Source organism: Nitrosomonas halophila, assembly GCF_900107165.1.
Taxonomy (GTDB): Bacteria; Pseudomonadota; Gammaproteobacteria; order Burkholderiales; family Nitrosomonadaceae; genus Nitrosomonas; species Nitrosomonas halophila.
The window spans coordinates 1-56,787 of the sequence record NZ_FNOY01000002.1 but is presented as its reverse complement, the minus strand read 5'-3'; the positions used below and the strand labels follow the sequence as shown (position 1 = coordinate 56,787).

The following is a 56,787-nucleotide window of genomic DNA, read 5'->3' as shown; positions in this document are numbered from 1 at the left end:
CTGATCAGGGAGACCGGCCAGGAATATGACTACCCACAAATGGCAATTCACTTCCCGTTTCCGCCGTAATGCCTTCGGCTGGCGCTCCGATCTACCGATCAAGCGCATCAAGGAAGCGTTAACCGAGATCAAACAGGTCGCCCGCAAGGAGCCTGTGCTGGCGGCTGAGGGGGCCATCACCCTGCTGGAAAAACTCTCGCCAGCCCTGGAGCAGGTGGACAGCTCATCGGGTGCCCTGGGTTCGGCCGTCAACAAGGCCATCCAAACACTGGTGCCCATCATCGCCAAGGCCGATGTCGACGCATCCTTGCGCCAGCGCTGGCTCGAGCGCTTGTGGCAGGCGCTGCAGGACGACGAAGTGCCCTACATCGAACTGTTGGGTGACTACTGGGGCGAGTTGTGCGTGACGCCAGAGCTGGCATCGCACTGGGCCGATGAGTTCATGCCTGTCCTTGAAAGCGTGTGGAGCGCAAAGGCGTCTGATCACGGGTATTTCAAGGGCACCAGTGCCTGCCTGGCATCGATGTACGCCGCAGGCCGCCACCAGGAACTGCTGGCGCTGATCGACAAAGCGCCATTCAAGTGGTGGCATTACCAGCGCTGGGGCGTGAAAGCATTGTCGGCGATGGGCAGGAGGGCGGAGGCGATCCGCTACGCCGAGGAATCACGTAACCTCAATGACCCGGAGTGGCAGATTGCACAGGCCTGCGAGGCCATCCTGTTGTCCTCCGGCTTGGCCGACGAGGCCTACCGGCGCTATGCCTTGGAGGCGAATCGGGGCACAACGAACCTGGCGACCTTTCGTGCCATCGCCAAGAAGTATCCCGACAAGCAGCCGGAAGAGATCCTGCGTGACCTGGTGTCCAGTACACCCGGTGCCGAGGGCAAGTGGTTCGCCGCCGCCAAGGACGCGGGTCTGTTCGCCATGGCGGTTGAGCTGGCGGCATGCAGCCCAACCGATCCACGCACATTGACCCGCGCTGCCCGCGACTACGCTGAGAAGCAACCTGACTTCGCGCTCGCCGCCGGCCTGGCCGCGTTGCGCTGGATCTCCCTCGGCCATGGCTACGAAATTACCGGGGCCGATGTGCTCGATGCGTATTCGGCAGTCAGGCAGGCGGCAGCGGGCACAGGCATCCCCGTCCAGCATATCAACGAACAGATCCGGGACATGATCGCCAGCACTCAGCCCGGCAATTCGTTTCTGAAATCGATCCTCGCCCATCATCTGTCGGACTGACAGGGTCCGCTTTTCGCAGCAACCCCGGCAACGCGCGGGAGCCGGCCCGCTCAGGCAACAAAAAACCCCAACCGTTCTCGGTTGGGGTTTCGTTATTGGTGGAGGCGGCGGGAATTGAACCCGCGTCCGCAAGTCCTCTACAGACAGTTCTACATACTTAGCCGAATTGTTTAGTTTGACTTACCACACGCCAACCGGCAGGCTGGTGGCAAGCGAGTTACCTATCGTTTAGCGCTCTGCAAAGTAACCCTGCAAAACGCGATCCTCGTTAGTGACTCCACTGTCTGCTGCCAGACCCGGCGTTGAGGCCCACCGGTGTGGAGTTTAGCCGGATTAAGCGGCTAAAGCGTAGTTTTCGTCGTTTGCGACTATTTTTTTTCAGTGGTTTTACGAGGTTACTGATCCTCGGTATGCCCTGCTCTGCTTTGCAACCCACGTCGAAGCCGGATCGCCCCCCATGGAATTCTTAATTGCAGGTAAGAGTGGTGATTGATGCTAAAAGTTCAACTGCGGACATTCTAGCAGATTAAATGTAACGCAGCAGGTCTTCGGGCTGTTCGATCAGTTCGGCAGCACCCCAGGATTGCGGTGCGCTGTGGCTGCCAAGGTAACCATACAGGGCGACGATGGGTTTGATGCCGGCCGCGAGACTGGCTTGCACATCGCGCGCATCGTCACCCAGGTAGATGCAGCGGCTGGGCTGGGCGGCGATTTGCCGACAGGCGGTCAGCAACGGTTCGGGATGTGGCTTGCTGTGGGGGGTGTCGTCGCCGCTGATGACGCAGGCAGCGCGCTGATGCAGGCCAAGCAGCCGCATCAGCGGCTGGGTGAATCTGGCCGGCTTGTTGGTGACAATCCCCCATGGAATGCCTTTCTGTTCGAGTTGTGCGAGCAGCGCGGGAATGCCTGGAAACAGGCAGGTATCCTGGCATAGCTGTTCGGTGTAGAAGATCAGGAATTCCTCGCGCATCGCTGAATAATCCGGATCCTCCGGGGTGAGGTTGAAGCCGAGACGCAGGAGCGCGCGCGCACCGCCCGAGGCTTCGGTGCGGATTTGCTCGATGGGCAAGGGGGGCTGGTTGCGTGCGGTCCGCTGCCGGTTGAGCGCATGGCCCAGGTCAGGGGCGGTATCCGCAACCGTGCCATCGAAGTCAAACAGGATCGCTTCGATCATATCAGCGCTGCCAGCCGATGTGCATCAAGCCTGGAACGCCATGATGTAGTTGACACTGGTGTCGGCTTCCAGGGCATAGACTTTGGTTAACGGGTTGTAGGTCATGCCGATGATTTTGGTTTCCATCAGTCCTGCATTGCGCGCCATGAGTGCCAGTTCGGAGGGTTTGATGAATTTGGCGTATTCATGGGTGCCGCGCGGCAGTAGATTGAGCACGTATTCGGCGCCGATGATGGCAAATAAATAGGATTTTGGGTTGCGGTTCAGGGTCGAGAAGAAGACCCACCCTCCGGGTTTTGCCAGCCGCGAGCAGGAGTGAATGACACTGGCCGGGTCGGGCACATGTTCCAGCATTTCCATGCAGGTGACGATGTCGTAGTGATGGGGTTGTTCGGTTGCGAGCGCTTCGACCGTGATTTTCCGGTAGTCGACCTGATGACCGCTTTCCAGCAGGTGCAGTTTGGCGACTTTGAGTGCCTTGTCGCTCAGATCGATGCCGGTTACCTGGGCGCCATGTGCGGCCATCGATTCCGACAGGATGCCGCCGCCACACCCGACATCGACCACGGCTTTTCCTTTTAGTCCGGCCATTTCGTCGATAAAATTCAGCCGCAGCGGGTTGATTTCATGCAAGGGCTTGAATTCACTTTGGGGATCCCACCAGCGGTGTGCCAGTTGACTGAATTTTTCCAGTTCCAGCGGATCTGCATTGATGCCATCATTTTCCATACAATTTTTGCCTTGAGAGTTAACTGGTAAGACGTTTTTGCCAGTAAGCTGCGTGACTAAGCAACTCGGATTCCTTGAGAGTAACAAGTTCTTTATTGTCCAGCAATAGCTGCCCGTTGATCCACACATGGGTGACCTGTTCACGTCCGGCAGTATATACGAGATGTGAAACAGGGTCGTAACAAGGGGACAACTCGAGCTCAGAGAACTCGACTGCAACAATGTCTGCTGCCTTGCCTGCAACCAGGCTGCCGGTTATCTGTTCCAGCCCCAGTGCCTTGGCGCCATTCAGGGTCGCCAGGCGCAATGCCTGCCAGGCGGGCAGCGCGTCGGCCTGACCGCTGAAGCCTTTGGCAAGCAGGGCGCACAGGCGCATTTCCTCGAACATGTCGAGCCGATTGTTGCTGGCTGCACCATCCGTGCCCAGGCCAACGTTGACCCCCTGCTGGAGTAAAGTGGTGATGGGCGCTATGCCGCTCGCAAGTTTGAGATTGGAGGTCGGGCAATGTGCGACATGTCCGCCATATTGGTTGAATAGACTGATTTCATCCTCGTTCAGGTGGACCATATGTGCGGCGATAAGATTCGGGCCCAGCAGCCCGAGCCGTTGCAGTCGCATCAATGGGCGTATGCCATGGGTTGTGAGGCTTTCTTCAATTTCAGCCTGTGTTTCGTGCACATGAATATGGACGGGCAGTTCAAGCTGCTCCGCCAGCGTCATGACTTTGCTCAGGGTTTTGTCGCTGACCGAATAGGGTGCATGCGGGGCCAGGCAAAAGGTCAGCAACGGATGGCGGGGATACTGGTCGCGCAGCGCCAGCCCCTTGGCCAGATAATCATCGGCATCGCTGGCATAGGCGCTCAGAAAGTCGATCACGACCAGCCCGATTCCGGCTCGCAGGCCACAGGCCGTGACCACTTCGGCTGCCGCCGCCGGAAAGAAATACATGTCGTTGAAGCAAGTGATGCCCCCCTTGAGCATTTCCGCGCAGGCGAGCTGTGTGCCCTCCCGCACAAAGCGTGCATCGACGAATCGGGCTTCAGCCGGCCAGATATGTTGTTTGAGCCATGTCATCAGCGGCAGGTCATCGGCCAGGCCGCGCATCAGGGTCATGGCGGCGTGGGTGTGCAAATTGATCAATCCGGGAATGAGGGCGTGCTGTTTCAGTGCGACATGATGGGCGGGTTGGTAGCGCGACCGTGCTTCAGGGATGGGCAGTATCGCTTGGATCACGCCTTGGTGAACGGCAATGGCATGTTCTGTCAGGATGCTGCTGGATGGCTCGACCGGGATGATCCAACGAGCTTCGATCAAGGTATCGATGACTGTGGGGTGCATGGTGTATGGGGATGCCAAAATATGTCCCTGTCCGATTATCAACAGATTCACACAGTCTGAAACAATTTATGGTTAGTTTCATGGTGTGCAAGCGCACCTTGCGTGACTGCTGACGCTTGCCGGACAGCCTCCTGGGAGGCTGTCCGAGAATAGCGATCGTAGCGAGGGCGAAGCTGGCTGAGCGGGATTTTTCGATCATTTGAGGCGAATAGTTGTTCTATTCAACGAAAAGGATCGAAAAATTCAGCCTGGCAGGTTCGTCCGCAGTAGATCAGCCTGTTCTCGGATAGTCTCCTAGGCAGACACCAAAAAGCCCTGTGCGAAGACAGGGCTTTTTGGTCGATTTCAAAGGAAAATCAGTGGGCTTCTCTGGTGCCTGCGACTTCGATTTCCACGCGGCGATCGGGTGCCAGACAGGCGATCAGGTCTCTGGTGGCACGGACGCCTTTACAGCTATCGCCGGTCACTGGATTGGCTTTGCCTTTGCCGTCGGTAAAGACGCGGTCCGGGCTGACGCCGAGCGAGACGAGATAGCTCTTGACGGCTTCGGCGCGTCTGACGGAAAGTTTTTTGTTGTACTCATCCGATCCAATCCGGTCGGTGTAGCCGACAGCTATGATCAGGTCGTAATTGACATTTTCCAATTTGCCGACGAAGTCTTCCAACGCTTGCTTGCCATCAGGTTTCAGTGCTGCCTTGTCAAAATCAAACAGGGCATCGGCCGAGAAGGATACTTTTTCAGGCTCCGGCAGTGGTGCGGGGGCTGGCGGCGGTGGTGGTGCCTCGACAACTTGCTCGGGCTGTTTGACCAGATCCGGATCACATTCATAGATGGCCATGGCAGGTGTCCAGTAACCGGTACGCCAGCATAAGCCGGTAGAATTTCTGACAACAACGCCGCGATCGTCTACGCTATAGGCTTCCGTTTTTTCGGCCACGCTGAACCCCTGTCTGGCAGAAATGCCATCCAGGCCATGCATATCGGCCATTACTGCGCCGGCACTCAGCAGCCCTGGCAAAACAACCGCCCCGATTAGGTATTTCTTGGTTGATATTATCTTATTCATGCTATTGTCCTTATGTATAAAAACCCTGGTCTCAATCATCACACCCACTTCTTTCATGGATCATGCCTGCTGACACGATCTTTCCCTTGATCCTGGCCTGAAAATGATTGTTCATGCACTGCTTGATTCGATTATGAGTCGTTCCTTTTATTTTTGTCAAACGCGTGTGTTGTCTTTACACAACAGTGTATCAATCATATTTGGAGGCCTGCCATTAAATTATCGGCAACTTTTCTGGAAAATATATGCAGACAGGTTGTTCTCCGATGACATCTTGTTCATTTTCTGTTCCGAAGGCCAGAAATATTTATATATGATATGCAAGTTCAATATGGAGAATGGCCGTGATTGAAACTAGTGCCATGCCAGCAATGGCAGTCCATAATCTGAGCCGCCGTTTCGGCCGCCACAACGCGGTGCACGAATACAGTCTGCAACTGCATCGCGGAGATATTCTGGGCCTGCTGGGGCCGAATGGTGCGGGCAAAAGCACGACGATGCGGATGTTGACGGGCAATCTTGCGCCCAGCAGTGGCAGCGTGCGTATTTGTGGCGTGGATTTGGTGGCGTATCCGCTGGAAGCCAAGCGGTATATCGGTTATTTGCCCGAAATGCCGCCGCTCTACCGCGAGCTGACCGTGGACGAATACCTGCGATTTGCCGCCAGACTGCATGGTATGGATAGTGCGGCATTGCCGGCCGCCCTGGACGAAGTCAAGCAGCGCTGTGAATTGAACGCAGTCGGCAAGCGCCTGATCGGCGTGTTGTCCAAGGGTTTTCAGCAGCGTGTCGCACTTGCCCAGGCCATCATTCATCAGCCGGAAGTGATTGTTATGGACGAACCGACGGCGGGACTCGATCCCAATCAGATTCAGCATGTCCGTGCGCTGATCCGTGAGCTTGGCCGGTCGCATGCGATCATATTTTCTACCCACGCTTTATCGGAGGTTGAAGCGGTTTGTAGCCATGTGCAAATTATGCATCACGGCAGGTTGGTTCTGGATGCCGGGCTGGGTGCGCTGAAGCAGCAGAGCGAAAACCTGGAAACCCTGTTCGGGCAGCTTACTATGGGAGATAGACCTATGCGGGAAGCGACAAGATGATCACCACCATTGTTTGCAAGGAACTGAAAATATTATTTGCTTCATCCCTGGCGTGGATTTTTCTGGCCTTGATGCAACTGGTGCTGGCCTGGGTATTTCTGGAGCGCCTGCATACCTTCCTGGCGATACAAACGCAGCTCACCCAGCTTGTCAATCCACCCGGCATCACCGAAGTGATCGTGGCGCCGGTATTTTCCGTGGCATCAATCGCTTTTTTGATGATCACGCCGATTTTGAGCATGCGCATGCTGGCGGAAGAGCGGCGCAATCATACATTGGTGATGCTGATTTCCGCACCGGTATCCATCGCGGCGATCGTGCTGGGCAAGTTTGCTGCGCTGATGGTTTTCTTTCTGCTGGCATTGCTGCTGATCTTGGTGCTGTCCAGCTCACTGCTGGTTGGCGGTACCCTGGACTTCGGATTGTTATGCAGTAATGTACTCGGGCTCACGCTGCTGGCTGCCTGTTTTGCATCCCTGGGGTTATATCTTTCCAGCTTGTTTTCGCACCCGGCGCTGGCCGCACTGAGCAGTATGGGTGTTTTGCTGTTTTTGTGGCTCCTGGATATTGTGGCGCTGGATGTGGTGGCGCATTCGGTTCGTTATCTATCGATATTCCAGCATTTCGAGAATTTCAATCTGGGCTTGATCGATACCTTTAGCCTGGCTTTTTGCCTGCTTTTTGTGGTGGCCTTTCTGGCATTGACCATGCGTCAGCTTGATAGGGAGCGCTTGCATGGTTAAACAGGGGCGACCGCAGAGAGGGATGGTGCGTATTTTGCTGGGGATCTTGATGGTGTTGTTGGGGGTGTGGGCGCTGGAATACCGTATGCAGTGGGATATCACCCAGAATGGCCGCAACAGCCTGAGTCAGGCCAGTGTCGATCTACTCCAGAAGCTGGATGGACCGGTGCAGGTGACGGCTTATGCAACGGCGCAAGACCCGCAGCTGGGGGATGTGCGCGGCATGATCCGTAATTTTATTGCTGTCTATCAACGCATCAAGCCTGATCTCACGCTGGATTTCATTGATCCGGCCGAGCAGCCACAGCTTGCGCACGAGGCAGGTGTCAAGCTCAATGGTGAGCTGGTAGTGCGCTACCATCAGCGCAGCGCGCGCCTGACGGCCATCAATGAACAGGCGTTCACCAATACCTTGCTCCGGCTGGCGCGGACCCATGAAAAACGCCTGCTGGCTTTATCCGGCCATGGTGAGCGCAAGCTGGACGGCATTGCCCAGCGCGATCTGGGAGACTTCGGCAGCAGGCTGGAGGCAATCGGTTTCAACAGCGAGGCATTCAATTTTGCTGATGAAGCGGATATTCCGCGCGATACGAGCGTGTTGCTGATCGCGTCACCGCAAATTGATCTGCTGGAGGGGGAAATCGATCAACTGCTGGATTACCTGGCGCGAGGCGGAAATTTGCTATGGCTGGCCGACGTGGGTGCATTGCATGGATTGTTGCCATTGGCGGAGAGACTGGGCATTGTTTTCACGCCCGGCGTGATTGTCGATCCCCAGGCGAAGCGGTTGCGTGCGCCGCCTGGATTCGCTTTGGGCACACTCTATGGTCGGCATGCCGTGACCGAGAATTTTGATTATCTCACCGTGTTCCCGTTTGCGCGCCAGCTGATTCTGGAACACAATAGGGAGTGGTTCGGCAGTGTATTGGTGGAAGCTGCCCCACAAGGTTGGGTGGAAACTGGCGAGATCAGCGATGAAGTCTCATTCGATGCGGACAGCGATGTGGCGGGCCCGGTCAGCGTGGCCGTGGCGTTGAGTCGGATTGTGGATGATCGCGAACAGCGCGTGATCGTGGTGGGAAACGGGCATTTTCTGGCGAATAGCCATCTCGGTAATGGCGGCAATCTCGATTTCGGAATCAATATGCTCAATTGGCTGGCCGGAGATGAAGCTCTGATCGCGATTCAACCATCCGCTACGGTCGACAGCCGGCTGGTGCTGAGTGAATGGGCATTGACCGTGATGGTGGGGGTCTTCCTGGTTGCGTTGCCGCTGGCATTCCTGGCAAGCGGGATTTTGGTCGGCTGGTATCGCAAGCGCCGATGATGCTGGAAGACGGTAAAACTGGCATGAATCCGACGTCGGCCAATAAGGTGGATGGCAGGCGGAGCACCCTGACTCAGCGGAATCGGGGTGTTTGATTATGCCGGAATTGCCAGAAGTCGAGATCACCCGACGCGGGGTTGCGGCCCATTTGACTGGCCAGCGCATCGCGCAAGTGGCCGTGCGGCATACGGGGCTGCGCTGGCCGATAGCCGCCAATCTGGCATCGGTTCTGCCGCAGCAAATCATACATGCCGTGAGCCGGCGGGCAAAATATTTGCTGATGGCCTGCGATCATGGCGTGTTGATCATTCATTTGGGCATGTCCGGCAGTTTGCGTGTTTTGTCCGAACCGGTGGCACCAGGCAAACACGATCATTTCGATCTGCTGCTGGCCAACGGTCGCCTACTGCGTTTTCGCGATCCGCGTCGATTCGGCGCAATTTTGTGGTGGCCAGGCGACGATGTTTGCCAGCATCCTTTGCTGGCCGGGTTGGGCCCCGAGCCCCTGAGCGAGCAGTTTGACGGCAAGGTTTTGCATGCCAGGACGCGTGGCCGGCGCATCAGCATCAAGGAAGCGCTCCTGAATCAACATATAGTGGTTGGCATAGGCAATATTTACGCCAGCGAGGCCTTGTTTCATGCAGGGATTTCCCCGCTGACATCGGCTGGCCGTTTGGGGGTGAAGCGCTGTGAGCGATTGGCCGAAGCGGTCAAGGTGACTTTGCTGCGTGCGATCGAGGCGGGCGGCAGCAGTCTGCGGGATTTCGTCGATTGCGGGGGCAGTCCGGGATATTTTCAACAGCAGTATTGGGTTTATGACCGCACGCACCAGGCCTGCCGACAGTGCGGCAGGCCCATTATGAAGATACGGCAAGGACAGCGCTCGACTTTTTATTGCGCGAATTGCCAGCGCTAGTACTCCGTTCCGCCAAACCGCTTACATGAAATCGCGCCTTCGCCTGTCATGCGTTGTTGCAAATCCTCGCCATAGCTACGGCTATGACTGCGGTTTGCGCCTAGCCTGGCAGGCGAATCCATCGATTTCATTTGTAAGCTAATTGACGGAACGGAGTACTAGGAGGTTGCGCCTGAAACGCCTGATCGCTATTTGATAGGGTCAATCGACGACTCTTCTGAAGTTATAGAAGAATAGGGCGCCTGCAAGTATCAAGACCAGCGGCCAGTTGGTCAGCAACTCTTCCCACCATTCGGTCCCGACTTTGATCGGCATCTCCAGGCTGAAGTCCTGATTATCAAGATTCTGGCCCTGGATATACAGGCTGTATTGCCCAGGCTGGTCCAGCTGCAGCGCTTGGGAGATGGTGCCGGATCGATACAGGCTGGCTGGCAGTGACAGTATGTCTCGTTCACTGCCTGCTGCTTCCAATTTAGCCAAGCGCAGTGCCAGGGGTTTGTCGCGTATGGCTTCTGGGTAGAGCAGGTCGATCGTCACGTCAAGCATGCCGGGTCCGGGCACTTTGCCGCATAGAACGGGCACTGACAGGGCGCTCATGGCATCCTGTGGAATCTCGTAATCCTTGGGAATCAGGTAGGCGGAAAAGCCGATCAGCAGTGAATCGGTTTCGATCGTGCAGGTGCCGCCACGAAAGCCTTTGGGATAGGTGTCGGACATATCGCCCTGGGAGCTGACATGAAATTGCATCCCTATCAGTACGATCACGCTGATAATACCCAGGGTCACCAGCAAGCGTCGCGTATTTAAAGATAATTCTTGCCAGGTTTCCATCATGGTTTGTAATCCTTTTTGAAAAATATAGATATAACTAACCGGCATATCTATATATCAATAATGGCATGAAGTCAAACCTTGACCATGGATCAGCGCGCAAGCATGCTGCTCGGATAGCCATTAAGGCGAGATTGCCAGAAGACATGCGTGATGATTGGCTGCTATGTTTGCAAGCAACTCAATCTGTGGCAGCGCTACGGACTGAGCCAGCCGGTTCATTCAGTTTGCAGGCTATTTGCAATCCACTGTTCGAATAATGCGATTTCCGCTTCGGCCTGGCTGTCTCCTATCATTGGCTCTGACAATCGGTCCATTCTGGCTGCCTTCGAACATGCCTTCCAGGCTGTCCAGTTTTAATCCAAGCGGTGGGCGTAGCCGTCCAGCCGAATGACAGATGACACAGCGGGCTTGTAGGATCGGCGCGATGTCTGCTTCATAAGTGACCATCTCTGCCGCCAGAGCGGGTGTGGCATGGAGTGCCGTGAGTAGCCAGTAAATTTTCATTCAGAGGCGCCTGTCAGGTCTTATGGATTAGGAATCGGTTGAGTCATTGACGGCATATGGGCCTGGCCATTTCCCGCTCTCGCAGACATGGCAGCGGTTACGAATATAGCCAGCCATCCAGCCGCTGCTGGAGCGTGTCGTATGGGCAATAGCCCATGGTTATCAGCCGGTGCTGTGCCGCTTTCTCGGCCACGAGCGCTGGAAACCCGGTGATGCCCCATGCTGCTGCGCGGCGGAAATGATCGAGGGTTTGCTGTTTTGTCTGATCGGATTCGAAAGTCTCGATGAAACGGGTTGCCGGCAGATGCAATTCGGCTGCCAGTTTTTTTAAGTTATCCGGCTGCGTGACATCTACCTGTTCAAGGTAAAACGCCCGTTGCACTGCCGAAAAAAATGGAAAGACTTGCGAAGGTTCGATCAGCGCTACGCTGATCAGCGCCCGGCTGGCAGGCTCGGTGTCATAGATGAAATTTTTCGGCAAGGCATTTTCGAACTTGAATGGCTGGCCGGTCGTAGCTTGTACGGATTGCCAATGATGCAGGATCTCTGCTCTTTTGGCTGGCGCCAGTGGCAGCTTGGTGCCGGGCCGGAGCCCTCCCAGCAGCAGTCGAATGGTCAGAAGCTGCGAGTATTCCGTTCTGATTCGTTCTATTACCGGCGCGAACCCCCAGCACCATGAGCACATGGGGTCTGCCACATACCATAGCGTGGGGGTGGTCATGTTGACAACTCAGGCGGGGCCTGTCACGCTGCCGAACGCGAAGCACGCTTGCGTTCATGTTCGAGCAGCAAGCGTTTACGGATCCGGATGCTTTTGGGCGTGATTTCAACCAGTTCATCATCGGTGATGAATTCTATCGCGGATTCCAGTGTGAGCTGGATGGGGGGTGTCAGCACAACTGCTTCATCGTGACCCGATGCGCGAATATTGGTCAATTGCTTGCCCTTGATCGGATTGACGACCAGATCGTTGTCGCGGCTGTGTATGCCGATGACCATGCCCTCGTACAGCGGATCGCCGGGGCTCACGAACATCCGTCCGCGTTCCTGCAGCTTCCACAGCGCATACGCGACTGCTTCGCCATTTTCAGCCGAGATCAACACGCCATTCTTGCGCGATGCGATGTCCGGGCGCATCGGTGCATATTCATCAAATATATGACTCATGATGCCAGTGCCGCGTGTCATGGTCAGGAATTCCGATTGAAAACCAATCAACCCCCGTGCAGGAATGCGATATTCCAGGCGTACCCGTCCGCGCCCATCTGGAATCATGTCCAATAGATCGCCGCGCCGCGTACCGATGGCCTCCATGACAGGGCCCTGGTTGGTTTCGTCCACGTCGATGCTCAGGATTTCAAACGGTTCGCATTTGACCCCATCGATTTCCCGGATCACTACGCGGGGGCGCGAGACAGCAAGCTCGTAGCCTTCGCGCCGCATGTTTTCAAGCAGAATTGTCAAATGCAGTTCACCCCGACCCGAGACCAGGAATGAATCGGTTTCACTGGTTTCTTCCAGCCGCAGGGCGACATTGGTCAGCAGCTCCTTTTCCAGGCGCTCACGCAATTGGCGGCTGGTGACGAATTTGCCTTCCCGGCCTGCGAAAGGCGAGGTATTGACCTGGAAGTTCATTGAGAGCGTGGGTTCATCGACAACCGGCATCGGCAGCGCTTCGGGCCGTTCGATATCTGTCAGCGTGGTGCCAATGCTGAGTTCTTCGATACCGCTGATCAGGACGATGTCACCGGCAGCCGCTTCACTTAGTTGGATGCGGTCCAGGCCCTGGAATCCCGAGACCTGATTGACGCGCGCTTTCTTCATTGGTTGATCGCCGGTCATGACCATGACATCCTGCCCTGGCCGGATGCGGCCGCGGTTAATGCGGCCAATTCCGATGCGCCCGACAAAGCTCGAATAATCGAGTGCGTTGATTTGCAATTGTAGCGGTCCGTCGGGGTTGCCAGTGGGCGCTGGTACATGTTTGAGAATCATGTCAAACAGTGGACGCATATCTTTGCTGGGCTGATTCAAGTCCAATGTGGCGAAACCGTTCAACGCGGAGGCGTAAACTACAGGAAAATCGAGCTGTGCTTCCGTCGCGCTCAGTTTATCGAATAGATCAAAGGTATGATTCACGACCCAGTCGGGCCGGGCGCCCGGTCGATCGACCTTGTTGACGACTACGATCGGGCACAAACCCAGCGCCAGGGCTTTGCGGGTGACGAACCGGGTTTGTGGCATCGGACCTTCCACGGCATCTACTAGCAGCAGGACGCCATCGACCATTGACAGCACGCGTTCGACTTCGCCGCCGAAATCGGCGTGTCCGGGGGTGTCCACGATATTGATATGGACACCTTCATAGTCGATTGCACAATTTTTGGAGAAAATGGTAATGCCGCGTTCGCGTTCAATGTCGTTGGAATCCATGACGCGTTCGGCTATTGTCTGATGGGCGGCAAATGTGCCGGCTTGATGCAGGAGTTTGTCGACCATGGTGGTTTTGCCATGGTCTACGTGGGCAATAATGGCGATATTGCGGAGCTGGCGTGTCATAATAAACGTGTCCTTGAGAATCAATCTGGGCGGGCTAGCCAAATTCATTATTATAACAGCGGATGCGCCTGGCCGGGTTGGTCCGGCGCATGCATGGCTGCAAGTAAATTATTTATTACATTCAGGAAATAATCGATGTTTACAGGAATCGTTGAGGCTGTTGGTCGAATCAAATCCGTGGATGCTGGCGGGGATACCCTGCGTGTCCACATCGATCCTGGCGGCATGGATTTATCGGACGTTGCCATCGGCGACAGTATCGCTGTCAATGGTGCGTGTTTGACGGTGGCCGCGCTGGAAAATAATTCTTTCGCGGCCGACATTTCTGGCGAAACTCTAAACTGCACTTGCGGTCTGAGTCTTTTTGACAATCCAGTTAACCTCGAAAAAGCGTTGCAGTTCTCCGATCGATTGGACGGCCATCTGGTAAGCGGTCATGTCGATGGCGTGGCGGAAGTGGTGCAATTCCGGCAGACAGGCGATCGTTGTCTGCTTGCAATCCAGGCGCCCGAAGCACTATTGAAATATATTGCCCCCAAGGGATCGGTCACGGTCGATGGGGTCAGTCTGACGGTGAATCAAGTCACCGGCCTCAGTTTTGAAGTCAATCTTATTCCCCATACATTGCAAAACACGAATTTCAAATATCTTGAACAAGGCAAAAAAGTGAATCTCGAAATCGATATCGTGGCGCGCTATGTGGCGCGCTTACTGAACCAGGCATGACGGCAGATATGGTCATTAGTCCAATAGAAGAAATTCTGGCTGATTTCAAGGCCGGCAAAATGGTCATCCTGGTCGATGAGGAAGATCGCGAAAATGAGGGTGATCTGGTGCTGGCCGCGGATTTTGTCACGCCGGAAGCGATCAATTTCATGGCCAGGCATGGCAGAGGGCTGATCTGTTTGACCTTGACCGAGACGCGTTGCCAGCAACTCAAGCTGCCGATGATGGTGGTAGCCAATCATGCGCCATTGGGCACCAATTTCACGGTTTCGATCGAAGCAGCCAGTGGCGTCACGACAGGTATTTCTGCCGCCGACCGTGCCTGCACGATTCAGGCAGCAGTCAAGCCGGATGCCAGGCCTGAGGATCTGGTTCAGCCCGGTCATATCTTCCCGCTCAAGGCGCAGAAAGGCGGCGTGCTGGTGCGCGCAGGCCATACCGAGGCGGGATGTGACTTGGCGCGCATGGCTGGATTGACCGAGGCGGCTGTGATCTGTGAAATCCTCAAGGAGGATGGCGAAATGGCGCGGCTGCCGGATTTGATCAAATTTGCTAGGCAGCATCAGCTAAAAATTGGCACGATCGCGGATCTGATTCACTATCGCAGTCTGACCGAGAGTCTGGTGGAGCGGATAGCCGAACGGCCGATACAAACTGCTCAGGGAGCATTCAGGCTGGTTGCTTACCATGATAGAATGATCGGCGTGATGCATCTTGCGCTGGTAAAGGGTGTGCCGAGCGCCGACAAGGAAGTGCTGGTGCGTGTGCATGAGCCGCTGTCCGTGATCGATATACTTGAAATCGATGACTGTACCCATTCCTGGAGCGTGCACGACGCGATGTCTGCCATTGCGTGCGCAGAGCAAGGGGTGATAGTGTTGCTCCATCGAAAAAATGATGCGCATATCCTGGCAGAGCGCATTGCGCAGACCCGGCCACGCCAGCAAGATAAACCTACCGCTGATTTGCGCCATCATGGCATAGGCGCCCAAATTCTGAAAGACTTGGGTGTTGGCAAAATGCGCTTGCTGGCTACTCCCCGTAGAATGCCCAGCATGACAGGCTTCGGTCTGGAAGTGACCGGTTATCTGGAGCCTAAACGCCGCTCATGTGACTGAAACCCCCCAACCATCAGTAATCAATTTCATTCTTTAAGGAGCATTCCGCATGGCCTACTACGACAATATTCTTGAGCTCGATACAAGTCTTAAGGGTGATGGGCTCCGCATTGGCATTGTTATGAGCCGTTTTAATATCGACGTTGGCGAAGGGTTGCTTGGCGCCTGTACCGCAGAGTTGGTCAAACAGGGTGTGCTGGAAGCGGATATGCTCCTGGTGACAGTACCCGGTGCACTGGAGATCCCGATTGCCTTGCAGAAACTGGCCATATCCGATCAGTACGATGCCTTGATCGCACTGGGCGCAGTCATTCGCGGTGATACCTACCACTTCGAGATTGTGGCCAATGAATCCGCGCGTGGTTTGGCCTCGGTCGCGCTGGAGTGTGATATTCCCATCGCTAATGGCATTCTTACCACCGAAAGCGAGGACCAGGCGCTGGCCCGCATGACACAGAAAGGGATTGATGCCGCACAAGCCGCGCTGGAAATGGCCAATCTCACCTTGAAACTTGATGAAATTGACCAATCTACTGATGTATGACCTTGACTGATTCTGTTGCACCTGCGAAGCCGGCGCCAAAATTCAAAAAGCGCCGCCATTTGTCACGAGAGCTTGCCTTGCAGGGAATTTACCAATGGCGGTTGGCTGGCGGCAATGCCAGTGATATCGATGCTCAGCTACGTGAGGCCAAAATTTTCAGCAGGGTCGATGCCGCTTATTTTGCGGATTTATTATATGGCGTGCTGGAACATGTCACGGCATTGCAGGCACAAATTCAGCCTTGCCTGGACCGTCAGTTGTCTGAGCTCAGTCCCGTAGAGTTTTCGATTCTATCGCTCAGCACCTATGAATTGGTTCACCATCCGGAAATACCCTACCGGGCGGTCATCAATGAAGCAATCGAATTGGCCAAGAGCTATGGTGGCACAGACGGGCATAAGTATGTCAATGGCGTATTGGACAAGTTGGCCAGCCGGCTGCGGCCCGAAGAATTGGCGCTGCACCGTACCCGTCCTCTCAAACAGAATTAATCCGCCTGGCTGGAACAGGGATTGTCCGTCTCCGGTAAGGGCTGGTATCAGCGATGAATTCCGAGTTTGATATCATCCGTCACTATTTTTCCCGTGCGCCCAAGCATGCGTTGTTGGGCGTGGGGGATGATGCCGCATTGGTGGCTTGTTCGCCAGGCAAGGATTGGGCCATTTCGACCGATACATTGGTGGCGGGGCGGCATTTCTTCCCGGATGTCGCACCCGACAAATTGGCTTACAAGGCGCTTGCCGTGAACCTGTCCGATATGGCTGCGATGGGCGCGGCGCCGCGCTGGGTCACATTATCCCTGACATTGACCGAAGCGCTGGCGCAAAATGACGACTGGCTCAAGGGTTTCGCCAGCGGCTTCTTTGCATTGGCGGATTTATATCAGGTCGAGCTGATAGGCGGCGATACGACGGGTGGGCCGCTCAATATTGGGGTACAGATTATCGGTGAAATTCCGGCTGGCAAGGCACTCAAGCGCAGTGGCGCAGTGTCAGGCGACGATATCTGGATCTCGGGAGAGCTCGGAAATGCCGCCATGGGGCTGGCATATTTGCAGCGGCGCTTGGTACTGACAGCAGAGGAGGCTTCGCCTTGCCTGCGTGCGTTGCATGCACCGCTCCCTCGCGTCCGGCTTGGTCAGCGATTGTTGATGCTGGCGCATAGCGCCATTGATATTTCAGATGGGCTGGTGGCCGATCTGAGCCATATACTGGCGCGCTCCGATGTTGCGGCGGTCATCGATTTGGAAAAGATTCCCTGTTCTTCGGCCATGAAGAGCAGATTGTCCCTGGGACATACTGACCGGCAGCTGGTTATTGACTGTTTGTTGGCGGGCGGGGATGATTATGAATTGTGTATGACTGCACCTGAGAGCAAACGTGAGGCTATTGTGCGGCTTGCGCATGAATTGGACATTCCTCTTTCCCGTATCGGCAAGATCATGACAGGAAGCGGATTGACTATTCTGACTACCACTGGAAATCCTGTAATCGTTGAGAGAAAAGGCCATGATCACTTCCTTGCCCGATAATTATTCGCCACAACATCGACGCCCATTGAAGCCGGATATTGCGTTTGTCCATGTCAGGCTGGCGCATTTCGTTGCCATGGGGGCTGGTATTGGCTTGATACGCTTCGCGCCCGGCACGATGGGCACGCTGGTGGCATTTCCGCTTTATTGGTTCCTGGAAACGCTGGTCGAACCCATTTCACTTTTGCTGATTATTGATGTCTTCTTTATTCTGGGTATCTGGGCCTGTGCCGTGACGGGCCGGGCGCTCGGCTCGCCCGATCATTCTGGCATGGTGTGGGATGAAATAGTGGCCTTCATGCTGGTATTGTTTTTTACCCCGGATCACTGGCTCTGGCTACTCGCGGCTTTTGTGCTATTCCGTTTTTTCGATATCGTCAAACCTACGCCGATTGGCTATTTGGACAGCAAGCTCAAAGGCGGGTTGGGTGTCATGCTCGATGATTTGGTCGCTGCCTTCTATACGCTGCTCTGCCTGGCGGGTTGGAAGTCAATGGTGTTGTTTGAGAGCTATTTCTAATGCCTGATGGCCATTCCGAGCCGAGTGATCAAGCGTTGCTGTGCCTGGCCCAGCAGCTGGGCGATGTCCTCCGGATAAATGGTTTGCTGCTGGCGACTGCGGAATCCTGCACGGGCGGTTGGATAGGGCAGGCAGTGACCGCTGTGCCGGGCAGTTCCGGTTGGTATGACCGGGGCTTCATCACCTATAGTAATCTGGCCAAGCAGCAAATGCTAACCGTGCAGTCGGTGACATTGAAGACCTTTGGCGCGGTTTCCGAACAAACCGCCAGGGAAATGGCGCAAGGGGCGCTTAAAATGAGCGCAGCGCAGGTTGCTGTGGCAGTCACGGGGATAGCCGGGCCCGATGGCGGGTCGGTAGCAAAACCGGTGGGGACCGTTTGCTTCGGCTGGATCGTTAAGGATCGGCTGCTAAATAGCGCAACCTGCTTGTGTAAAGGCGATCGTGAGACAATCCGGCGACAGGCCGTCGCTACCGGGTTGCAGGGCACCCTCGATCTACTGCAGTCCCATTCTCAATTGGCCTGAACGGCAGGGTGGCAGGGTGCACTTGCGCACCATTCGTCCAGCAATAATCAATCATCGGCTTTAAGCTGCGCAAACGCAGGCGAGGCTCAATGGGCTGCAGCCATCCAGCCGCCCAGCGTATGCCCAAGTTATTCATTAACGAGTCCTTAAGTCCTGTTAGAATACATTGTGAAGCTGGCTAGACAGTCGCTGCCTGGATAACCAGGGAGAGGAAAGTCCGGGCTCCATAGAGCGGGATGCCGGTTAATGGCCGGCCGCCGTGAGGTGAGGAACAGGGCCACAGAGACGAGCGTATTAAGTTACGGTGAAACGCGGTAACCTCCATCCGGAGCAAGACCAAATAGGCAGATGATGACGTTGCTCGCCGAGTCTGCGGGTAGGTTGCTTGAGCGCATGGGTAACCATGCGCCTAGATGAATGACTGTCCATGACAGAACCCGGCTTATCGGCCAGCTTCGCTATTCCTGGGTCAACCAGGCGCTGCCGCTGCATCGATTGTCCGCCTGTATTCCCTTTTTTCTCGAGTACAGCCCTATTTCTTTATCTTGATCTTGTATGGCTTGGCCTCAGAGCAAGCGTGGCCCCAACCCTTGTTTGCATACGCACTTGCACGTCCTATGCAGGGCCACTGTTGCCGGGTCATGGCGCATCCAATGATGACCGGTGTACAAAACAAAAAGGGCGATAGATAAGTTCTATCGCCCTTTTCTGGTCATTCAGCTATCCAAGCATTTACTTAGAAATCGTGACGTACGCCTACAGAGTAGACATTACGGTCAGCATCGCCGACAACGATGTTTCTATCGTTTACCCAGACGCGTTGGTAACCACCAAACAGGCTGGAACGACGGCTCAGGTTGTGAATGACGCCGACAGTGATGTTTTCTACGTTGCGTTTGGCAGAAGCGCCGAAGATACCTCTTGCGCCCTGGCTTTTCGCTTTGGTCATACCACCCTGTGCGACCAGCATGGTGTTGCCAATGGTGTAGTCTGCGCCCAGCATCCAGAGATAACCATCGCCATTTGCATTCATTGCGGAGTTACATTGGCCACGGCCACCATCCAGACTGATAGGTCCGACTGCTTGACCAAAGGCAGCTGCATCGGTACAGGTTGCCGCGCCGCCGAATGGGTTGGCATTGTTGACATATTCATATTGTCCACGTAAACGGAACTCATCATAGCTCAGGCTTGCACCGCCACGGTAGATTTCTTCATTTCTTCCGCCGACATCTTTCTGCCATTCACTTCTGTTGTCTCTGGAATAGCCACCAAAAACGTCTACGCCCAGTGCATCAAATTGTGCACTGTACTTGGCAGCAATCTGGAAATCCCATTCACCATTTTTGCCGCCAGCGTTGGTAGGATCTCCACCTACACCGAAGTTGTTGGCCGCAGGACTCAGTTTGTCAGCGCTGCCAGGCATCAGCAAAGCAGACAAGGAGAAACCTTCTACGACCGGGGAGTCGTAGCGTACTGCGCTGTTGACAAAACCGTTATCGCCAGCGCCATAGCCATTCAGCGAGGAGACCATCAGACCGCCACTACCGGTGGCGTGCAAGCTGGTGTAGGCGAATGGATCGATGGTTTGACCACCGGCAAAGTCTTTGAAAGGCGATTGTACGCGGCCGAATTTCAATTCACCCCATTGATCGCCACCCAGACCGACCCATTGTTCACGTGCGGTTTGTTGTCTGCCCGAGCCTGGGTTGATGGCAAATTCAACCCGTCCCAATGCACGCAAACCCATTCCCAAGTCTTCAGCGATTTGCAGACCCCAGCGGGATTGCAAAGCATCATCGGTGATCGCTGTTTGATTTCTGAATCCATCGATATCAATGGTAGCGTATTCAGCTTGCAAGCGACCGAAGATGGTGACATGCGTGCCTTGAGCGGAAGCCATCAATGGCGCTGCCAAGGCTCCGGCCACAGCCAGAGAAATCAGTCTTTTTTTCATTTGAAACTCTCCTTAAAGATTAAAACAACCACAATCAACGATAAAGATCGTAATGTTGAACATTGCACATTCAAAATCTACCGAGGGCATGCGTCTTGAATGTCTTGCTTGATTCAGACCTTCCAGATCAGAAGGGTTAGTCGGATTGTGCCCAAGAGGAATCAGTCGCGCAACAATAAACAAGCTTTTCTTGCTTTTTCTGCCTTGATTTGTTGTTTTTGAGCAACACATCAACCTTGCTAGTCGAGAAATCCATGGATGGCAGGAAAAAATCGCTTCCCGATCAGTTGATGTGGTGGGTGTCCCGGATCACTCAGGGAAGTGCGGCGTGCAATTGCTAGGGTGGAGGGTTGATGCCTGTCCGGGTCATTATTCGCTACTCGTGAATTTCTCCAGCGCACGCCGGACACGCTTGGTTGGCCTGCCCTTGCCCTCGAAATGGGGTTGTGCTTTCAGTTTCTCGGCGAGTTCTGCGCGCGCCTGACGGCTTTCATCGGTTTCGTGGTAGAGCTTCTGCGCCGTCGTGGCGGGTCCGCGTTTATTCGATAATGCCAGCACTTCCACTTGATAATGATAAGGTCCTATACGGATATCCAGTCTGTCGCCCACCGAGAGGGTTTTGGAGGGTTTGATCCGTGCACCATTGATATGCACCCGCCCCCGTTCGATCGCTTCGGCGGCCAGTGACCGTGTCTTGAAAAAGCGCGCGGCGAATAACCATTTGTCAATGCGGTATTTCTCGCTTGGAACCGGCGCACTCATTTAGCGATAGCCAGAAAAAGGGAATGTGATTGACTCGGAATCTTCACTTGGACTGGTCGAATTGTGCGGTTTTTGCCACATGGCAGAGCTTGGTTGCATGGTTGTCCCAGGTTTGTGAGCATCGTAGCAATCGGGCGGCTACGAAAATGAAGAATTGTTTTATGCATCATGATGTAATTTAGCCATATAAACTCGCCTAGTACTCCGTTCCGCCAAACCGCTTACATGAAATCGCGTCTTCGCCTGTCATGCGTTGTTGCAAATCCTCGCCATAGCTACGGCTATGACTGCGGTTTGTGCCTAGCCTGGCAGGCGAATCCATCGATTTCATTTGTAAGCCAATTGACGGAACGGAGTACTAGGAGGCTGTCCGAGAATAGCGATCACAGCTTCGTCCGCAGTAGATCAGTTTATTTTCGGATAGCCTAGCGGTCAACCGAGGATTCCTGACTGGATTGCTATAAGCCGCATCAATTCATCAGCAACCCATGCTCATCGCGCGACATGGCTGCATATTCCTCTTCGAAGAAAAATTTCTGTTCTCCGAACGCGGGACGCAAATCATCCAGCCAGGTTGCCTGTGCATCATAACGGGCGAAAAATGGCCGCTGCACCCAGTCCGGATTGCGGCCTTGAATGAAGCGCAGCACGAATACACGTTCTCCGTTGATATCCGCTACGCCCTGGATTTCAACCTTGCCTGGACCGGCGCTCATTGATGGTCCGCGTGCGGTGCGCCCCATGCCGGAAACCTGTTGGATTGCTGTACGGTAAATTTCCCAGGCCTTGACCAGTGGGACTTCGAAATAGCGTTTTGCCCCGGTATTGCGTTCCACGAACATATAGTAAGGCACAATACCCTGCTTGACTTGGTCTTTCCACATTCGCGCCCAAATTTCGGCATCGTCGTTGATATGTGCAACCAGTGGTGATTGGCTGCGTATGACGACGCCGGTTTCACGCAGCTTTCGAATTGCCTCGCGGGCGATGGGTGTGTCCAATTCGCGCCAATGGTTGCAGTGCGCCATGATGGAGACATGTTTGCCGGCTTGTACCAATTTTTCGAGCAGTTGTAACAAAGCGTGCGCGTCATCATCCAGCACAAAACGGTGGGGCCAGTACGACAAGGCTTTGGTCCCGATGCGTATGGTCTGGAGATGCTCGAATGCCGGTGTGGCCAGGGGTTCAAGATAGCTTGTTAGATGGCGGGTTTTCATGATCATGGGATCTCCGCCTGTGATCAGGAGATCGGTCACTTCCCGGTGCCGCTCCAAATATCGGTGCAGCAGGGTAGATTCGCTGGTTGCGATACGCAGTGATTTGTCGCCCACGAACTGGGCCCAGCGAAAGCAGAAAGTGCAGTAGCTATGACAGGTCTGGCCCTGGCTAGGGAAGAACAATACCGTTTCACGGTATTTATGTTGCATGCCATCGAGATGCTCGCCATCCAGGCGTGGCACATTGAGTGACTGTTGCGCGGCTGGATGTGGGTTGAGTTGTTCGCGGATTGCTTTGATCGCTGTTTGCAGGGAAGCAGGGTCGGCCTGGGCATCGAGCATCGAGGCGATCCGATCAAAGTCTTCCGGTGCCAGCATGTCTTGTTGCGGGAAGGTAAGCTGAAATATCGAATCATGCGGAATGTTATTCCAGTCGATCAATTCATCTATGACATATTGATTGACGCGGAAGGGCAGTACCTTGGCAACGACTTGCATGGCACGCCGCTGTGCGGGCGATAGCCGCGCTATTTGTGGAATGGCTTCGAGATGCTGCTCGGTATAGACTCGATAGTTTCTGACAGCGGTCAGATTCTTTAATGGATTGTTGTTATGAGTGCTTGAATAATCATATAAATGCATGAGGTATGTCCTGAAAATTGCAAGGATTTACCGGGCGATCATTCTTGACAGACTGTCATCTCTCGCAGGGGGTTCCCGGGAAGCTGGAGCGGTTTACGAGGCGTGCCCTGACCGCAAATTTTCTCTATCCAGCGGCTGCATTGTCAAGAATTGCCAGGTTGATAAGGTGTGCTGATGTGTATGATACTAATACACAAGTAGCCAGAATAATGTAAGTTTAGGAGGTCAGTGCAAAGCCGCCGGCAAGATGACAGATCAGACGAAGTGAGTCGTTTGCGGGTATCAGCCACAGGTGACGATGATGGCGCAACACTCGCCCATACCAAGGGCCTGCCACTCTGCTGAGCGCACTATTAGCTTTTTTAGATTGTGTGTTGAGGTCATTTCAGCACTGACGTCCTGCCGACCCAAAATCAGCACAAGGGCGTTTATGATAGCATTATCTGCCGCTTAGCGCAGGTACATGGTCTATCGACCCCTTGTGCATGCGGCCGGATCAGCGAATATCCGGCCTGTTGATCAATTGGCGCCTGTGGAGCGTGTCAGCCATTCACGTCCCTTCAACATGGCATTCCAGTACAGCCAAGGAAAAAACTTGACCTTGAGCTGCCAATAAAATCTCCTGGGAACCGTCGGGTTGAGTGGAAAGGAAGGCAGCAATTTACCGCCATAACCAAACTCGGCCATGACCACCTTGCCTCGCTCAACCGTCAGGGGGCAGGCGCCATAGCCGTCGTATATAGTTTTCAGTTCGTGCCCTGTTTTGGCGGCGAGCAGGTTTTCGGCGACGATGACAATTTGTTTTCTGGCCGCAGCCGCAGTTTTAGCGTTGGGCGAGGAGCTTGCGTCACCCAGCGAGAAGATGTTCGGATAACGGGCATGCTGCAATGTTTGCGGATTGACTTCGCAGAAACCACTGGCATCGGCCAGGGGGCTGTTGCGCAAGAAATCGGGGGCGGCTTGGGGTGGCGTGACATGGAGCATGTCAAAAGGTTTGTCTACCCGGCTGACTTGCCCCGAGCTGTCCTTGACCTCAAACGTTGCAATCCTATCGCGGCCATTGACCTTGATCAGGTTGGAACTGAGAACCAGCTTGGCGTGATAGCGCTTGACGTATTCCATCAAGGGCGGCACGAAATCCGCCACCCCGAATAGTGCAGGTGTGGCGGTATTGAATTCGACGTCGATGTTATCCAGAACACCTTGACGCAACCAATGGTCGCAGGATAAGTACATTGCCTTCTGTGGCGCGCCGGCGCACTTGATCGGCATCGGTGGTTGTGTAAATAGCGCTTTGCCGTTCTTGAGTTGTTCGGTCAGAGACCATGTATAAGGCGCCAGATCGAACCGGTAGTTCGAGGTGACGCCATTCTTGCCGAGCGTTTCTTCGATACCCTCGATTTTTTCCCATGCCAACCGAATGCCCGGACACACGATCAATTGACGATAGCCGATCGAGCGTCCATCTGCTAAATGAACCAGATTGTTGTCCGGTGTAAAACCGTTGACTTCGGCCTGTATCCATTCCGCACCCGGTGGAATGACATTGGCCGTATCGCGGACTGTTTCTGCAATGTCGTATGCGCCACCACCCACCAGCGTCCAGGCAGGCTGGTAGTAGTGTTTGGTGCTTGGTTCGAGGATGGCGATTCGCAGAGAAGGCTGGCGACGCAACAGGCTCGCCGTGACGCCAATGCCTGCTGACCCACCGCCCACCACCACGATGTCGAATGCATTGTCCCAGCTGCAGGCCGCCAGGGTTTGTTTTTCGCCAGCCTGTGCAGGCGGAACGCTGTATGTTTTGGGCGAACCTTCTTCCCAGTTGCAGGCATCGGTGACGCGCTCTTCTTGCTTGCCAGCGACTTGGGTTGCTTCGCTTTGCTCATATAGGGCCTTGGCGCGCTTGCCCGAGCCGCAAAAAGCCAATACCGGGCCGGGCAGCTTTTCCAGTAGCTGGTGGAATTCGGCGCACTTTTCAGCGGTCACTTTCCCAATTTCAACCGGCAGATAGGCAAATTGCAGGCCAGCTGCTTGCGCTGAATTTTTCAACTCGGAACTGGCTGGCTGGTTTTCCCCGCCTTCCCCGTCGGGACGGTTGCAGATGATCGACTTGTAACCGGCTGTGGCGATCTTGGCGATATCTTCGGTGCTGATTTGTCCCGTGACAGCGACTTTGTCATCCAGTTTGTTCCAGTTTGCTTGGGGTGTTGTGCTCATGATGCGCTCCTCCTGTTGGGATAAATTTGCATAATTGCCGGCATGACCAGGTATGCGAGGCTTTTCCGGGATATGTCAATTGGATTATCGTGATGCGGCACCTCCGCTTGTCCGGCGCGAACGCTCGAAGAGGTTGTCGATAAAGGGCGTCGTGTCGTGCGAATTGCGTGCTGCCTGCAGGCCGCTGTCCTGGCAATATAGATTGAATAGAGTCAGCATGATTTGAATCGCTTCCGGACTGGCAAGACTGTAGTAAATATATTTCCCTTGGCGTTCTGTCGACACGAGCTTCTCCTCGCGCAGTACGGTCAGCTGTTGTGAGAGTGTGGGTTGTCGAATGCCCAGTTGCTGTTCCAGTTCGCCGACATTTTTTCTTCCCTGCATTAACTTGCATAGAATCAATAAGCGATCTTCGTTGGCCAGAATTCTCAGCATTGCACAGGCTCTGACGGCGGCCGCTCTTTCCTCTATCATTGCCGACAGGTCTGGCAGTTGTGCAGATGAGTTAATCATAGTTCAAGTTTCAAGATTATAGGCATTAATGATGGAATCGGCGTGCATTGTGTCGTGTTCTGATGGGAAATCTTTGCCGGTCAGTGACGGCGCATGCGGTGTTTTTCCAGTTGATCGAAAATCACCATCCCTGAGAGCATGGCCACGACGAATATGATTGCACCTGAATGACCGGATGCAGCCAGCACCAGTCCCGGTCCGGGACATATACCCGCTATGCCCCAGCCCACGCCAAATGCGATACTGCCCAGAATTAAACGGTGGTCCAGAATATTGGAGGTGGGCAAATGCAAGGGAGATGCCAATAATGTCTGGCCGCGTTTTTTTGCCAGCCGGAAGGCGAAAAAACCGACACCTACGGCACCGGCCATCACAAAAGCCAGGGAAGGATCCCATTGCTCGGTGACATCTAAAAATGCAAGCACTTTCGCGGGATTTGCCATACCAGACAGAATCAGTCCGATGCCGAAGACGAGCCCTGAAAGTAATGCGATTAATTGGATAAGCATGAGTGATAGTCCTCTACATTATTGCAATCTGATATAAACAGGCACGGCCAGCCAGACTCGTCCGCAGTAGATCAGTCTATTCTCGGATAGCCTCCTGGCATAATGATTTTCTCGATGCGCGATTCAGTTGCCAGCCAATGGCTCAGTACAGGCCATGCCGAATGACATAAACGGTAATCATTCCCATTGTCATGAATAGCAGGGTGGCCACGATTGAGCGCGGTGACAGGCGTGACAGGCCGCACACCCCATGCCCGCTGGTACAGCCAGAACCATACCGGGTGCCAAGCCCCACGATCAGCCCGGCCAGTGCGAGCAGTCCATGGCTGGTTTCAACCTGAATGGCAGGCAGCTCGTCGAACCAGCGCCATAGCCATGGCGCCAGCAGCAGGCCGGCCACGAATGCAGCGCGCCATCCGAAATCACCCTTTTGTAGCCTGAACAGTCCGCCCACAATGCCGGAGATGCCGGCAATGCGGCCTGCAAAAATCAATAAAAATGCAGTGGCCAGTCCAATGATTGCGCCGCCAGCCAGGGCGCTTATCGGCGTGAAAGATTGCCAGTCAATCATGATGACACCTCGGTATAATATATGTATAGATAGAATATGTTGAAACATTATAGCAATATATATATTATAATCAACTGAAATATCAACTACCTTAAGGAGAAGGTTATGCAACCCAATATCCAGGCTTTCTTTGATTCGGCGACTTGGACTGTCAGCTACGTTGTGTTTGACGAGCCGGGTGGGCACTGTGCCATCATTGATCCGGTTCTCGACTATGACCCAAAAGCAGGCAGGACCAAAAATACCTCGGCGGATAAATTGATCGAGTTTGTGCAATCCGAGCGCCTAACGGTCGATTGGATACTGGAAACGCATGCCCATGCCGATCATCTTTCATCGGCAGACTATCTCAAATCGAAATTGGGTGGCAAAACAGCGATCGGGGACCATATTCCCAATGTGCAGCGTGTTTTCAAGCAACTGTTCAATATGGAAGACAGCTTCAATCCTGACGGTTCGCAATTCGATCATTTGTTTGCCGATGGTGATACTTTTGAAGTTGGGCGCTTGCAGGGGAAGGTATTGTTTGTTCCCGGCCATACCCCTGCTGATCTCGCTTATCAGTTTGCGGATGCAATCTTTATTGGCGATACCATGTTCATGCCGGATGTGGGAACAGCACGGGCCGATTTTCCCGGGGGCGATGCCCGGCAGCTTTATCGTTCGATACAAAAACTGCTAGCCTTTCCAGCTGAGACGAGGTTGTTCATGTGTCACGACTACCCACCTACTGATCGCCCGGTTGCGTGGGAGACCACGGTGGCGGCTCAGCATGCGCACAATATTCATGTCCATGATGGGGTGAGTGAAGATGAATTTGTCGGCATGCGCACAGCACGTGATGCGACCTTGGAGATGCCGGTTTTGATTCTGCCATCCGTGCAGTTGAATGTACGCGCAGGAAAAATGCCACCGGCGGAGGAGAATGGTGTAGCCTATTTCAAAATACCTATCAACGCTCTTTAGAGACGCGGCGCGACGTTATGCTATGGTTCAATCCGAGCCATAGCCAATGGCGGCAAGAGCGGGTGGCGCTCTGATTGGCTGTTATTTTCAAGAAGGAGAAACTATATGGCGCCTGGTAACTGGAAAAGGCGACAATTCCTGCAAAGTGCTGCATTGGCGTCACTCGCGGCCAGCTGGCCTAGTGTTGTTTTTGCAGAAAGAAAATTCCAGCCAATTGCTGACAAGGGTTTTAAGCCGGATGTGGAAATCGAGCTGGTTGCCAGGCGGGAGACTGTTTCCCTTAAACCCGGTCCGGCTACTCGGGTTTTTCGCTACCATGCGACCTTGCGCAAAGGCCCGCCTTCGACTCTTGTTCCCATGCCGGGCTATCTAGGGCCCACCCTGAATTTCGTGCAGGGGCAGAAAGTCCGCATCATCTTCCATAATCAATTACCTGAGCCGACTATCGCCCATTGGCATGGTTTGCACGTGCCACAGGTGATGGATGGCCACCCTATGTATGCCATTGCGCAGGGTCAGCAATATATTTATGAATACGAAATCAGAAATCCGGCCGGCACGAATTGGTATCATTCGCATACTCATGAAATGACGGCCACCCAAGTCTACCAGGGACTGGCGGGATTGCTTACGATTACCGATGAGCAGGAGCAAAAGCTGGCGCTGCCTGGCGGGGAATATGATCTACCGATTGTGATCCAGGATAGAAACTTTACTGCAGATAACCAGTTGCAATATCTGCAGCGTGGTATGCATGAGCGTATGGTGGGTTTTCTGGGCGATACGATTGTGGTCAACGGGCAAATCAAACCGGTGATTCCGGTTAAAACGCGTGCCTATCGCCTGCGCTTTTTTAATGGCTCCAATTCCAGAATTTACAAACTGGGGTGGAAGGATGGGACGCCACTTACAGTGATCGGTACCGATGGCACTTTGCTGGAAAAGCCCGAGACCTATCCTTATATTATGCTGGCGCCTGCAGAAAGAGTGGAGTGTTGGGTGGATTTCAGCGGGCGCGAGCCTGGCACGGACCTCATGCTCTATAGTCTCGAATTTAAAGGCGCCGTGCCACGCATGGGCGGTGGCAGGCGTGGAGGCGGCGGTATGAGGCGGCATGGCATGCCTCAGGGCGCGGTATTTCCAGTGGTTAAATTTCACATTGCCGAAAAAGTCAGCGAGTCACCCGGATTGCCGGAAAATTTAACGCCTTTTCATCGTCTGACTGAAAAGGATGTTTCGGATCCTGCCAGGGAGATTCCGATCGCGCTCAGCATGAGGCGCATGTCACCCCAACTCAATGGCTTGTCGTTTGAGATGCTGAAGGTGGTGGATGCCGAACGCATCCCTGTCAATACCATCCAGAAAATCAGAATTTATCATGATGGCCATGGGATGCGCGGTGGCCGAGGAGGCCCGGGCGGCGCACGTGGGGGAAGGGGGGGTATGGGAATGACCATGCCACATCCCATTCACCTGCATGGAGAGCAGTTCCAGATACTTTCCCGCATCATGCGTGATCAGAACACCAGCGACTATGACACCGTGAAAAAAGGTTTTATCAACAGTGGCAGGAAAGACACGGTCCTAGTCATGCCGGGCGAAGAAGTGACCATTCTCAAGCCCTTCAATGATTATACCGGGCTATATCTTTACCACTGCCATAACCTCGAGCATGAGGATATGGGGATGATGCGCAATTTTCTGGTCAGCTAGTCACAAAAACGTCGCATGAATCATATGCCTCTGGAGCCTTTTCAGTTTCAGCAGGGTGCGTTTGCGCGCCATAAAACCGACGAGAGTTTGTCCTGAGCTTAGGGCTCGTTAATAAATAACTTGAGCATACGCTGGGGTCGCTTTTGGCGCATACCGGCGTTGCAAACCACTTGTTGTGAATGACACAACGGCCTGTCTTGCGCCTTGGTCTGCGTCAAAAGCGACCCCAGCCCGAAGGGTTGTTGCGTATTCGGGCATCTGCTTCGTTGCGAGGCTTGCGAATGGAACGACCATTCGGTTATACCTCGCGCCTTACATCTTTCCCGAATACGTAACAACGTATACCCAAATTATTCATTAACGAGCCCTTAATATCCACTGCTGAAAGTTGTAGAGAGGCATATAAAATCACTGCGAGATGCTTGTGCTCGCCTTATTCATCAGTTCTGGTTTTTTCATTGCCGCCCGAGTGCTGCATGTCTACCAGTAGCGCACATTGCCAGTATCCAGATGAATGAAGTTAGAGGCTGGATAATAACCTACGCCGCCGGCGTTCAATGATATCGCCGCTTTTCTGAGGGTGTTGAGCGGTACCCCAGGCAGACGTATATCTATGGCTCTGCCCTGCATGTGCAAGCTTTTTTTGGCGACACCATGACTGTTGGCTGCAAGGGCAGCATTCGTTGCAGGTGATCGATAGCCGGATATCACTTGAAATTCCCTGGAAATTCTCATTCGATGATGCAGCAGTTGCATGACATCGAGTAATTGGGGATCGATTGGATGCTGTTCGCCGGAACGATGATCGCGCAACACCTTTTGTATCGCCTGGAGTGCTTCCGGAATATATGTTCCTTGTTCCCAATAAACAGTTTTGATGCGTTCTCCCGTATGCAAATTGAGCAGTGACAGGTGTTTCTCATTTGCCCGGGCTTGACTCGCGTAGGCGGAAGGGATCGCCAGCAGCGCGCATGCACCAAGTCCCGCTCGCAAGAGATGGCGGCGTGTGGTGCCATGGGCGGTCAATTTTTTGGTGATGTTGATATCAATTGGTTGATTGAACATTCGTTCTGCTCCCTCATGAAAATAATTTAATACGACTGTGAAAGTTGCGCGGGTTCGGGCCAGCGCGCATGGGCCAAGGCTCGTTTGTCGCGGCCATATATATCGGAGGAAAAGCGTACATCGCCTTGTTCGTCGCTCCAGGCCGTTATGTATACGAGGTAGATCGGTACGCGTTTTGGCAAGTGAACAGTACGCGTCTTGCCGCTGTCCACCTGCTGTGTGATATTGGCATCTTCAAGTGAGCGTCCCAGTAGAAATTCAGCCAACTGGAACGGTTTCTCCAAGCGGATGCAGCCCGAACTGTAGGTCCGGATATCCTTCTGAAAAAGTGATTTGGAAGGCGTGTCATGCAAATAGATGCTGAAAGGATTCGGAAACATGAATTTGATGTTACCAAGCGCATTCAGATTGCCCGGTGCTTGCTGCAAGGCATAAGGAAAGCGTCTCTCGACTGCATGCCAATCAATCCCATCAGGATCAAGCTCAAATTCATACCGGTAGCTTGAAAACACTCTGATTCCTTGGGAAGCAAAATAATCCGGGTTCTTTTTTTGTTTGGGCCATAGATCCTGGCGTGCGATGCTATTGGGAATATTCCAGTACGGATTGAGTACGAGATGTGAGACTCGGCTATTGAAGCTTGGCGTGGAACGATAATCACGCCCGACGACAATGCGCATATCCAGAACCGGTGTGTGATGCTCGATTGCGGTCAAGTAGAACCCGGCGATATTGACCAGCACATAGCGATCGCCGAAGTTTCTGGGAAGCCAGCGCAGCCGTTCCATATTGATGCGCAATTTTTGAATCTGTTTTTCCAGTGGCGTGTTGAGCGCGCGTCTCGTATGTCTGCCGATAATACCATCCGGATTCAGGCCATGTTGCTGCTGAAAGGTTTTGATGGCAGCCTCCAGCTCATGGTCGTACCATTCGCTCTCAGCGGTGGTGAGAGCATATTCTGCTTTCGTATACGCTGCATGGGCTTCAAGGATGCGTTGGCGAATCAATGGAATGGCCGGGTGGGTCGAATTGGGCCGGATGGCAGACGCGATTTCCGGGATTTGCGTCCAGTGGGTGCCTGCGGCAGCCAGCTGACGCAGTTTCATGAGCAGGCGCCTGAGAGCGTTATACTGGGGCATGCTCGGAGCCAGGTCAGCGAAGGCCTGCTGCAGATTGTTCTGCGTGAGTGCTTGCTGCAAGAATGTTACCGAGTCAAATTTCTGTTGTGGAATATGCCAGTCCGGATCGGCGGCGGTTGCGGATAGTTGTCCGCTGTACAAATCTTGGGCCAGCGCCAACAGTGACCGGGTGACACCCAATTCCAGCGCCAGACCGGTTTCCCCTTCAGGGCTTGCGTGCAGCTGCTGTAAATGGGCGCTGCTATAATTGCTTATATCCAGGCCCTCCTCGTCGGCGCGTGCGATAAAGGATAAGGCCGTATCCAAGATAGGTTGGTACTGGTTGGATATGATCCAGGCAGGCTGGTAATCACGCTGGGCATAAAAATGCTTCAATCTCACCTGGGCTGACTGGTTGCCCGTGTCATCGGTATCTTGTGCCAGTTGCCGGCGTATTGTCTCCGCGCTGACCATTGCCGAGGCTGTCCCAGCATAAACCGGAAGCAGCACTAATAGCCCGATGAGCAGCGCCAAAAGCTGCCGCATCATCATTGTTTGCCTGACGGGGGGGCTTGCAACACCCGATGTCAGGCACGGAAAAGGTGCCTGGTATTTATCGATAGGGAAAATCACTTATCATTCAATCTTGATATGGGTGCGGATGCGTAACCTTTTTCCGCGAGAAATTGCGTTTTATCATACCTTTGGTTATCCATAAAGCAGAAATCAAAGGGCTTTTTCCGCCGTTTACTGCTGCTGGAAGTGATTCAAGCCGGCAAATATTGCTCTACAATACCATTCATTATTGCCCAGGATTTTATTCGTTATGCCTTTTAGCCCTGTAATCCTCTGGACCGACCTGCTGGTTTATCTGTTGGTAGTAGTGGGCATCGCCTTCGGTTTCTATATCAGGCGCCATACCTATCTGCTTGTATCCTGGCGGAGGGTTGCGCATAGTGCCAGCGGCATGGCTGCGTTGACAGTGCTGCTGTGTTTCTTATTCATTGGTTTGCTGGATACGGTGCATTTTCGTCCGGCCTTGGAACAATCGCTGCATGGCGTGGAGGACAAGGTTTACAGCGCCGAAGTATTGAGTCTGCTCGACGTGTTGCTTGGACCGTTGCGCCTGCATGTGGAAAAAACTTACTCGGCGCCGTTGTCCGCACATCTGTATGCGAAAGAAACCCTTGAGACATCCGATGGTGAGCAAATCAGGGATTTTGCCCGGTTAATCTATGGTGGCGCGCATTTGAGTGATCCCGATACCGAATTGGCGCCAGATATTTTTTGGCGAGCAATGTCAGGCCTCGGCGGAGGACTGCTGGTATGGGGGGGGCTGATGATGGGTTTTGGCATGATGCAGGCGAGGCGCTGCCAAACTGCATTCTGGCCGATGCAGGCAGCCATCTGGCGTGGCAGAACCGAGATTCCCTGGCATGCCATATGGACCACACTCGCACTCATTCTGCTTACGGTCGGCGCGGTTTTTGCCTTGGCCTCGCATTATCATGTGCTTGGCACCGATAGAGTCGGCCAGGATGTGTTGTACCAATCGCTCAAGAGCATACGCACCGGCCTGGTTATCGGCACCTTGACAACCTTGATCATGTTGCCATTTGCCTTGCTGCTGGGGATTGCGGCGGGGTATTTCCGTGGCTGGATCGATGATGCCATCCAATATATTTATACCACGCTCAGTTCCATTCCGAGCGTGCTGCTGATTGCCGCAGCGGTGCTGATGATGCAGGTTTATATCGAGACGCATGCGGAATTGTTCGATACAGTGGCGGCACGCGCTGATTTGCGATTGTTGTTTCTTTGCATCATTCTGGGAATCACCAGTTGGACTGGCTTATGCAGACTGCTGCGGGGCGAAGCCCTGAAATTGCGTGAAATGGAGTATATTCAGGCCGCGCATGCGTTTGGTGTCTCTCACTGGCGGATTATCAGCCGCCACATCCTGCCCAATGTCATGCATATTGTGTTGATCGCCACCGTCATGGATTTCAGTGGGCTGGTTTTGGCAGAAGCCGTGCTTTCTTATGTGGGGGTAGGGGTTGATCCATCCATGATCAGTTTTGGCACCATGATCAATGCTTCCAGGTTGGAGTTGGCGCGTGAGCCGATGGTTTGGTGGACGCTGTTCGCCGCGTTTATTTTTATGTTTGCGCTGGTGCTGAGCGCAAACCTTTTTTCAGACGCAGTGCAGAACGCATTCAATCCGCGTATCAGCACGCGAGTCGGACACTCGGACGGATCCAACGGGCAACCTGCGCCGGATAGCCAGGCAGAGAATACCCTATCGGCGACCCAGGGCGCTGTCCGCACATGAAACCACTGCTTGCAATTGACAATCTCAGAACCATTCTGCGAACCGGTGCGCAACCTGTGCGGGCAGTGGATGGCTTGACGCTTGAAATCCAGCGGGGAGAGACATTCGCTCTGCTGGGGGAATCGGGGTGCGGGAAATCGATGACGGCATTGTCCATCATGCGCTTGTTGCCGGATGGCGGGGATATTGTCCAGGGCAGTATCCGCTTGAATGGCGATGAGTTGCTGACGCTGCCGGAAGCGGCCATGCGTGCGGTGCGGGGTGGCCGTATCGGCATGATTTTCCAGGAACCCATGCTCAGTCTCAATCCAGTGATGACGGTGGGAGAGCAAATAGAGGAAGTATTGGCGCGGCATTTCACCATCGGTCATGCTGCCGCGCAGGCCCGGATTCTGGAGCTCCTGGCACAGGTGGGTATTCCGGATCCTGCGCGGCGCAAGACGGAATACCCGTTTCAGTTTTCTGGCGGCATGAAGCAGCGTGTCATGATTGCCATGGCACTGGCCGGGCAGCCTGAACTACTGATCGCCGACGAGCCCACGACTGCGCTGGATGTGACCATTCAGGCCCAAGTGCTGGATCTCATGCGCGACTTGCAGCGCCAAATGGATATGGCGATTCTCCTGATCACGCATGATTTGGGTGTGGTTGCCGAAATGGCGCATCGCATCGCTGTCATGTATGCCGGGGAGGCCATTGAAACCGCCAGCCGCGAACATTTCTTTAAGCATCCTGCCCATCCCTATTCCCAGAAATTGTTTGCCGCCTTGCCTACCCGGCACAAGCGCAACCAGGGGCTGTCCGTCATTTCCGGAAATGTCCCGCCGTTGTCGGAAATCTTTGTCGGTTGCCGTTTCGCCGATCGTTGTGACCGGGCGTGGGCAAAATGCCGCCAGGTTGCGCCGCCATGGACGGCAGTCGCCCCCGGACATCGGGTGCGATGTCACCTTTATGCCACAGGTGAGGCACAGCAGCCAGCTATCAACGCCTTCCCGCAACACAGCGCGGCGGAGGTTGGCCAGCCGCTGCAACCGGCAGAAGCGACCCCGTTACTGAAAGTAGATGATCTGCGGGTGCATTTTCCCATTCACAAGGGTTTATTCAAGCGTGTGGCCGGTCAGGTCAAGGCTGTCGATGGCCTGACGCTGGACATCGCCTATGGCAAAACACTGGCGTTGGTGGGCGAATCCGGGTGCGGTAAAACAACCGTGGGCAAAGCCATTCTGCAACTCATTCCAGCCACAGCGGGCAGTATTTGCCTGGACGGCGTGGAGCTGAGTGGGTTGCACCGCAGACAACTGTTGAAAAAACGCGCGCAGTTTCAGATTATTTTTCAGGATCCCTATTCATCGCTTAATCCGCGTATGCGGATCGCTGAAATTATCGAGGAGGGAATGCAGGCACTCAACCATAATTTAATGGAAACTTCCAAGGCAGGGAAGAATCGAACAGGGCAAGATATCGATGCTTTGCTGCAGCAGGTCGGGTTACCGGTTGAGGCCAAGTGGCGCTATCCCCATGAATTCTCCGGCGGGCAGCGTCAGCGTATCGCGATTGCGCGCGCGCTGGCGGTCAATCCGCAGCTGTTGATCTGCGATGAGCCGACCAGTGCGCTGGATGTCTCGGTACAAGCGCAGATTTTGAATTTGCTCAAAACTCTGCAGCAGGATCGTGGGCTGGCCTATTTGTTCATTACCCATAATATATCGGTCGTGGACTATCTGGCTGATGAAATGGCGGTGATGTATCTGGGGCGAATCATTGAAAGAGGCTATGTGACAGAGGTCCTTGATGATCCCAAGCATCCCTACACGCAGGCATTGCTGTCGGCCGTTCCTGCGATCGAATCCAAGGACTCGCGTGCCGTGATCCGCCTGGAAGGCGAGTTGCCATCCCCGGCCAACGCGCCGGCAGGTTGTCATTTCCATCCACGTTGTCCGCATGTCATGCCAATTTGCCGTGAGGTTTATCCGGGTGTCAGTCAATTCGGTTCCACGCACATGACGCATTGCCATCTTTATAATTCAGCTTTTTAAATTTTCAGGATTTTTAATGACGATAGACCATGAGGTAAAGCGTCGCCGGACGTTTGCCATCATTTCCCATCCGGATGCGGGTAAAACCACACTGACCGAGAAATTGCTGTTGTTTGCGGGCGCCATCCATATCGCCGGCAGTGTCAAGGCGCGCAAGGCCAGCCGTCATGCCACCTCGGATTGGATGGAAATCGAAAAGCAACGGGGAATTTCGGTGGCCAGTTCTGTCATGCAGATGGAATACCGCGACTGTGTGATCAATTTGCTGGATACCCCAGGCCACCAGGATTTTTCCGAAGATACCTACCGCGTGCTCACGGCCGTTGACGCCGCCCTGATGGTTATTGACGCCGCCAACGGGGTGGAGGCGCAAACTTTGCGTTTGTTGCAAGTATGCCGCGCCCGCAATACACCGATCATAACCTTTGTCAACAAGATGGATCGCGAAGTGCGCGAGCCGCTCGATCTGATCGATGAAATCGAGCGTACCCTCGGCATGGATACGATACCCTTTACCTGGCCCATTGGGATGGGAAAATCGTTTCATGGCGTTTATGACTTGCAGCACAAGCATATGCGGGTCTTTCGTCCCGGTGCGGATCGTTCCGGTCAGGACGAGGTTGAAATTATCAAGGATCTGAATCATCCTTCGGTGTTGCAACGATTTGGGATGAGCCTGACACAGGCGCAGCAGGAAATCGAGCTCATTCTCGATGCCGCGCCGCAATTCGATCAGGATGCATTTCTGGCCGGTCATCAAACGCCGGTTTTTTTTGGATCTGCTATCAATAATTTTGGGGTGCAGGAAGTGCTTGATACGCTGGTCGAACTGGCGCCATCGCCCAGCGCGCGTTGTGCGCTGCAAAGAGAAGTGCTGCCAACTGAAGCCAAATTCTCCGGGGTGGTTTTCAAGATTCAGGCCAATATGAACCCTGCGCATCGGGACCGGATTGCATTCGTGCGTATCTGCTCGGGTGAGTTCAAGCGCGGAATCAATCTCAAAGTCGTGCGCAGTGGGAAAGAGGTTCGCACCAATACTGTTGTCTCTTTTCTTTCGCAGCGTCGCGAGCTGCTTGAGACCGCTTATGCAGGCGACATTATCGGTATTCCCAATCACGGCACACTGCAGCTGGCCGATACCCTGACGGCAGGAGAGGCCTTGCAATTTACCGGCCTACCCTTCTTTGCGCCTGAAATTTTCCAGACTGTAGAAATTGCCGATCCATTGCGCAGCAAACAGCTCAAGCTTGGGCTGACTCAATTGGGGGAGGAAGGTGCGATCCAGGTATTTCGCCCACATATCGGCAGCATTCTATTGCTGGGCGCGGTCGGGATCTTGCAATTCGAGGTCGTGACCCATCGCCTGAAATACGAGTATGGTGTCGAAGCGCGTATTGCTCCAGCCAAGTATCAGCTGGCTCGCTGGGTGACCGCGGATAATCCACGCGAGCTGCAGCGATTCATCGAGGCAAATGCCCATCGTATCGCTTATGATGCTGTCGACGCGCCCACTTTCCTGGCTTCATTTGCGGCTGAAATCAGTGTCGCGGAAGAAAACTGGCCAGCCATCCGTTTCCATAAAATGCGGGAGCATGCCGGGCTCATGTTTCAGGCGCATGCCGTTTGAGTGCAAGAGATTATTTGGTGGGCTGTGTTGTAAATCTCCGTTTTAGATTCATTGTTTCAACCTTATAGCCATTGCGGCGATGTCCGGTTGCCTGCCTGGCAAGGCAACCGATGTGTTGGTGTTTCTGGTTCGCGGTAAATGGTGCATATAGTACTTGTCTCATGCGGTATGGTCGTTCAAATCCGAAGTGCGCTGGGCCGCATCCAAAGCGGCGTAAAAGACAGCCTGCATATCCTGGTTGAAATGGTTGCTTGTTCGAGCGTATATTCGTAATAAAATGCATGTGGCATGATTTGGTGGAATGCTGAGATGGTCAGCCGCTATCGGCTAAAGTTCTGAAGCGGAATGCCGATACGTTCACAGTTATATGAGTTCATACCATAAGGAATTGTACCTTGAAGATAGATCAAACAATCCGGGGCCGCTCGGGTGTCGCCGCTGATGGTGATCAAGGAAAAGTGGATAAGGCGGGTGTTACCAAACCCGATGCCGTTCAGGACAAGGATCATGTGCATATCAGTCCGCTTGCCACGCAAATACAGGCGGCCGGTCCCAATGACCAGGTCGTGGATGCCGCCAAGGTTGCTGAAATCAAGCAGGCTATTAGCGAGGGGCGCTTCAAGGTAAATCCCGAGGTTGTTGCAGATCGCTTGCTGGAATCCGTTAAGGAGCTTATCCAGACCAAGCGCCCACCCACCGGCAAGTGACGTCACATGAATGAAATCTTGAATAGCGGCACGCTGTGCGAAATTTTGCAACTTGAGCTGGAGGCCATGCAAACATTTCTTGCTTTGCTCGAGCGGGAGCAGGCGATACTCGCTGACGGAGATATCAATGAATTGCCTTTATTGACCGGGGATAAGGATCGTGTGGCAGATCAGCTCTCGCAGTTAGAGGTGCGGCGGAATCAGCTGTTAACCACTGCCGGCCTGCCAGGTGGTGCACAAGGAGTTGAAATCTGGTTGTCAGCCAATCACGCAGAGTCATCAATCGAATGCGCTTGGAAGCAGCTGCTTGATCTGGCTCGCTGTGCCAAGGCGCTCAATCTAACCAATGCCGCCATTGTTTCAAACCATCTATTGCATACCCAGCGAAGCTTGAGCGCCCTGCAGAGCGCGGCCGGGCAAGTTACGCTCTATAGCGCCAAGGGATTGACCGCTTTTTAGAAGCTGTCTGTCACGTCAATAATGTTTCACGTGAAACATTATTGACTGCCTTCACGGCAACGGATGTAAGCACCCGCTGCCGTGGGAAATACGCATCGCTCAATAAGTCTCGATTTCCAGCTTGACTGGAACCGATCTGGAGACCACATCAAACACGGGTGAGAACTGGGCCAGTTCTTTTAGTACCGCCGGGGTGGCGCCCGATTTGACACGCATCTTGACCCGGATATCGTGATAACCCTTGCGCACCTCATCGGAAAGCCCGAGAAATCCCCGTAAATCGAGATCGCCTTCTAGTGCAGAGTCAACGGCCTCAATTTCTATTCCGCGTGACGCAGCATGATAGACCATAGTGGTTGTGAGGCATGCGGCCAGCGCGTGCAAGATAAATTCAACCGGATTCGCGCCCTTGTCCTGTCCAAGCAGGATAGGGGGTTCGTCGGCATCAAGCATAAAAGGCTCGCTGCGCGTGCTGTCCTCGTTGCGGCAGCCATAGAAAGATTGAATGGTGGAGCGGTTGTGCCCGCCATCTATCCAATGATTGTTGCTGCGGAACTGGAATGCAGCCAGCTCCTGATCCTTCTTGACCGCATCGATCGTTTCGAACAAAGCGGTTACATTGACGCCATTGACGGTTTTAGTGGTGGGTTGAGTGACTGTTTGCGTGCTCATCGTTGCCTCCTGTATGGGTTGAATAATTGAGTGGGTCACGTTGCTGGCAGCAGGGCTGTCTTGGTCGCGACTTGTGGTAACGATAAAGCTTGACAGTCAAATGGGTAAGTAGGATTCTTGACGAAAAGAGGGCATTTGTGCCACTAATTGAGGAGATCCCGGTGGATAAGCCTGACGGTGGGCGTGAGTCAGTCAAGGTGTTGATTGTGGCTGTTGAGCAAACGGCAGGATCGGCCTTGTATGGTATGGTCGATGTGCTCATGGCAGCCGGTAATTTGTGGCAGGCAATGGCAGGCGAGCCCGAGCATCGCATGTTTCATGTGGATATTGTGGCGCTGGATAGAGCGCCATTCCGGTGTGGCCACGGTATTCCGGTCATCCCTGATTTCTCGATTACAGATAATCCCGGGGGAGAGATATTGATCCTGCCGGAACTATGGTTGGGTCCAGATGAAAGTCTGCATGGACAATATCCGGCACTGATAGCCTGGATCAAGCGCAAATTTCAGGAAGGCATAACCATTTATTCCGCTTGCTCAGGCACCGTGATGCTGGCCGAGACGGGTTTGCTTAATGGGTATGAGGCAACTTCTCACTGGGGTTACCAGGATTTGTTCCGCAAGTATTATCCCGAGGTGCATTTTCAGGCGCAGCCCAATCTGGTCTTTTCTGATCCATCTGCCCGGATCGTTACCGCAGGCGGGGCGACATCATGGCATGATTTGGCTTTGCATATCATTGCGCGTCATGGCAGCCCAGGCGAAGCGCTGCGTATTGCCAAAGTGTATCTGCTGAAATGGCATGAGGAAAGCCAACTCCCCTTTACGCCATTGGTGCGCAGGAGCTTGCACGGTGATTCAGTGGTGCGCCATTGCGAAACTTGGTTGGCAGAACATTTTCGCGAGAATGGAGCGTTACAGAAACTGGTCGAAGTCTCTGACATTCCAGAGCGTTCGCTGAAGCGCCGCTTCAAGGCCGCAACAGGCCATACCCTCATCGAGCATCTGCATAATTTGCGCGTCGAAGAAGCGAAGAAAATGCTGGAAACTACCCATAGTCCGGTGGCGGAGATCAGTGCTGCAGTAGGCTATGAAGATATTTCATTTTTTAGAGCGTTATTCAGGCGCCTGACGGGCTTGACTCCAGGGCAATACAGGCGACTGTTCCAGCCGATTTTGCGGGATGGCGAGCAAAAAAAGTCATATGAGCAAGTAGTTTAGTCATGGTTGGGAGCCGTGAAGGAATAAGTGTTACAGTTATTTTTGAGCGACTCCTGATATGCGGTCAAGTGTCCGTCTGGCAATGATCGTTGAAAAGTCTCATGCCTTTAAGTTATCGCCAGCTTCAATATCATATCCTTGATGGCGATGCACTATTGCCACGGGGTGCACTTGTGCACCGGTTTTTGGTATGCGCCAAAAGCGACCCCAGCGTATGCCCAAGTTATTCATTAACGAGTCCTAAGCGATATTGACAGGCCAGATTAATGTCCTGGCATTAAAAATCAGATAAAATATTGATATTGCAATCGCAGCACTTGATTGTGCGGCTGGCTGGATCGCCATACTGCCAGGCCGGAGGGCTTGCCTGGCCAGTGTCGAAGCGCCATGTCGGCATCGTGGCTATTGAACCTGAGAAACAACATACTCCAAACCGCATCCAACCGGATTTTATAGGTTGAATAAAGCTGGGCAGTTTTTGGGCGAGCTTTTTTACACTAACCGAATGAATTTCATAGAATTAAGCATTCATGCAGATTTCAAGAGATTTTGATGTCATCGTTGTCGGCGGCGGTCATGCCGGCACAGAAGCCGCGCTGGCCGCTGCCCGCATGGGACAGACGACGTTACTCCTGACGCAAAACCTGGATACTTTAGGGCAGATGTCCTGCAATCCGTCAATCGGTGGAATCGGCAAGGGGCATTTGGTTAAGGAAATCGATGCGCTGGGTGGCGCCATGGCGGCGGCGATAGATGAAGCGGGCATTCAGTTCCGGATACTCAATGCCAGCAAAGGCCCGGCGGTGCGCGCAACACGCGCGCAGGCAGACCGCGTGTTGTATCGGCAAGCGATACGCAAGCGGCTAGAGGCACAAGCAAACCTGTGGATCCTGCAATCGACAGTGGACGATTTTGTATTGAGCGGCCATCAAATCACAGGTGTGATCACGCATTTGGGCATCACTTTTTCTGCACAAGCGGTTGTGCTGACAGTCGGTACATTCCTGGCAGGCTTGGCGCATATTGGAGAGCAGAATTTTCAGGCTGGCCGTGCGGGCGATCCGGCTTCGATCAGCCTGGCACAACGATTGCGGGCCATGAATCTGCCGGTTGGCAGGCTCAAGACCGGCACCCCGCCACGTATTGATGCACGGAGCATCGATTTTTCGGTACTGCTCGAACAGCCAGGAGACGAACCGGTTCCCGTATTTTCGTTCTTGGGCGATGCCAGCCAACATCCACGGCAGATACCTTGCTGGATAACGCGCACCAATGCACAGACACATGCAATCATACAAGCCGGCCTGGATCGCTCGCCGCTGTATACCGGCAAAATTGACGGCATCGGACCGCGCTACTGCCCCTCCATAGAAGACAAAGTGGTGCGTTTTGCAGAACGCGATTCGCATACTATTTTCCTGGAACCCGAAGGGCTCGAAGCGAGCGAGATTTATCCGAACGGGATCTCGACCAGTCTTCCCTATGATGTGCAAATCAAGCTGGTGCGCTCGATCAAAGGGCTCGAAAATGCACATATCACCCGTCCTGGCTATGCAATTGAGTATGATTATTTCGATCCGCGGGCACTCAAGCGGTCGCTTGAAACCCGGGCAATCGACGGGTTGTTTTTTGCGGGCCAGATCAATGGTACGACAGGTTATGAAGAAGCCGCTGCACAAGGCTTGCTGGCCGGTTTGAATGCCGCCCGCAAAGTACAAGGGCAGGAGGCATGGTGCCCGCGGCGCGATGAGGCCTATCTGGGCGTGCTGGTGGATGATCTCATTACCCGTGGTGTGACAGAACCCTACCGGATGTTTACCAGCCGCGCCGAATACCGCCTGCAGCTCAGGGAAGACAACGCCGATATGCGATTGACGGAAATGGGCTACCGGTTGGGACTGGTCAATGAAGACCGTTGGCAGGCGTTCTCCCTGAAAAGAGAGGCGATTGAGACCGAAAAAGCCCGGCTGCGCAAGGTGTGGGTGCAGCCGGAAACGCTCAGCAAGTTAAATACGTCTGAGGGCGCGGCAAAACCGGTCGATAATGCCTACACCTTGTACGAGCTGCTGCGCCGGCCAGAAGTCACTTATGCCACATTGATGGCGTTGCCGGAAATCGGTCAAGCCGTCGGCGATGCCATTGTCGCCCAGCAGGTCGAGATCGATGTCAAATACGAAGGCTACATCGAACGGCAGAAGCAGGAAGTCGCGCGTCATGCGCATCATGAATCGACGATTCTGCCGAAAAATATGGATTATCGAAACGTGCGCGGACTTTCCACCGAAGTTCAGCAAAAATTAAATCTGCATCAGCCAGAAACCATTGGCCAGGCTGCCAGGATTTCCGGTATCACACCCGCAGCCATTTCACTGCTGCTGGTGCACTTGAAACGTGGTATGGCATCGACAACCATAACAGGATAGCTGCATGGATTTAGAGAAACGTTTATTGGAAGGCCTTCAGGCATTGCCAGGCATGCCTGCGGATGTGGAGGGCCTGGGGCGCCGGCTGCTGCAATATATCGAGCTTATCGCCAAGTGGAATGCTACCCATAATTTAACCGCGGTCAGAGATCCCGGCGCGATGGTCGCGCGGCATTTGCTGGATAGTCTGGCAGTATTGCCCCATATCAGCGGGCCCAATATCGTCGATGCAGGAAGTGGCGCAGGCCTGCCGGGGATCCCGATCGCGCTGGCACGGCCCGATTGGCAGGTCGTCCTGGTAGAAAGCAATCAGAAAAAAGCGGCATTCTTGATGCAGGCAGTGATTGAACTGAACTTAACTAACGTTGTGGTCAAGTCTCAGCGGATAGAAAAACTCAGTGTTGAAAATAAAATCGATACCGTCATTTCGCGCGCCTTTTCCAACCTCAATCGTTTCGCCCAGTTGGCCAGTGGTTTGTGCAAGGATAACGCCGAGCATTGCCGATTGGTTGCGATGAAGGGGGCTTTTCCAGATTTGGAGCTCATGCAGCTATCGCCCGAGTTCCATGTTGAGCAAATCATTGCAGTGACAGTGCCCGGTCTCAAAGCCAAACGGCATTTGATCAAACTGCGCTGCAACTAGAGGGTGCGCTGCATGCATGCAACCCGCAGCTCGCGTTGTTACAAGGCTATTAACCCGCTGAGACTCTAAATATATGCTCAAGATACTTGCCATAGCGAATCAAAAGGGAGGCGTGGGGAAAACGACCACCAGCATCAATCTGGCTGCCAGCCTCGTCAATTCCGGAAAGCGAGTGTTGCTGGTCGATCTGGATCCGCAGGGAAATACGACCATGGGCAGCGGCGTAGATAAGCGCCCGCTCGATCGCACCCTCTACCATGTGCTCCTGGGAGAACAGGATATCGCAAGCGTTCGGCTATCGGTCGATCCCGGAAAATATGATCTGATTCCCGCCAATCAGGATCTTGCCGGTGCCGAAGTGGAGATGGTGGCACTCGATGCACGCGAAACGCGTCTCAAAACCGCCTTGCAATCCGTTTCCGGGGATTATGATTTTATTCTGATTGATTGCCCACCCGCGCTTAACCTGTTGACGCTGAACGGCCTGTGTGCCGCCCATGCGGTCATGATACCCATGCAATGCGAATACTATGCCCTGGAAGGGCTCAGCGATCTTGTCAACACGATCAAAAGGGTGCGTTCCAGATTCAATCCATCGATTAGAATAGAAGGATTGCTGCGGACAATGTTCGATCCACGCAATTTGCTGGCCCAGCAAGTCTCGGAACAATTACAGCAGCACTTTGGCGACAAGGTTTACCAGACGGTGATTCCCCGCAATGTCCGGTTAGCGGAAGCACCGGGATTTGGCTTGCCAATTCTGTATCATGACCGGCAATCCAAGGGCGCCCAGGCCTATCTCGCGCTTGCAAACGAGGTGTTGACTGCTGCCAGCCAATGATCGGAGGTCTCCATGAAATTTTCAGCGAAATGCATGCAGACCGGAATCATGACTCGTCAATCTTATGCTGCGCCAGTGTGCCCTGCTTGGTTGCCTCATTGTGGAGCATGCGAGTGGCGCGGCAATCCAGCAGCTGCCTTGGCGGCAAATTGCAACGCTGTGGCTGCGCATTCATGAGCGCTGCGCTGGGTAATCCCGCAACTCGCAGGGACTCTGCGGGACGCGAACTACCGCTGCGCCTCAAGCGTTACCAAAATGAACCGTAGGCATATGATTATTTCAAAACGAGTATCCCATGATGGGTGCTATCTAACCAGACACGATAACAATGGCTAAACCAAAGGGATTGGGAAGAGGGCTGGATGCTCTGCTGTCAGGCGATCATTCCGAAACAGAGTCACTGCTTAACCTGGATATCAACTTATTGCATGCAGGCAGATATCAGCCGCGCACTCGCATGGATCAGGCTTCCCTGACCAGCCTGGCTGATTCCATCAAGGCACAGGGCATCATGCAACCGATACTGGTGCGTCCGCTCGTTGCCAGTGGTTACGAAATCATTGCCGGCGAGCGTCGCTGGCGTGCCGCACAATTAGCGGGGCTGGCGCAAATCCCCGCGATCGTTCGCGAAGTGCCGGATGAATCAGCGCTTGCCCTGTCCCTGATCGAGAACATACAGCGGGAAGATCTCAATCCGCTGGAGGCGGCATTGGGTATTCAGCGGCTGGTCGAGGAGTTTGGCATGACGCACCAGACTGCGGGCCAGGCTTTGGGAAGCTCACGCAGTGCCATCACAAACTTGTTGCGATTGCTCAATCTGGCTGAGCCTGTCCAGGAGTTGATCATGCAAGGAAAAATCGACATGGGGCATGGCCGCGCCTTGCTGGCCCTGAGCGCCGAGAAGCAGATCGAGGTCGCACTTCTGATTGTACAGAAACAGTTGTCCGTGCGCGAAACAGAGAGTCTGATCAAGCGCCTGAACCAGCCTTTGGCCGCCGAAAGAAGACAGCATGAGGACAGAGACCTGTTGCGCTTGCAAGAGGATCTTTCAGCGCGCCTGGGGGCGAGTGTTGTGATCAAGCCCGGCAAGAAAGGAGCCGGCAACCTGGTCATACATTACGCTAGCCTTGAGCAACTGGATGGCATACTTTCAAGATTCTGAATGCCGTCAATTAATGCGTATTAGTTAACTAAATAGCATTAATTGTATTGCATTTAAATAATGACAAATTAATATGAGAATTAAATATTGGTTTATCATGATAATGATCGGAGTGCCGGAACAGAGCATCTTGCCAGAGCCATCATAAATTGACCCGTACGCATGACTATATCGGCAAACCTGAATTGAAAGGCATGCAGCCCGGTAGGAATCATCGTCTAATTGAGGGTGCCCAGGCGCACCCGACGCCCAGGCTTTTTTTACGCATACAATTCACATGAGCCGTGCAGCAAGCTGGCAGTGACTGCGACGGCTACTTAGGATGTGGCGTTGCGTAGGCTGCCAACGACGAACGGGTTGGCTTTGCGTCCCTTGGTGTTGGTCGTGACGAAGGATGACGTATCAAATGTGTCACTCACAATGATTCATAGGAAGGAAAAGAAATGAATGTAAATATATCGCTCGAGCCGAGTGCAGCCATGGTGCTGGGAGCACTGGTGGCCGATGCCGCATCACTCGGCCTGCATTGGATATACGATTCGCAACGTATCGCGCAAATAGAAAAAGAAAGCGGATTGGTATTCCTGCCACCCGATGCAAAACATTATGCGGGGGCGAAAGGCTATTTTGCACATGCTAACAAGCAAGCAGGGGAATCATCGGGTTATGGCGAAACCTGCCTGCTTGCGCTCAAACATTTTGCGGACTATCGTTCGTTCGATCATCGCGCTTATCAGCAGCAATTCAGCCTGCATTTTGGACCGGGCGGGCAATATGTAGGGTATATCGATTCCCCAACCCGCCAGACATTACGGGTATTGCAGGCCGGGCAAAATGATGCCTATCCGGAAAAATCCGGCGCCGACGATGACCAGTTCATGGCACTGTCCAGCATCCCCGTCCTGGCGGCGGCGCATCAGGGGAGCGCGGATCAACTGATGGCGCTGGTGGACAGAGTGGTACGCATTACCAACAACAATGATGTGGCGGTCGCGGCTGCGCGCAGCGTTGCCTCTGTCCTGTTCAGCCTGAAAAGGAGGATGCCGATGGGCGAAGCACTTGAACAGGCTGTCCCCCATGCCGGACATACACTTTCGGACTTGCTCACCGACGCAATTGGCAGGCGTCATGAGAGTAGCCTCGCAATCGCGACAGAATTCGGTTCCGCCTGCCATGTCAAGGAAGGGCTGCCAATCGTGTTCCACATTGCCAGCCGTGAACCCGATTACAGGACAGCAATACAGGAGAATATCCGCATAGGAGGAGACAGCTGCGGCCGCTCGATCGCGCTCGGGGCAATCATGGCCGCCTACTGGTCCGGCCAGAAAAGCCAATCCAATGGCATTCCGCTTGCCTGGCTCGCACGCTACCATAACCTGCAGATGGCGGCGGATGCACTGGCAGCAATAAATGGTGATTCGGCCGATCGCTAGAAATCTGTTTGGAAACACTGGACGATCGATGATCACACAGCAGCATAATGCCAGGCTCGTCCGCAGTAGATCAGTCTATTCTCGGATAGACTCCTAGCAAGGCGCGCAGCATCAAGACCAGGTAAACATTGGGCTGGATAGCCGCGCAAAGGCTCATCCACTCACGAAACTGAAAATCATGAAGCCAGATTTTTTCCCGGCCACCGTAATTCAACGTCGGCTGGATCGTTTGGCTGCGAGGCACCTTGCAAGACGGCAAGAATGGTTGGCGAAGTTTGTAGGGTGCACTTGTGCACCGTCAAACACTCTGACCACCTCTAGAAGTCGCATTGCATAGCAAAAACCGGTGCACAAGTGCACCCTACGCTGATGGGATCGTTGCCGGCTCTCCCCAAGGGTGCGCTTGCGCACCGATCAGCCGGATGGTTTCGCGCCTGTTGGCGCTGGTCATAACAGAGATTACCGCTACGAGCGAAGGGTTACTGAAAATGGCTCATGGGCATAAAGCAATATTACCGGCGCAGGATCGTTAGCCACCGCGCGACATTGAGCAGCGTCATCAGCGAAGCGGAGACATAGGTCCAGGCGGCGGCGGTGAGCAAGCGCCGTGCGTGTGGCATGTCCCCTCTGATCAGATAACGTTTTTGTTCCAGCAGCGGCAAGGCACGGGCGAAGCTTGCATTGAGCTCCATTGGCAAGGTGAGCAGATGCGCGAGCGTGGAGGTTCCCAGTGTCAAGAGCCCCCCGGCCATGAAGAGCAGACTGGCAACCGGTGCACGAGTCGCCATTAAAATGACCGGAGCGAGCATGAGTATGGAAGCACCCAGTTTTTCAGCGGGCGCGGCCCATTGAACAAGCCGGGTACGCAGGGCAAGCGGCGGATAGCCATCACGATCCTGGATCGCATGTCCCACTTCATGCGCAGCCACTGTGATTGCAGTCAATGACCGGCCGTGGTACTTATCCGGAGTGAGGCGAACGGCTTTCTCGATCGGATCATAGTGATCGCCCAGCTCGGTCACTTCAACTCTGACAGCTTGTAATGCCGCCTCATCAAGCAGGCTGCGTGCCAATTCCGCACCGGTATAAGGATAGCGGTCATCGGGATGGCTGTACTTGGCCATGGTGCGTTTAACCCAGTAGGATGGCCCCGCGATCAGGCCCAGAAGCAAGACAATTAATATCAAGTAAAACATAACAGTGCTTTAAGGAGAGTTTGACCATTTTACATGAAGCTCAAAATCAAACTGTTTGACTGCCATAGCAAAGCACTTGTTCAGAAAATATAAGCTTTATTAAGAAGCTGCATGGAAACATTGGATGATTGATCATGCAGCAGCATGATGCGTGTCAATACGTACTGCTTGCGCGGCTATCCAGACGCCTTTCGGCGAAATGCGCCGCCGCTGTGGATATGACGTTTAAAAGATAGGCACCAAACGGAAATTCCCAAGCAGCCTCTGGGAGCTTCACTCAGGCCGGTAGTTGGGCGTGCGGCCCCAAAAAAACAGCCGCACTTTGCACCTTATTCCAACCGAGGCATTCAGGATACTGCTTCCATGAACCGGTATTAATGAGCCCTGAGGTCTGTGAGCAGTATTTCCGGCGCGCAAGCGGTATGGTGTATTTCGACTATTTTGTGCCGGGATTGTGCGCCGCGTTTCAGTACGACTTGTTTCAGGGGGACGGCAAAACGCTTGGCCAGGAATTTCAACAGTTGGTCATTGGCCTTGCCGTCGACTGGCGGTGAGTCCAGTTTGATTTTGAGCTCACCGCCATGCAGGCCGACCGCTTCTGTGCGGCGTGCGCCGGGTTGCACGTGAAGCTTGAGGACCAGATGGCTGTTGCTGTCGAGGCAATACCAGTTCATTGAAATGCAAGGGCTACGGTGCGTTGCATGTTGGCTACGACCATCAATAATATTTGCAACAGAATGATGGCGAACAGTGGCGAAAGATCGATATTGGCAATCGGCGGAATATAGCGGCGAAAGATTCCCAGGATCGGCTGGGTGAAGCTTTCCAATACCGGGGCCAGCGGGCTGTGTGGATTGATCCAGGACAAAATCGCCTGGGCGATGATCATGATCACCAGAATATAAAGTGTCAGCCTGAAGAGTTCGATCAGGGCAACCAGTGCGAAACCGATGATGCTGCTTCCGTTGCCGTAATCCTGCAAGTAGCTGGCGCCCAGCAGCATGATGAACTGCGTCAGCCATGCCAGTACGAATGTGGAAAGATCCAGTCCCCGCCAGCTGGGAATCAGCCGGCGCGACGGGCGGACGATGAAGTCGGTGACCGCGACCAGGAATCTGGCAACCGGATGATAATACGGTACACGAAACCATTGCACATAGAATCTCAACAGCAGTGCCAGGGAAAATAAACCGAGTAGAGTGTCCAACAGAAATATCGATATTTGGCTAAGCATAGTTTTTCCGGAAAATTAAATGCGCGTTCCGGCTTCGGTTTGGAAAGACCTGCCGGCAGCGGTTGCGTCGGGCAAGTCTTGCGAGGCTGGAGCGCACATCATTATGTATCAATCGGCTGGAATCGCTCAGGATTCCGTCCGTCCCAAAATCTCTCCCATTTCGAGTGACCGGTCGTAGGAAGCTCGAATGGCGCGTTTGAATGCCTGCTTGACAGCTGACTGCTCCAGACTGAGCAGGGCTTGCTCGGTTGTGCCGCCTTTTGAGGTGACGCGCGAGCGAAGCGTGTTGAACGCCTCGTCACTTTGGGCGGCCAAATCGGTTGCGCCGAGAAAAGTCTGGAGGGTGAGTTGTCTGGCGATATCGGCAGTCAATCCCAATTCGACCCCCGCTTCCTGCATGGCTTCCAGAAAATAGAATACATACGCAGGGCCGCTGCCCGATATCGCAGTGACGGCATCCAGCAAGATTTCTTCATCGACCCATAGGACAGTGCCGACTGCGCCCAGGATTTTCGCGGCCTGTTCCTTTTGTAGGTTATCCACCGTGGGCTGGGCATAGAGGCCGGTCATGCCCTTGCCGATCAGCGCGGGGGTATTGGGCATGGCCCGGATTATGCGCGCATGGTTGTCCAGCCACTGGCTCAGGTGATGCGTGCGGATGCCCGCTGCAATCGAGATGACAAGTTTATTTTGAAGCAGTTGTCTGGCTTGGACGGCCAGGGCCTGCAGTTGCTGCGGTTTGATGGCAAAGACGATGATATCGCTCGCATCAATGCCGTCGGCCAGCACCTCGGTGACAGTAATGCCGAATTGCCGGATCAGGCGCTCGCGGGCGTGGGCATCGATCTCGACGACGCATATGCTCGCAGGCTGGCTGCCGTTCTGTATCAGGCCGCCAATGATGGCGGAGGCCATGTTTCCCCCGCCAATAAAAGTTATATTCATAAGTGATTTCCGCGACTTGTTTGGCTTTGTGAAGGATGCGTCTGCGCTTGCGCACCTTGAAACTGACGATGAATTGTCCCGGCCTGCATGCATGCTGCTGAAAATTGCAGGGCGACATGCACAGGCATCCGTTTACGACTATTTTCTGAATAAATTGATAATGATACTTAAAACGATGCTCACGATCAGCATAGAAGTGATCGGGATGAACACTTTGCCCCGCTGCGTTTCTATCCGAATATCACCCGGCAATTTTCCGAACCAATTCAGTAACCAGGGCGCAAGATGCAGAACTGCCCCGATGATGAGCAATGCGGCACCCGCTATCATTATCCATTTTGCCATCTGTTCCATATTGTTGAATAAGCCTTATATGATACTTTCACATTTTTGGGGATCGATGCACGCCAGGACATGATGTATCGAGCGGGCGGCTTGCAAGCCTGTATTCAGGTTTGATGGCAGCGCCCACATTATGGATCGTCTCGCCATTTCTTTCACGTATGTCCTGGCATGAAATGCGTTATGGTCTCGCTCTTGTGCAGCGATGAGCCATCACCCCGCGCTGGTGACAGTGCCGGCGTCAATGCTCGTCAGTTTGAGGGCGTGCAGGCCGTACCCTGCACGCGGATACTTTTTTGTTGCGAACCGCGTGGACTGATGCGGTAGGGTGCGCTTGCGCACCATTGCAGGATAAAATTTAACGGGAAATGATCCCGGGTTTCATATTTACTACCATCAAAAACCCATGTAGCGCGCATCCCGTTAGGCTATAATATCGAGTTATAGATGAAATTGGCAGTCTTTATCAACACAGGTTTGTATCAGTTTTTCAATCATAATTATTTTCTAAAATGAAACGTACTTATCAACCATCAGTAACCCGCAGAAAACGTACTCATGGCTTTCGTGTTCGTATGCGCACGCGGGGCGGAAGAGCGATCATTCGGGCGCGTCGCGCAAAAGGACGAGTCAAGCTTAGTGTTTAGGTTCAGTTGACTTAGAAAATAGGTTTCGTCGCCTAAGCAATTTATTGTTCACTCAACCACACGCTTACTCGCTGCCCAAGCAGCAAAGACTGCGCAAGGCTATCGAATTTCGGGCGGTGCTGAGAAGCCGGACCATATTCAATGGAACGTTTCTGAGGCTCTATGTGAAACCCACCGATAGCGATTATGGCCGGATAGGTTTGATTGTCGCCAAAAGAGTCGAGCGTGGGGCCGTCAAACGCAATCGGGTCAAGCGTATACTCAGAGAGGCCTTTCGTCGAAACCAGCAAGCAATTGCAGGCCTGGACTGTATTTTTCAGCTGCGGCATCCTTTTTCATCAACTGATTCTGGACGCATCTATCAGGAAGCATCGATGCTTCTGCTTAAAGTCAAATGATCATGAAGCGGTTCGTAATTGGTCTCATCAAGCTCTATCAGTATTGTGTCAGTCCGTTGACGCCGCCTTCCTGCCGGTTTTATCCGACATGCTCGAATTATGCTCAGGAAGCCTTGGGAAAATACGGCTTGGTCAGGGGATTGTGGATGAGTGTCAGGCGCGTACTGCGTTGCCACCCCTGGAATCAGGGGGGGTATGATCCCGTTCCCTGATTCGGAAAAATTGCCAGTTTTTTATTCGTCGCGCGTATAGCGTCAAGTTTGTCGTACTCCTAATCGCCAGATCAAAATGGATACCAAAAGAATCGTATTACTCATCATTTTCTCAACATCGCTGCTGTTTTTGTGGGACGCATGGATAAAAGAGCAGGAGCGTCTCGATACACAGGCCGTTGCTCAGCAAAACGGCGCAGTGACTGGCGGTGTCCAGCCTAGTCAGGATGCGCCACCGGTCCCTGGGGACACGTTGGTCACATCCCAGGCGGAATCGGATACCAGCCAGATACCTGTCGCCGGTAGCCCGACTGAATCCGTGACACCGCGCTTGTTGGCCACGGGTGAGCAAATTCGCGTGGTGACTGACATGGTCATCGCGGAAATCGATACGGTTGGCGGTGATTTGCGGCGACTGGAGCTGCTTCATCATCCTTCCACAGAAAGCAAGGATATTCCCTACGCGCTGCTGCAAAGCCAGGCTTCGCGCATCTATGTCGCCCAGTCAGGCTTGATCGGGGAGGGGATGCCGAATCACAAGACGGTTTACCGGCCGGAATCGGAGCGGCGCAATTATGAAATGACCGCCGGCGATGATGAAATTGTCATCCGGTTGTTTGCTCCCGATCTGGAAGGTGTGCAAGTGGTCAAAACCTACACCTTCCGCCGCAATAGCTATGTGATCGATGTGGGTTTCGAGGTCGAGAACCTGGGCGCATCCACGGTGCGTCCTTTTGCCTATTACCAAATGCTGCGGGATAGCAACCCGCCATCTGGAACGACCATGATGATCCCGACCTATCTGGGGGCGGCGATCTACACGGAAGAAGAGAAGTTCCAGAAAATACATTTCTCCGATCTGGATAAAAACAAGGCTGATTATCCTGCCAATGCCGACAATGGCTGGATCGCCATGCTGGAACATTATTTCCTTTCTGCCTGGTTGCCGCCGCAACAAACGCCACGCGAGTTCTTTGCCAAACGGCAAAGTGACGAATTGTATACGGCTGGCGTCATCACGCCGATAGGTGCGATCGAGCCAGGCCAGGTCGCTCGGACCGCTGTGCCACTGTATGCCGGTCCCCAGGAGCAGGACAAGCTGGCCGAACTGGCGCCCGGACTGGAACTGACAGTTGACTATGGCTGGCTGACCGTGATTGCCGTGCCCTTGTTCTGGCTGCTGTCGTTTTATTATTCCTGGGTAGGCAACTGGGGGGTAGCGATTATTTTGCTTACCATGACGGTCAAGTTCCTGTTCTTCCCCTTGTCCGCTGCCGGCTATCGGTCCATGGCGAAACTGCGTTTAGTGACACCGAAACTGCAGCGCATCCAGGAACAATACAAAGGCGATCGCCAGCGCATGCACCAGGCGATGATGGATTTCTACAAGGTAGAAAAAATCAATCCGATGGGGGGATGTTTGCCGATTCTGGTGCAAATCCCCGTGTTCATCGCACTGTTCTGGACGCTGCTGGCCGCAGTCGAGTTGCGTTACGCGCCCTTTGCATTGTGGATCACCGATCTGTCGACGCCTGATCCTTATTACATCTTGCCCGTGATCATGGGAATTTCCATGTTTGTGCAGACCAAGCTGAACCCCACGCCAACGGACCCCATCCAGGCTAAAGTGATGCAAATCATGCCGCTCGCGTTCAGTATTTTCTTCTTCTTCTTCCCGGCTGGTCTGGTGCTGTACTCACTGGTGAACAATATCCTGTCAATCGCACAACAATGGCAAATCACCCGGATGTATGGTTCGCCGGCTGCCGCTACAACGGCAGCTGCAGCCCCGGCTAAGGCTTCGGAACCGGTCAAGGCCCCGGATCCGGATGAGGCGCCGGAGCCTGCTGCGGCTCCGGCTAAAGCCAAGGCGAGTGACTCAGCCCCGGCAGATAGCAAAGCTGGCGAGAAAAGAACCAGAGGGAAAAAACGCCGGTAAGACTGAAAAGCTCAGCAACCATTTTCAGTAACGCTACAGGCGCAACGATCATCGCTGGCATGGCTCGCCCCAGAGGCTACAAAGCCAAGCCAGCGTGCAGGCATAACGTGCATGCACCCTGCTGAAGATCTCTGGTACGGTAGGGCGCGCGTGCGCACCGTGTAACTGAAACAAGCAGAACAAATGGCGATATCCTCCAATCAAGGAGTAATGCCACAGTCGGCTGTCCGTAGCGGGGGCAATGATATTATCGCCGCGATCGCGACACCGCCCGGTCAGGGTGGCGTCGGAATCGTCCGGATTTCCGGCCCCAATCTTTGCTCAATAGCGACCGCCATCAGCGGCCGGTTGCCCGAACCCCGGCGCGCTGAATTGAGCGATTTTCTTGACGCGCAAGGCGAAGTGCTCGATCGGGGAATAGCGCTGTTCTTTCCTGCCCCACATTCCTATACCGGCGAGGATGTCCTGGAACTGCAAGGACATGGCGGCACTGCCGTGATGAACCTGCTGTTGGATCGATGCCTGCAGCTGGGCGCACGGCTGGCGGAGCCGGGCGAGTTTACCCTGCGCGCTTTTCTCAACGACAAGCTGGATCTGGTGCAAGCCGAAAGTGTCGCCGATCTGATCGAGGCCAGTAGTGCGGAAGCTGCCCGCAGCGCCATGCGCTCCTTGAAAGGCGAGTTTTCCGCAACGATTCAAAAAATGGTGCAGTCATTGATCGACTTGCGTGTCTTGGTCGAAGCCACGCTGGATTTTCCGGAGGAGGAAATCGATTTTCTGCAGTCCGCCCGCGCCATGGAACAACTGCAGATCATTCAGGAACAGCTGGAGCAGGTGCTGCTCGCTTCCCGCCAAGGCAGCTTGCTGCAGGAAGGCGTCAAGGTTGTGCTGGTGGGGCAACCCAATGTCGGCAAATCGAGTTTGCTCAATCAGCTGGCTGGCGATGATGTCGCCATTGTGACCGAAATCCCTGGCACAACGCGCGATACAATCCGGCAGTCGATACAGCTCGCTGGCGTGCCGATACATCTGATCGATACCGCAGGGTTGCGGGAAACCAGCGACATTGTGGAGCAACACGGAATCGCCCGGACCCATGCCGCTATCGAGCAGGCAGACATGGTGTTGCTGTTGGTCGATTGCCGTCACGGATTGACCAGTGCCGATCAAACAGTTCTGGCAGGCCTGCCCGCAAGACTCCCCGTTCTGACGGTTTACAACAAGATCGATCTGTTAAATCAGGCCCCGCGCGTGGAACAGAATTCACTGGGCAAGGCTGTTTATCTATCGGCCAAGCAAGGGGAGGGCATCGAGCTGCTGCGGGCCACGCTGCTCGAAACCGTAGGCTGGCAGGCCAATCTGGCAGGCGGCGGCGTGTTCATGGCGCGCCAGCGGCATCTCCGGGCATTGATGCAGGCAAAAGCAGCACTCGAATGCGCGGCCACCTGGCTGAATGACGCTTGCCAGCTGGAAATGCTGGCCGAAGAACTGCGAATGGCGCAACAGGCATTGTCCTCGATTACAGGAGAATTTACCGCCGACGATCTACTGGGAGAAATTTTCTCAAGTTTTTGTATTGGAAAATAATGATAGCCCGGCTGGTGATTGAAAACGATTTTGATCCATCATACTGGGCGCCAATGCCATGCCAACCGGATCCTGAGTCAATGGTCAGCAAGTTGCCCAGCACCCGGGCATCATCAGGGCACAGTCTATCGCTGGCGAGAAAGCAAGGGGTTGTTCGCCGCACCCGTAACTCGCTGACTCGCATCCGTTCACCACGGCAGGATCTCAGCTTTGCCCAGCTGAAAATCTACTGCCAGGAGGCAGGCCTCACCCTCAACGATAAGTTTGCCACCAACCTGGAGCTGCTCGCCGAAGAGGGTGATTACAACTATGCCGCCTATCTGCTTGCCGACGAGAATGGCAATTCCACCCAAGTGGCCAAGTACTCCGGCACTGTCCGGGTCAACCTTATCGAAAGCAAGGAATATAGCTACTGCTGCCTTTCTCGAGATATAAACAGCGCTGTTTGTGAGTTACACCTTGCGAACACCTGCCGTTGGGAAGCGGCTTCTTCAAAAGTAACTATTCAGCGTATTCTTTCTCTCAGTCATTCTGCAACATAAAATCAGGCAGTTTCCCAGCGAAGAGCAGGGAAAGCGCCTCGGAAGCAGAAACATTATTTTTTCTGCAAGTAGACAGATAACTGCGTACCCGGCAGAAGATATCGGCGCCCTCTTTTGAACGAAAGCAACCCGATATTTTCTGATGCACTTTGATCATCCTGATATCATTTTCGCCTTGATTGTTTGTGAAAGGCACGATGGGATTAGTCATGAATCGCAAGACATCCTGTTCATAAAGTTGAAGACGTTCGAGCAGGTTTCGAGCCTTGCTTCGTTTAACCCGCCCTCGTTGACCTGGTTTTTTTGTTTCATCCGGCGCAGGACATTCATTTTCCGCTTGTTTCAATAAAGCCCGGTAGCGTTGTGTATAATGCTCGGCCTGTTCTGTGGGTAAAACATCTCCTTGTGCTTTAACATCTGTCAGAATGGCTTGCAGCAA

The 56,787-nt window shown here is 53.8% G+C and carries 56 protein-coding genes and 2 other RNA genes; 32 read left to right on the top strand and 26 right to left on the bottom strand.

What is annotated here, in order from left to right; all coding sequences use genetic code 11:
• Positions 1-25 precede the first annotated feature (25 nt).
• Positions 26-1,240 (top strand): hypothetical protein, encoded by a 1,215-nt coding sequence (locus tag BLV85_RS00820; RefSeq protein ID WP_090411124.1) that lies wholly within the window; start codon positions 26-28, stop codon positions 1,238-1,240.
• 96 nt (positions 1,241-1,336) lie between these two features.
• Here BLV85_RS00820 and ssrA read toward each other — a convergent pair.
• The 5 genes from ssrA to BLV85_RS00795 all read right to left on the bottom strand — a co-directional run bounded on the left by ssrA (position 1,337) and on the right by BLV85_RS00795 (position 5,549).
• Positions 1,337-1,696, bottom strand: a transfer-messenger RNA (tmRNA) gene (gene ssrA / locus BLV85_RS00815).
• Between the two features lie 70 nt (positions 1,697-1,766).
• The gene (locus BLV85_RS00810) at positions 1,767-2,414 is read right to left on the bottom strand and encodes an HAD family hydrolase (RefSeq protein ID WP_090411123.1); all 648 of its coding nucleotides are present in this window, start codon (positions 2,412-2,414) and stop codon (positions 1,767-1,769) included.
• Between the two features lie 24 nt (positions 2,415-2,438).
• Entirely contained in the window at positions 2,439-3,143 is a 705-nt protein-coding gene (ubiG, locus tag BLV85_RS00805; protein ID WP_090411121.1) for a bifunctional 2-polyprenyl-6-hydroxyphenol methylase/3-demethylubiquinol 3-O-methyltransferase UbiG, read from the bottom strand.
• Positions 3,144-3,162: 19 nt separating this feature from the next.
• Positions 3,163-4,482 carry a TRZ/ATZ family hydrolase gene (locus BLV85_RS00800; protein WP_090411216.1) on the bottom strand — a complete coding sequence of 440 codons (1,320 nt, stop codon included), beginning with the start codon at positions 4,480-4,482 and terminating at the stop codon, positions 3,163-3,165.
• Between the two features lie 356 nt (positions 4,483-4,838).
• Positions 4,839-5,549 carry an OmpA family protein gene (locus tag BLV85_RS00795; RefSeq protein WP_090411214.1) on the bottom strand — a complete coding sequence of 237 codons (711 nt, stop codon included), beginning with the start codon at positions 5,547-5,549 and terminating at the stop codon, positions 4,839-4,841.
• Positions 5,550-5,893: 344 nt separating this feature from the next.
• Here BLV85_RS00795 and BLV85_RS00785 point away from each other — a divergent pair, with 344 nt between their 5' ends.
• The 4 genes from BLV85_RS00785 (at position 5,894) to mutM (ending at position 9,638) form a co-directional block, all read left to right on the top strand.
• Positions 5,894-6,652 (top strand): ABC transporter ATP-binding protein, encoded by a 759-nt coding sequence (locus tag BLV85_RS00785; protein WP_342706978.1) that lies wholly within the window; start codon positions 5,894-5,896, stop codon positions 6,650-6,652.
• On the top strand, positions 6,649-7,395 hold the full coding sequence (locus BLV85_RS00780; protein ID WP_090411117.1) for an ABC transporter permease: 747 nt from the start codon (positions 6,649-6,651) through the stop codon (positions 7,393-7,395). Before BLV85_RS00785 ends, BLV85_RS00780 begins: the two co-directional genes overlap by 4 nt.
• Positions 7,388-8,722 (top strand): GldG family protein, encoded by a 1,335-nt coding sequence (locus BLV85_RS00775; protein ID WP_090411115.1) that lies wholly within the window; start codon positions 7,388-7,390, stop codon positions 8,720-8,722. Before BLV85_RS00780 ends, BLV85_RS00775 begins: the two co-directional genes overlap by 8 nt.
• 97 nt (positions 8,723-8,819) lie before the next feature.
• Entirely contained in the window at positions 8,820-9,638 is an 819-nt protein-coding gene (gene mutM / locus BLV85_RS00770; RefSeq protein ID WP_090411113.1) for a bifunctional DNA-formamidopyrimidine glycosylase/DNA-(apurinic or apyrimidinic site) lyase, read from the top strand.
• Positions 9,639-9,839: 201 nt separating this feature from the next.
• Here the strand turns inward: mutM and BLV85_RS00765 are convergent, their stop codons facing one another.
• The 4 genes from BLV85_RS00765 to typA form a co-directional block, all read right to left on the bottom strand.
• Complete coding sequence (locus tag BLV85_RS00765) at positions 9,840-10,472, bottom strand: hypothetical protein (protein ID WP_090411210.1); 633 nt, start codon at positions 10,470-10,472, stop codon at positions 9,840-9,842.
• 231 nt (positions 10,473-10,703) lie between these two features.
• Complete coding sequence (locus tag BLV85_RS00760; protein WP_090411111.1) at positions 10,704-10,976, bottom strand: hypothetical protein; 273 nt, start codon at positions 10,974-10,976, stop codon at positions 10,704-10,706.
• Positions 10,977-11,073: 97 nt separating this feature from the next.
• A complete protein-coding gene (locus BLV85_RS00755; RefSeq protein ID WP_090411109.1) occupies positions 11,074-11,697 on the bottom strand; it encodes a DsbA family protein in 624 nt (207 codons plus the stop codon).
• A gap of 23 nt (positions 11,698-11,720) precedes the next feature.
• The gene (gene typA, locus BLV85_RS00750; protein WP_090411208.1) at positions 11,721-13,535 is read right to left on the bottom strand and encodes a translational GTPase TypA; all 1,815 of its coding nucleotides are present in this window, start codon (positions 13,533-13,535) and stop codon (positions 11,721-11,723) included.
• Between the two features lie 135 nt (positions 13,536-13,670).
• On the opposite strand from typA, the gene BLV85_RS00745 reads away from it, so the two are divergent.
• From BLV85_RS00745 to rnpB, 8 genes are all read left to right on the top strand, one after another.
• Positions 13,671-14,261: a riboflavin synthase gene (locus tag BLV85_RS00745; RefSeq protein ID WP_090411107.1), complete on the top strand. Its 591-nt coding sequence runs from the start codon at positions 13,671-13,673 to the stop codon at positions 14,259-14,261.
• Between the two features lie 8 nt (positions 14,262-14,269).
• The gene (gene ribBA, locus BLV85_RS00740; protein ID WP_090411206.1) at positions 14,270-15,379 is read left to right on the top strand and encodes a bifunctional 3,4-dihydroxy-2-butanone-4-phosphate synthase/GTP cyclohydrolase II; all 1,110 of its coding nucleotides are present in this window, start codon (positions 14,270-14,272) and stop codon (positions 15,377-15,379) included.
• A gap of 49 nt (positions 15,380-15,428) precedes the next feature.
• Positions 15,429-15,923, top strand: coding sequence for a 6,7-dimethyl-8-ribityllumazine synthase (gene ribH / locus BLV85_RS00735; RefSeq protein WP_090411105.1), 495 nt, complete (start codon positions 15,429-15,431; stop codon positions 15,921-15,923).
• Positions 15,920-16,414, top strand: coding sequence for a transcription antitermination factor NusB (gene nusB / locus BLV85_RS00730; RefSeq protein WP_090411103.1), 495 nt, complete (start codon positions 15,920-15,922; stop codon positions 16,412-16,414). Before ribH ends, nusB begins: the two co-directional genes overlap by 4 nt.
• A gap of 53 nt (positions 16,415-16,467) precedes the next feature.
• Positions 16,468-17,454 carry a thiamine-phosphate kinase gene (thiL, locus tag BLV85_RS00725; protein WP_090411101.1) on the top strand — a complete coding sequence of 329 codons (987 nt, stop codon included), beginning with the start codon at positions 16,468-16,470 and terminating at the stop codon, positions 17,452-17,454.
• Positions 17,432-17,974 (top strand): phosphatidylglycerophosphatase A family protein, encoded by a 543-nt coding sequence (locus BLV85_RS00720; RefSeq protein WP_090411099.1) that lies wholly within the window; start codon positions 17,432-17,434, stop codon positions 17,972-17,974. Before thiL ends, BLV85_RS00720 begins: the two co-directional genes overlap by 23 nt.
• Positions 17,974-18,501, top strand: a complete 528-nt coding sequence (locus tag BLV85_RS00715; RefSeq protein ID WP_090411097.1) for a CinA family protein — start codon at positions 17,974-17,976, stop codon at positions 18,499-18,501. The genes BLV85_RS00720 and BLV85_RS00715 overlap by 1 nt, the downstream gene beginning before the upstream one ends.
• A gap of 170 nt (positions 18,502-18,671) precedes the next feature.
• Positions 18,672-18,962, top strand: an RNA gene (gene rnpB / locus BLV85_RS00710) — RNase P RNA component class A.
• A 275-nt stretch (positions 18,963-19,237) separates the two neighbouring features.
• Here rnpB and BLV85_RS00705 read toward each other — a convergent pair.
• The 7 genes from BLV85_RS00705 to BLV85_RS00675 form a co-directional block, all read right to left on the bottom strand.
• Complete coding sequence (locus BLV85_RS00705; protein WP_090411095.1) at positions 19,238-20,458, bottom strand: porin; 1,221 nt, start codon at positions 20,456-20,458, stop codon at positions 19,238-19,240.
• Positions 20,459-20,827: 369 nt separating this feature from the next.
• Complete coding sequence (locus BLV85_RS00700) at positions 20,828-21,220, bottom strand: RNA-binding S4 domain-containing protein (RefSeq protein ID WP_090411093.1); 393 nt, start codon at positions 21,218-21,220, stop codon at positions 20,828-20,830.
• A gap of 470 nt (positions 21,221-21,690) precedes the next feature.
• Positions 21,691-23,079, bottom strand: coding sequence for a KamA family radical SAM protein (locus tag BLV85_RS00695; protein WP_090411091.1), 1,389 nt, complete (start codon positions 23,077-23,079; stop codon positions 21,691-21,693).
• A gap of 519 nt (positions 23,080-23,598) precedes the next feature.
• Positions 23,599-25,296, bottom strand: a complete 1,698-nt coding sequence (locus BLV85_RS00690; protein ID WP_090411088.1) for a bifunctional protein tyrosine phosphatase family protein/NAD(P)/FAD-dependent oxidoreductase — start codon at positions 25,294-25,296, stop codon at positions 23,599-23,601.
• An 84-nt stretch (positions 25,297-25,380) separates the two neighbouring features.
• Entirely contained in the window at positions 25,381-25,809 is a 429-nt protein-coding gene (locus BLV85_RS00685) for an ArsR/SmtB family transcription factor (RefSeq protein ID WP_090411086.1), read from the bottom strand.
• Positions 25,810-25,889: 80 nt separating this feature from the next.
• Positions 25,890-26,318: a YeeE/YedE family protein gene (locus BLV85_RS00680; RefSeq protein WP_090411084.1), complete on the bottom strand. Its 429-nt coding sequence runs from the start codon at positions 26,316-26,318 to the stop codon at positions 25,890-25,892.
• A 142-nt stretch (positions 26,319-26,460) separates the two neighbouring features.
• Positions 26,461-26,889: a YeeE/YedE family protein gene (locus tag BLV85_RS00675; protein ID WP_090411204.1), complete on the bottom strand. Its 429-nt coding sequence runs from the start codon at positions 26,887-26,889 to the stop codon at positions 26,461-26,463.
• A gap of 105 nt (positions 26,890-26,994) precedes the next feature.
• On the opposite strand from BLV85_RS00675, the gene BLV85_RS00670 reads away from it, so the two are divergent.
• Complete coding sequence (locus BLV85_RS00670; protein ID WP_090411082.1) at positions 26,995-27,855, top strand: MBL fold metallo-hydrolase; 861 nt, start codon at positions 26,995-26,997, stop codon at positions 27,853-27,855.
• A gap of 105 nt (positions 27,856-27,960) precedes the next feature.
• Positions 27,961-29,568, top strand: a complete 1,608-nt coding sequence (locus BLV85_RS00665) for a multicopper oxidase family protein (protein ID WP_090411080.1) — start codon at positions 27,961-27,963, stop codon at positions 29,566-29,568.
• 480 nt (positions 29,569-30,048) lie between these two features.
• On the opposite strand, the gene mepK is transcribed toward BLV85_RS00665, so the two are convergent.
• Positions 30,049-30,633, bottom strand: coding sequence for a peptidoglycan L,D-endopeptidase MepK (gene mepK, locus BLV85_RS00660; protein ID WP_090411078.1), 585 nt, complete (start codon positions 30,631-30,633; stop codon positions 30,049-30,051).
• A 26-nt stretch (positions 30,634-30,659) separates the two neighbouring features.
• Positions 30,660-32,300 (bottom strand): L,D-transpeptidase family protein, encoded by a 1,641-nt coding sequence (locus tag BLV85_RS00655; RefSeq protein WP_245725025.1) that lies wholly within the window; start codon positions 32,298-32,300, stop codon positions 30,660-30,662.
• 277 nt (positions 32,301-32,577) lie between these two features.
• Here BLV85_RS00655 and BLV85_RS00650 point away from each other — a divergent pair, with 277 nt between their 5' ends.
• From BLV85_RS00650 to BLV85_RS00630, 5 genes are all read left to right on the top strand, one after another.
• Positions 32,578-34,083, top strand: coding sequence for an ABC transporter permease (locus BLV85_RS00650; protein WP_090411074.1), 1,506 nt, complete (start codon positions 32,578-32,580; stop codon positions 34,081-34,083).
• The gene (locus BLV85_RS00645; RefSeq protein WP_090411072.1) at positions 34,080-36,119 is read left to right on the top strand and encodes an ABC transporter ATP-binding protein; all 2,040 of its coding nucleotides are present in this window, start codon (positions 34,080-34,082) and stop codon (positions 36,117-36,119) included. Before BLV85_RS00650 ends, BLV85_RS00645 begins: the two co-directional genes overlap by 4 nt.
• Positions 36,120-36,135: 16 nt before the next feature.
• Entirely contained in the window at positions 36,136-37,746 is a 1,611-nt protein-coding gene (locus tag BLV85_RS00640; RefSeq protein WP_090411069.1) for a peptide chain release factor 3, read from the top strand.
• A gap of 395 nt (positions 37,747-38,141) precedes the next feature.
• Positions 38,142-38,453: a flagellar biosynthesis anti-sigma factor FlgM gene (gene flgM, locus BLV85_RS00635; RefSeq protein WP_090411067.1), complete on the top strand. Its 312-nt coding sequence runs from the start codon at positions 38,142-38,144 to the stop codon at positions 38,451-38,453.
• Positions 38,454-38,459: 6 nt separating this feature from the next.
• Positions 38,460-38,912 carry a flagella synthesis protein FlgN gene (locus BLV85_RS00630; RefSeq protein ID WP_090411065.1) on the top strand — a complete coding sequence of 151 codons (453 nt, stop codon included), beginning with the start codon at positions 38,460-38,462 and terminating at the stop codon, positions 38,910-38,912.
• Positions 38,913-39,011: 99 nt separating this feature from the next.
• Here the strand turns inward: BLV85_RS00630 and BLV85_RS00625 are convergent, their stop codons facing one another.
• Entirely contained in the window at positions 39,012-39,584 is a 573-nt protein-coding gene (locus BLV85_RS00625; RefSeq protein WP_090411063.1) for an OsmC family protein, read from the bottom strand.
• 137 nt (positions 39,585-39,721) lie between these two features.
• Here BLV85_RS00625 and BLV85_RS00620 point away from each other — a divergent pair, with 137 nt between their 5' ends.
• From BLV85_RS00620 to BLV85_RS00595, 6 genes are all read left to right on the top strand, one after another.
• A complete protein-coding gene (locus BLV85_RS00620; RefSeq protein ID WP_218132747.1) occupies positions 39,722-40,804 on the top strand; it encodes a GlxA family transcriptional regulator in 1,083 nt (360 codons plus the stop codon).
• Between the two features lie 530 nt (positions 40,805-41,334).
• A complete protein-coding gene (gene mnmG, locus BLV85_RS00615) occupies positions 41,335-43,227 on the top strand; it encodes a tRNA uridine-5-carboxymethylaminomethyl(34) synthesis enzyme MnmG (protein ID WP_090411061.1) in 1,893 nt (630 codons plus the stop codon).
• Between the two features lie 4 nt (positions 43,228-43,231).
• Complete coding sequence (gene rsmG, locus BLV85_RS00610; protein ID WP_090411059.1) at positions 43,232-43,870, top strand: 16S rRNA (guanine(527)-N(7))-methyltransferase RsmG; 639 nt, start codon at positions 43,232-43,234, stop codon at positions 43,868-43,870.
• Between the two features lie 73 nt (positions 43,871-43,943).
• A complete protein-coding gene (locus BLV85_RS00605; RefSeq protein ID WP_090411057.1) occupies positions 43,944-44,711 on the top strand; it encodes a ParA family protein in 768 nt (255 codons plus the stop codon).
• A gap of 328 nt (positions 44,712-45,039) precedes the next feature.
• Complete coding sequence (locus BLV85_RS00600) at positions 45,040-45,873, top strand: ParB/RepB/Spo0J family partition protein (protein ID WP_090411055.1); 834 nt, start codon at positions 45,040-45,042, stop codon at positions 45,871-45,873.
• Between the two features lie 443 nt (positions 45,874-46,316).
• A complete protein-coding gene (locus BLV85_RS00595; protein WP_090411053.1) occupies positions 46,317-47,306 on the top strand; it encodes an ADP-ribosylglycohydrolase family protein in 990 nt (329 codons plus the stop codon).
• Between the two features lie 70 nt (positions 47,307-47,376).
• Here BLV85_RS00595 and BLV85_RS15020 read toward each other — a convergent pair whose 3' ends face one another.
• The 6 genes from BLV85_RS15020 to BLV85_RS00570 all read right to left on the bottom strand — a co-directional run bounded on the left by BLV85_RS15020 (position 47,377) and on the right by BLV85_RS00570 (position 51,026).
• The gene (locus BLV85_RS15020; RefSeq protein WP_176973877.1) at positions 47,377-47,550 is read right to left on the bottom strand and encodes a hypothetical protein; all 174 of its coding nucleotides are present in this window, start codon (positions 47,548-47,550) and stop codon (positions 47,377-47,379) included.
• 268 nt (positions 47,551-47,818) lie between these two features.
• On the bottom strand, positions 47,819-48,502 hold the full coding sequence (locus BLV85_RS00590; RefSeq protein ID WP_090411051.1) for a zinc metallopeptidase: 684 nt from the start codon (positions 48,500-48,502) through the stop codon (positions 47,819-47,821).
• A 374-nt stretch (positions 48,503-48,876) separates the two neighbouring features.
• Positions 48,877-49,176 (bottom strand): DUF167 domain-containing protein, encoded by a 300-nt coding sequence (locus BLV85_RS00585; RefSeq protein WP_090411049.1) that lies wholly within the window; start codon positions 49,174-49,176, stop codon positions 48,877-48,879.
• On the bottom strand, positions 49,173-49,736 hold the full coding sequence (locus tag BLV85_RS00580; RefSeq protein ID WP_090411047.1) for a YggT family protein: 564 nt from the start codon (positions 49,734-49,736) through the stop codon (positions 49,173-49,175). The genes BLV85_RS00585 and BLV85_RS00580 overlap by 4 nt, the downstream gene beginning before the upstream one ends.
• A 126-nt stretch (positions 49,737-49,862) precedes the next feature.
• Positions 49,863-50,681, bottom strand: coding sequence for a pyrroline-5-carboxylate reductase (proC, locus tag BLV85_RS00575; RefSeq protein WP_090411045.1), 819 nt, complete (start codon positions 50,679-50,681; stop codon positions 49,863-49,865).
• A 138-nt stretch (positions 50,682-50,819) separates the two neighbouring features.
• Positions 50,820-51,026, bottom strand: a complete 207-nt coding sequence (locus BLV85_RS00570) for a DUF2905 domain-containing protein (RefSeq protein ID WP_090411199.1) — start codon at positions 51,024-51,026, stop codon at positions 50,820-50,822.
• Positions 51,027-51,535: 509 nt separating this feature from the next.
• On the opposite strand from BLV85_RS00570, the gene rpmH reads away from it, so the two are divergent.
• From rpmH to BLV85_RS15395, 6 genes are all read left to right on the top strand, one after another.
• A complete protein-coding gene (rpmH, locus tag BLV85_RS00565) occupies positions 51,536-51,670 on the top strand; it encodes a 50S ribosomal protein L34 (protein ID WP_090411044.1) in 135 nt (44 codons plus the stop codon).
• Positions 51,671-51,714: 44 nt separating this feature from the next.
• Entirely contained in the window at positions 51,715-52,068 is a 354-nt protein-coding gene (gene rnpA, locus BLV85_RS00560; protein WP_090411041.1) for a ribonuclease P protein component, read from the top strand.
• A 2-nt stretch (positions 52,069-52,070) separates the two neighbouring features.
• The gene (gene yidD / locus BLV85_RS00555) at positions 52,071-52,280 is read left to right on the top strand and encodes a membrane protein insertion efficiency factor YidD (protein WP_090411196.1); all 210 of its coding nucleotides are present in this window, start codon (positions 52,071-52,073) and stop codon (positions 52,278-52,280) included.
• 76 nt (positions 52,281-52,356) lie between these two features.
• Positions 52,357-54,219, top strand: coding sequence for a membrane protein insertase YidC (gene yidC, locus BLV85_RS00550; protein ID WP_090411039.1), 1,863 nt, complete (start codon positions 52,357-52,359; stop codon positions 54,217-54,219).
• Between the two features lie 183 nt (positions 54,220-54,402).
• Positions 54,403-55,806 carry a tRNA uridine-5-carboxymethylaminomethyl(34) synthesis GTPase MnmE gene (gene mnmE, locus BLV85_RS00545; RefSeq protein ID WP_245725024.1) on the top strand — a complete coding sequence of 468 codons (1,404 nt, stop codon included), beginning with the start codon at positions 54,403-54,405 and terminating at the stop codon, positions 55,804-55,806.
• Positions 55,806-56,348, top strand: a complete 543-nt coding sequence (locus BLV85_RS15395; protein WP_218132745.1) for a hypothetical protein — start codon at positions 55,806-55,808, stop codon at positions 56,346-56,348. The genes mnmE and BLV85_RS15395 overlap by 1 nt, the downstream gene beginning before the upstream one ends.
• On the opposite strand, the gene BLV85_RS00535 is transcribed toward BLV85_RS15395, so the two are convergent.
• Positions 56,329-56,787 (bottom strand): IS66 family transposase (locus BLV85_RS00535; protein ID WP_245725023.1); only part of this gene is annotated, 459 nt, incomplete at its 5' end. The genes BLV85_RS15395 and BLV85_RS00535 overlap by 20 nt on opposite strands.

Excerpts from the sequence above, each read along its gene's own strand:
- BLV85_RS00745 (WP_090411107.1), top strand. The coding sequence starts at position 13,671 with ATGTTTACAGGAATCGTTGAGGCTGTTGGTCGAATCAAATCCGTGGAT.
- BLV85_RS00645 (WP_090411072.1), top strand. The coding sequence starts at position 34,080 with ATGAAACCACTGCTTGCAATTGACAATCTCAGAACCATTCTGCGAACC.
- BLV85_RS00695 (WP_090411091.1), bottom strand. The coding sequence starts at position 23,079 with ATGCATTTATATGATTATTCAAGCACTCATAACAACAATCCATTAAAG.
- BLV85_RS00715 (WP_090411097.1), top strand. The coding sequence starts at position 17,974 with ATGCCTGATGGCCATTCCGAGCCGAGTGATCAAGCGTTGCTGTGCCTG.
- proC (WP_090411045.1), bottom strand. The coding sequence starts at position 50,681 with ATGAATATAACTTTTATTGGCGGGGGAAACATGGCCTCCGCCATCATT.
- BLV85_RS00595 (WP_090411053.1), top strand. The coding sequence starts at position 46,317 with ATGAATGTAAATATATCGCTCGAGCCGAGTGCAGCCATGGTGCTGGGA.
- mnmG (WP_090411061.1), top strand. The coding sequence starts at position 41,335 with ATGCAGATTTCAAGAGATTTTGATGTCATCGTTGTCGGCGGCGGTCAT.
- BLV85_RS00670 (WP_090411082.1), top strand. The coding sequence starts at position 26,995 with ATGCAACCCAATATCCAGGCTTTCTTTGATTCGGCGACTTGGACTGTC.
- rsmG (WP_090411059.1), top strand. The coding sequence starts at position 43,232 with ATGGATTTAGAGAAACGTTTATTGGAAGGCCTTCAGGCATTGCCAGGC.
- ribH (WP_090411105.1), top strand. The coding sequence starts at position 15,429 with ATGGCCTACTACGACAATATTCTTGAGCTCGATACAAGTCTTAAGGGT.
- mepK (WP_090411078.1), bottom strand. The coding sequence starts at position 30,633 with ATGTTCAATCAACCAATTGATATCAACATCACCAAAAAATTGACCGCC.
- BLV85_RS00655 (WP_245725025.1), bottom strand. The coding sequence starts at position 32,300 with ATGATGCGGCAGCTTTTGGCGCTGCTCATCGGGCTATTAGTGCTGCTT.
- ubiG (WP_090411121.1), bottom strand. The coding sequence starts at position 3,143 with ATGGAAAATGATGGCATCAATGCAGATCCGCTGGAACTGGAAAAATTC.
- BLV85_RS00690 (WP_090411088.1), bottom strand. The coding sequence starts at position 25,296 with ATGAGCACAACACCCCAAGCAAACTGGAACAAACTGGATGACAAAGTC.
- BLV85_RS00755 (WP_090411109.1), bottom strand. The coding sequence starts at position 11,697 with ATGACCACCCCCACGCTATGGTATGTGGCAGACCCCATGTGCTCATGG.
- BLV85_RS00600 (WP_090411055.1), top strand. The coding sequence starts at position 45,040 with ATGGCTAAACCAAAGGGATTGGGAAGAGGGCTGGATGCTCTGCTGTCA.
- BLV85_RS00720 (WP_090411099.1), top strand. The coding sequence starts at position 17,432 with ATGATCACTTCCTTGCCCGATAATTATTCGCCACAACATCGACGCCCA.
- BLV85_RS15395 (WP_218132745.1), top strand. The coding sequence starts at position 55,806 with ATGATAGCCCGGCTGGTGATTGAAAACGATTTTGATCCATCATACTGG.
- yidC (WP_090411039.1), top strand. The coding sequence starts at position 52,357 with ATGGATACCAAAAGAATCGTATTACTCATCATTTTCTCAACATCGCTG.
- BLV85_RS00590 (WP_090411051.1), bottom strand. The coding sequence starts at position 48,502 with ATGTTTTACTTGATATTAATTGTCTTGCTTCTGGGCCTGATCGCGGGG.
- BLV85_RS00780 (WP_090411117.1), top strand. The coding sequence starts at position 6,649 with ATGATCACCACCATTGTTTGCAAGGAACTGAAAATATTATTTGCTTCA.
- BLV85_RS00585 (WP_090411049.1), bottom strand. The coding sequence starts at position 49,176 with ATGAACTGGTATTGCCTCGACAGCAACAGCCATCTGGTCCTCAAGCTT.
- rpmH (WP_090411044.1), top strand. The coding sequence starts at position 51,536 with ATGAAACGTACTTATCAACCATCAGTAACCCGCAGAAAACGTACTCAT.
- mutM (WP_090411113.1), top strand. The coding sequence starts at position 8,820 with ATGCCGGAATTGCCAGAAGTCGAGATCACCCGACGCGGGGTTGCGGCC.
- BLV85_RS00625 (WP_090411063.1), bottom strand. The coding sequence starts at position 39,584 with ATGAGCACGCAAACAGTCACTCAACCCACCACTAAAACCGTCAATGGC.
- BLV85_RS00700 (WP_090411093.1), bottom strand. The coding sequence starts at position 21,220 with ATGAGTGCGCCGGTTCCAAGCGAGAAATACCGCATTGACAAATGGTTA.
- typA (WP_090411208.1), bottom strand. The coding sequence starts at position 13,535 with ATGACACGCCAGCTCCGCAATATCGCCATTATTGCCCACGTAGACCAT.
- BLV85_RS00775 (WP_090411115.1), top strand. The coding sequence starts at position 7,388 with ATGGTTAAACAGGGGCGACCGCAGAGAGGGATGGTGCGTATTTTGCTG.
- BLV85_RS00795 (WP_090411214.1), bottom strand. The coding sequence starts at position 5,549 with ATGAATAAGATAATATCAACCAAGAAATACCTAATCGGGGCGGTTGTT.
- BLV85_RS00680 (WP_090411084.1), bottom strand. The coding sequence starts at position 26,318 with ATGCTTATCCAATTAATCGCATTACTTTCAGGGCTCGTCTTCGGCATC.
- BLV85_RS00640 (WP_090411069.1), top strand. The coding sequence starts at position 36,136 with ATGACGATAGACCATGAGGTAAAGCGTCGCCGGACGTTTGCCATCATT.
- BLV85_RS00675 (WP_090411204.1), bottom strand. The coding sequence starts at position 26,889 with ATGATTGACTGGCAATCTTTCACGCCGATAAGCGCCCTGGCTGGCGGC.
- BLV85_RS00630 (WP_090411065.1), top strand. The coding sequence starts at position 38,460 with ATGAATGAAATCTTGAATAGCGGCACGCTGTGCGAAATTTTGCAACTT.
- BLV85_RS00820 (WP_090411124.1), top strand. The coding sequence starts at position 26 with ATGACTACCCACAAATGGCAATTCACTTCCCGTTTCCGCCGTAATGCC.
- BLV85_RS00800 (WP_090411216.1), bottom strand. The coding sequence starts at position 4,482 with ATGCACCCCACAGTCATCGATACCTTGATCGAAGCTCGTTGGATCATC.
- BLV85_RS00765 (WP_090411210.1), bottom strand. The coding sequence starts at position 10,472 with ATGATGGAAACCTGGCAAGAATTATCTTTAAATACGCGACGCTTGCTG.
- BLV85_RS00685 (WP_090411086.1), bottom strand. The coding sequence starts at position 25,809 with ATGATTAACTCATCTGCACAACTGCCAGACCTGTCGGCAATGATAGAG.
- mnmE (WP_245725024.1), top strand. The coding sequence starts at position 54,403 with ATGGCGATATCCTCCAATCAAGGAGTAATGCCACAGTCGGCTGTCCGT.
- BLV85_RS00605 (WP_090411057.1), top strand. The coding sequence starts at position 43,944 with ATGCTCAAGATACTTGCCATAGCGAATCAAAAGGGAGGCGTGGGGAAA.
- BLV85_RS00570 (WP_090411199.1), bottom strand. The coding sequence starts at position 51,026 with ATGGCAAAATGGATAATGATAGCGGGTGCCGCATTGCTCATCATCGGG.
- nusB (WP_090411103.1), top strand. The coding sequence starts at position 15,920 with ATGACCTTGACTGATTCTGTTGCACCTGCGAAGCCGGCGCCAAAATTC.
- thiL (WP_090411101.1), top strand. The coding sequence starts at position 16,468 with ATGAATTCCGAGTTTGATATCATCCGTCACTATTTTTCCCGTGCGCCC.
- BLV85_RS00580 (WP_090411047.1), bottom strand. The coding sequence starts at position 49,736 with ATGCTTAGCCAAATATCGATATTTCTGTTGGACACTCTACTCGGTTTA.
- BLV85_RS00705 (WP_090411095.1), bottom strand. The coding sequence starts at position 20,458 with ATGAAAAAAAGACTGATTTCTCTGGCTGTGGCCGGAGCCTTGGCAGCG.
- yidD (WP_090411196.1), top strand. The coding sequence starts at position 52,071 with ATGAAGCGGTTCGTAATTGGTCTCATCAAGCTCTATCAGTATTGTGTC.
- BLV85_RS00665 (WP_090411080.1), top strand. The coding sequence starts at position 27,961 with ATGGCGCCTGGTAACTGGAAAAGGCGACAATTCCTGCAAAGTGCTGCA.
- ribBA (WP_090411206.1), top strand. The coding sequence starts at position 14,270 with ATGGTCATTAGTCCAATAGAAGAAATTCTGGCTGATTTCAAGGCCGGC.
- BLV85_RS00650 (WP_090411074.1), top strand. The coding sequence starts at position 32,578 with ATGCCTTTTAGCCCTGTAATCCTCTGGACCGACCTGCTGGTTTATCTG.
- BLV85_RS00760 (WP_090411111.1), bottom strand. The coding sequence starts at position 10,976 with ATGAAAATTTACTGGCTACTCACGGCACTCCATGCCACACCCGCTCTG.
- BLV85_RS00810 (WP_090411123.1), bottom strand. The coding sequence starts at position 2,414 with ATGATCGAAGCGATCCTGTTTGACTTCGATGGCACGGTTGCGGATACC.